Source organism: Streptomyces sp. NPDC028635, from assembly GCF_040637635.1.
GTDB lineage: Bacteria > Actinomycetota > Actinomycetes > Streptomycetales > Streptomycetaceae > Streptomyces.
Map to the genome: position 1 here is coordinate 56,622 of NZ_JBEZWX010000023.1, position 57,158 is coordinate 113,779.

Genomic DNA, 57,158 nt, shown 5'->3' on the forward strand with positions numbered 1-57,158 from the left:
GCCACCGAGTGCCCGACGGCGGTCAGGTGCGCGGCGGGCCGCAGGGTGGTCTCGGCGGCGATGCGCCGGGTGACCTCGACGGTCCGTTCGCGCGATGAGCCGCCGGCGCCGTAGGTGACGGACACGAAGGTGGGGGAGAGGGCTTCGACGCGGCGGATCGCCCGCCACAGGGCGCGCTCCCCGGCCGGCGTCTTCGGCGGGAAGAACTCGAACGAGAACGAGGGAACACCGTCCGCCAGCGCCTTCCGCAGCCCGCTCATGACAGCCTGGCCAGGCGCGGCTCCATCGCACGGGCGGCGTCGTGCCCGTATGTGCGCTCGACACGCTCGATCAGATCCACCGCGAGCAGCTTGTACTCCTGTGTGCCGACCGTCTCCAGGACGATCGCCGCCAGTGCGCAGCCGAGCTGCGCCGCCCGTTCCTCGGGCCAGTCCCAGCTCAGCCCGGCGAGGAAGCCGGAGCGGAACGCGTCCCCCACCCCGGTCGGGTCGGCGATCTTCGCGGTGGCGACGGCCGGCACGTCCAGTCGGGGCTGACCGCACCGCGCAAGGGAGACGCCCTCCGCTCCCCGGGTGGTGATCCAGGTACCGACACGGTGCAGGATGTCCCGCTCGCTCCAGCCGGTGCGCTCCCGCAGCATCGCGGACTCGTACGCGTTGGTGAACAGCAGGTGCGCGCGGTCCACGAGACGACGGGCCTGGGTGTCGCTCAGGCGGGCGAGCTGCTGCGAGGGGTCGGCGGCCAGGAGGATGCCGGCACGCCGGGCGGTCTCGGTGTGGCGCAGCATCGCCTCCGGCGCGTCGGCGCCGACGAGCACGAGATCGAAGCCGCCGCAGCGGGCCGCCTCCGCGGCGAGGTCGATCTTCGCGGCGTCGGCCATGGCACCGGCGTAGAACGTGGCGATCTGGTTCTGGGCCTCGTCCGTCGTGCACACGAACCGGGCGGTGTGCAGCGTCTCGCTGATCCTGACCGAGTCCGTGTCGACGCCGGCCGCGCGCAGCCACGCCCCGTACTCGGCGAAGTCGGATCCCGCGGCGGCGATCAGTCGCGGGGTCAGTCCGAGCCGTGCGAGTCCGAAGGCGATGTTGGCGGCGACACCGCCGCGCCGCACGTCGAGACGGTCGACGAGGAAGGAAAGGGACACCTGTTCCAGCCGGTCGGCGATCAGTTGGTCGGTGAACCGACCGGGGAAGGACATCAGATGGTCGGTGGCTATCGAGCCGGTCACGGCGATTCGCACGACGGTCTCTCTCCTTGAACCCGGGGTCGAGGGGTACGGCCCGGTGCCCGGCGGCCGGGTCGCGCGGGGCGCCGGGACCGGGCCCCGGCGGTGTGGTGCTGCCCCGGCACGCAAGCCTGCCGCGCGCCGCTGAAGCACCGGTCCAGCTCGCCCCGCCGGCCGCGAGGTGGACGTCCGGATACCGCCGGTCCGGCCGCCCGGGATGGTGCACAGTGCCTGTGTGGACAGACGACGGCTCGACGGCACGGATCCTGCGGCGGCGCCGGGCGGCTACACGCTGACCGGCACCGACGGGCGGCCCTACCGCAGCGACGTGGCCGGCCGGTACGGCGGCTACCGGCGCGGACGGATCTACGGACGGCTGGACTGCCCCTCCGCGCTGCGGCACATCGCCCGCGGGAACTACGTACCCCACCGGGTGTTCTTCGCGGACGAGGCGACCGCGCTCGCCGCGGGCTACCGGCCGTGCGCGGTCTGCCTTCCCGATCGCCACCGGGCGTGGCGTACGGGGGAGCCGTCATGAACGAGTCCTCTCCGCGGCTGCTTCCGGCCGACCTGTCCGACTACGCACCGTGGCCCGCGGCCCGGCCGCACACCGGCCGCGAACTCGCGCGCGTGCTCGCGCTGCTGGAAGGCGCCGGGCTGCGCGGCGGCAGCGTCGCCCTGGGCCATGGCCGGGACGCCGCGTCGAAGGACGCCGCCGAGGCGTTCGCCGACGCCTGGCAGAGCGCCGGCGGGCGGCTGGCCGCAGTGGTCGACTGGCCCGAGGACGCCGCGTCCTGGCTGCGCCAGGCTCACCGGCTGACCCGTCCGCAGCCGGACGCCTGGGTGGTGGCCGCGGCGCCGGTCGGCTGGGCCCAGATGAGCCGCCGGCTGCGGCACAGCACGGACTGGGACCCGCGCCGCACGTTCGGTTTCGCGTGCCTGGGCGACTCGCGTCTGGTCACCGCGGCGGGGCCGGGCGTCCTGGACGGGATGTGCGGCGCGACGGCGGACGGCAGGGTGTGGACGGTCCGCCGGGGCTGGGTCGTCGAGTCCGACGGCGCGTGACGGCTCGCCGCCGCGGGCCGCCTCGTGCTCTTCGTGTCCCGCGAACCGGGCCCGAACCGGGCCAGAACCGGGCCCGAGCCGGCTCGACGGCTCGCGCCCACGGCGCACCGCAGGTAGCGATGCGCCGTGGGCCGGATGGCCGGGGACGGCCGGCGGTCAGGGGAACTGGACCACCTTGGACGGGACGGTAGCGGTGCCGGAGGTGGGAGCGCCGGTGGCGTTGACGACGTGGGCGTACTGGCCCTTGCCGCCCAGCGAGATCACCAGCAGGTCGTGCAGCTTGATCCCTGGCCCGACGGGCACCTGGAAGCCGTGGGCCTGCACGATCGAGGGGTCGGCCGTGTAGTTGCAGTAGCTGCCGAGGCCCCAGGCCTCGTGGGTGGTGACGGTGTCGGCGACCTTGTACGCGGCGTAGCCGACGATGCCGTCGTGGGTGATGGCGGCGGCGTTGGGGGCGTCGTACGCCTTCTCGTTCTGGAAGAAGATCGTGCGGCCGCGCTCTCCGCTCCAGTAGACGTCGTACTTGTTGAAGTGCTCGACGAACAGGCCGGTGGCGAGTACGTCGTTGCCGTTCACGCGCAGGCCGTAGTCGGCGCGGTTGGTGTCCCAGCCGACGCCGCTGCCGTGGTCGGCGCGCCACAGCCAGGTGTGGTCGATGACGACGTTGTTGCTGTTGACCACCACCGAGTTGGTGGCGAGGCCGGGGCCGGCGCCGCCGATGCGGACGAACACGTCCTGCATCGTGGTGGGGTTGGCGGAGTGGTCGGCGGTGGAGCCGGGGGTGCCGATGCGCAGCAGCGTGTCGGAGTTGACGGGGCCCGCGTCGATGAGGAATCCGGCGAGCCTCACGCCGTCGACGTCGGCCACGTGCATCGCGTCGACGCCGTTGTCCGGGACGAGGGTGGCGAGGCCGAGACCGAGGACGACCGTGTTCGCGCGGGTGACGTCGATGGTCCGGTCGAGGTGGTAGACGCCGGGCGTGAACAGGAGGTTGAGGCCCTGGGCGAGCGCCTGGTTGATGGTGGCCGCGGTCGCGCCCGGTTTGACGACGTAGAACTGGTCGAGCGGCAGGGACGTGCCGGCGTTCGCCGGCCAGGAGACTCCGCGGGCGTTGGTGCGCTTGGCCGGGACGAACACCTTGTAGGTGGAGCCGTCCAGGTAGAGGAAGGGCTTCTCACGGGAGACGGGGGTGGTGTCCAGGGTGGTGTAGGGGCCGCTGTCGAAGTCGGTGGCCGGAGCGCCCTGGACGCCGGTGAAGGTCATGTTCCACACACCGTTGGTCCAGCCGCCGACCGAGCTGTCCCGGGTGTACCACTGCTGCTGGGAGTACGGGCCGACGGTGCCGTCGATCCTCGAGTCGGCGATATAGCCGCCGGACGCCCAGCCGTAGCCGTTCGGCGCGAGGTTGAGACCGCCCTTGACGTGGATACGGCGGAAGGGTGCGGCCTGCGCCACGGCCCAGCGGTCGGTGCCGTTGGACGGCGTGATGGCGAGGTTCTCCGCCGAGCGCCAGAAGTTCTGGGTGGCGTTGCCGTTGAACCAGCCCGCGTCGACGGTGACGTCACCGTTGATCTGGGTGTCGTCGGGGTTCAGGCCGAGGCCGGAGATGGAGGTGTAGAAGCCGATCTGGGCGTTGATGCCGTTGTAGGTGCCCGGCTTGAGCAGGAACTGGTAACGGCCGGTGCCGAACTGGTTCGACTCCTGCCGGGCGAAGACGTCGTCGAACTTCTGCTGGAGGTTCGGGGTGGAGGGGTCGACGACGATGACGTTCGGCCCGAGGTCGCCGCCGCCCTGGACGGGCGGGACCTGCGTGGTGCCGGTGTGCACGGCGACCTCCCACAGGGAGTATCCGTACCCGGTTCCGCGTGCGGTGCCGTAGATGCGCACGTACCGGCCGGAGCCGCTGACGTCGTAGGACGCCGTGCCGCCGCTCGCGCCGGTGACGCTCTTGAGGGTGCTCCAGCTCTGCCCGTCGGAGGAGGCCTGGATCTGGAAGTCCTTGCCGTAGGCGGCCTCCCAGTTCAGGTCCACCTTGCACAGGTCCTGCACCGAGCCGAGGTCGACCTGGATCCACTGCGGGTCGGCGGACTGGCTGGACCAGCGGGTGGAGGTGCTGCCGTCGAAGGCCGCCGAGGCGGGGGTGCCGGCGTTCTCCGTGGTGGAGGCCGAGGCGGGCCTGCCCTGTGCGGAGTCGGCCGTGCCGCAGGCGGACGGGGTGCCGCCGGCCGCCGAGCCGAACACCTGGAACTCCCAGAGGGAGTAGCCGTAGGGGGTGGCGCGGTGCACGCCGAGCATGCGCACATAGCGCCCCTGCCCGGACACGGCCAGGGTGTCGAGCCCTCCGTCTCCGCCGGTGACGGACTTCAGGTCGGTCCAGGTGCTGTGGTCGGCGGAGATCTGGACCTTGTAGTCCTTGCCGTAGGCCGCCTCCCAGTTCAGCACCACCTGGGAGACCGAGGCCGTGGCCCCGAGGTCGACTTCGAGCCACTGGTCGTCGGTGGCGGACGAGGACCAGCGGGTCCCCGTGTTCCCGTCGACCGCGTAGGCGGCGGGGGTGCCGTTGTTCTCCTGCGAGGAGGCGGTGACCGTCTTCCCTTGCGACAAGGGGGTGTCGGCCGCGGAGGCCGCGAAGGCCCCGGTGTGGGTGAGGGGCAGAGCGCTCAACGCGGCCGTGGTGGCGAGCGCGACGCCCAGGGATCTGAGTCTCATACGAGTCCCTGCGGGTGGGGGTGGACGAGTGCGGACACAAGGGTGGGACTTGACTGCACCGGCGCACGCGGGCATGGCAAACGGCTGTGCCGCGTGCTTAGTTCACGACTTGAGTTAACTAGTGATGTCGGCAGGGTGACAAGACCCCGGCAGGGAAAGCGTGCGGGATTCCGGGCGGTCCCGGAGCGCGGCGAGGGAGCGACGCCGGCCCACGACGCCCCCACGCATCGAGTACGGCTGCCCCGACGGCCCCGAGCCCGCAGCCGGCTTCGCCGAGCAGTGCGCGCCGCAGCGGACCTGCTCACCGCGCCGGTCCTCGACTGCTCCAGCCGCTCGACTGTGTCCTCGTTCCGGGCCGCACCGCCGACGGCGGGAGCGGGTAGCGATGAGGTGAGTACCCACGGTAAGCGTCAACGCATTCCGCATAATCACCCCGCTTTCGATGTTGGTTTCCGTCGAATTTTAGCCAAGTTTCTACGTGATTCGTTGTCCCAGGGTCTGCGTGTCCCGGGGTCTCGCCCCGGCGGTCCGGCCTCCCGCCCCTCGACGGCCCGCCGTGTGGCGGATCAACCCAGGTCAGAGTGGCGCGCTCGGATGTTCCGCCAAGGGGTGGCGACGGCGTTCACGGCCGCGACGGATACGGAGTCGTCAGGACAGTGCCCCGCGGGGTCCGATTGCTAAGGTCACGGCCTCCTGGAACCCCTTCCCCCCGTCCTGTCCCCAGCCCTGTCCGGCTCGTGGCGGGCTCCAGCGAGGTGCCGACGACATGTCCGAAGTCCCCTTCTCTCCCGCTGAGGCGCAAGCCGCCCGGCTCCGCATGGGTATGACTCCCGATCAGGTCGCCGAGGCGATGACACGGATCGGCGTACCGACCCTGCCGCGGACCGTCGTCGCCGCGGAGGAGGGTGTGCACCGGCCGGGTGAGTCCTACCTGTTCGCACTGGCATCGGTTCTGTGGTGCGCGGTGGCCGACCTGATGGGCGCGCAGCCGCGGACGCTGCGCGAGTTCCGCCTGGCCCGGCAGCTGAACGCCGACCAGGTGGCGGCCCGGATCGGCATGGACCCGGGGCAGTACGCCCGGGCCGAGTACGAGGAGTTCTGGACCGGGGACTCCGGCCAGACCAGGGAGCTGTCCGACGTCCTCGGCGTGCCGCTGCCGTACCTCATCGAGGTGATCGGCCAGGACACCGAGCTGGTGGAGCGGCTGCGGACGGCGGTCCTGGGCCGGTGGAAACCGCACGTCAGATCTCTGTCGCGGGCCACCGGAGCAGCCGAGCCGGTCGTGGCCGACGCCCTGCGCACGCTGTGCGAGGAGTACGCCGCCTTCGAGGAGCGGTACATGGGGCATCTCGTCGCTCGCAACGGCGATGCCCGGCTGAGGGAGACGGCACGGGAGCGGGCCGCCTGGCTGAGGGCCCTGCCCTCTCGATTCCGCGACCTGCTCGCCGCCGACGGCGCCGGGTTCCCGCGAGGCTGACGGCGACCCCATCGCCGTACGGCATGGACCCGCGGGGTGTCCATCGCTGTACGGCATGGACCCGTGGGGTGTGGAACGGACGGTGAGCCGCACCCCGCGGAGCCCTCAGCCGGACAGGGCGGCCTTCACCTCAGTGGCGTTCCCCCGCACGCCCGTTGTGCCACGGCGACGAGATCCCGGGCGCCGGACCGGCGTCTGCCTCCGGCGCCGCCAGCTCGTCCCAGCCGATCTTCGCCGGCGCATGGCGGTTGAACGCGTGGAAGAAGAGGTTGAGGAGGATGGCGGTGAGGCTGCCGAGGGTGATGCCGCTGTCGAGCACCGCCTGCAGCCCGCCCGGCAGCTTGTCGAAGACCGTCTCCAACGCGGTCGGCAGCAGGGCCGCCCCCAGGCTGACGGCGAGGATCAGCGCATTGCGCTCGTCCCGCAGGTCGACCTTGGCCAGGATCTGGATGCCCACGGTCGCCACCATGCCGAACATCGCGACCGCAGCGCCGCCCAGCACCGGTTGCGGCACGGAGGCGACGACGGCCGCCACCTTCGGCAGCAGACCCAGGACGATCATGATGACGCCGGCCGCGACCACCACGTACCTGCTGCGGACGCGGGTGATGCGCACCAGGCCGATGTTCTCGGCGAACGCCACGTAGGGGAAGGAGTTGAACACCCCGCCCAGCACCGTGGAGAGGCCGTCGGCGCGCAGCGCCCGGGCCACGGTCTCGCCGTCGACGCGCTTGCCCGTGACCTCACCGACGGCGTACACGTCGCCGGTCGTCTCGATCATGGTGATCAGCATGACGACGACCATCGCGAGGATCGGCAGCGGCTCGAACCTGGGAAGGCCGAAGTGGAACGGCGTGGTGAGCCCGAACCAGTCCGCCTGGGAGACGGCGTAGGCGTCGGCGTCGCCCCGCAGGTACGAGACGACGGTGCCGCCGACCAGGCCCAGCAGGACGGCGATGCTGCTGACGAAGGCCCCGCCGAACCGCGACACGACCAGGATGAACAGCAGGGTGCCGCCGCCGTACGCCAGGTTCACCGGGTCGCCGAACGCGGGGGAGTCCTTCAGGGCGGCGCCGCCCCCGATGTCCTGGAGGGCCACGGGAATCAGTGTGAAGCCGATGACGGTCAGGATCGTCCCGGTGACCACGGGCGGGAAGTACTTCACGAGCCTGCCGAAGAAGGGAGCCGCGAGGAACGTGGCGATTCCGGCCGTGATGACCGAGCCGTAGATCACCAGCAGGCCGGCTGTGCCGCCGCCGGCCCCCAGGCCGATGGCGATCATGGGGGAGACCGCCGTGAACGTGGCGCCCTGGACCAGGGGCAGGCGGGCGCCGATCCGCCAGAACCCGAGGGCCTGGATGATCGAGGCGATGCCGCAGGTGAACAGGTCCGCGTTGATCAGGTGGATGAGGTCCTCGTCGCTCAGCCCGAGGCTGCCGCCGAGGACGACGGGGACGATCACCGCGCCGGCGTAGAACGCGAGCACGTGCTGCAAGCCGTACAGGGAGAGCCGCGGGAGCGGGAGGATCTCGTCGACGGGGTGGGGGTGCCGCCGCCGGGCCGTGTCGGGAGCCGGGGTCGGATGTGCCATCTCTGCCTTGCCTTTGAGCGGTAGGTGAATGAGAGGGGAGGGGGCCGCTGCCGGCCGGCGCGTGCGTCCTCGGGTGGGAGGGCGGGGCGCAGCGGATGTCCTGGATGGCAGGAGTGGGGAACACGTCCGTCGCGGCGGAGGTCGATCCGCCGATGGGGTGGGGGACGGACAGAGGGACGGAAGGGCACACAGTAGGAGCCCCGTGCCGGGTTACCCGCACGTCGGGGCGATCCGTGATCATCTCTTCACTGCCCTGAGACCATCCGACCTCGGAATTGACGGTGCGTTTGCCTACGGAGGGGGGAATGGAGGGGCGAAGGGCGGCCCGGAGGCTTGGATCCGAAGGCTCCAGGCATGTCGGACGGATGCGTCACGGCGGGGCCACGCCTCAACGGGCGCGACCGGGCGCAGGGGTCGGCGCTTGGTTGCCCGTAGGGAACACGCGAAGCCACCCATGGCGCCGGCGAGTGCCATGGCTTCGGTAGCAAGGAAGTCATCGCGATTATGTAAAGGACGTGTGTGCGGTACAGGGGATTTTTGTAAAGTGCTCAACTGACCGGGCCGTCGCGTCCGGATGTTCCGTAGTGGGGGGTCACCACGTGAATCAGAACCAGCCCGGTCCGCCGTGGGCCGTTCGCCCGCCGGAGCCTGTCCGGATGCCTGACATCCGCCCGTTGCACAAGCGCAAGCGCGTGTGGGCCGGCGGATTCACACTGTTCGTCATCGGTGCCACGATCGCGAGCGCAGGGTCCAGCGAGGCAAGTTCCACTCCAGGCCCCCGAGTCACCGCGACCGTCACCGTGACCGCTGCTCAGACGGCCGCGCCGGCTCCCACGGTCACGGTCGCGGTCACCACAACGGCCACGCCGCATCCCACGGTGACCGTCACCAGGACGGTCACTCCCGCGTCGACGGCGACACACCAGTCGAGTTCCGGCTCCTCCGGTGGTGGGGGCGGCAGTTCGTCGGGCGGCTCCTCCGACTCCGGTGGCGGAACGTCCCACCCGGCCGGGGCCACCGCCCTGTGCAACGACGGCACGTACAGCTACGCGGCACATCACCAGGGCGCCTGCTCGCACCACGACGGTGTGGCCGTCTTCTTCAGATAGAAGCTGAGGCGCCTGCCCCGGCCGACCGGGCCCTGAGCGGCAATTCGGCCGCGCCGCCATGGCAGGCGGCCGCGGGGTGCCCTGGCCGGCCGTACCCGCATCACAGCGAGAATGCAGAGGAACCATGGCTTTCGGCTTCCGCCTGGGTGTGCCAGGAATGAGTGTGCGGGTCTCGACTCGGGGTGTGCGCGCATCCGTGGGACCCCGGGCCGCGCGTATCAGTGTCGGCAGCGGTGGCACGCGGATCTCGTCCGGGATGGGCCCGCTCTACGCCTCGAGCTCGCTGGGCGCAGGGCGCCGTACCGGCACGAGCCGCACGAACCGCCGGCGGACAGGCGCCCCTTCACCGGCGCAGCTGGACCGTGCCCGCCGCCAAGCCGAGCGCGCCCGGCAGGAGGCACAGCGTGACGCCGCGATCGCCCAACTGCGAGAGCTGCGGCGGCAGACGACAAGCGTGCACCTGCAGTCCTTCGCCCCGATCGCTCCGCCAGTGGTGCCGGGACCCCCGCAGTTGAGTCTGGCTTGGGCTCTGGCGGAGGCACAGGCCCATCATCTTGCCGGGCTGGGGATCTTCGCCCGCGCGGAGCGTGCTGCCGCCAAGCAGCGAGCAGAGGCGGACGCGCCGATGTATCTCGCCGCCGAGGAGGTCCGCCTGCACAGCGTCCACCAGCGGCTCGTCGCCGAGGCCGACCAGTGGTGGCGGTGCCTGCTCGGCAACGACGAGGAAACCGTGTGCGAGATGGTCAACTACGCCTTCTCCGACAACCCCGCCGCAGGCTGTGCCGTGGGAGTCGCCGACTCGGTCCTGTCGGTGGTGATGCGGCAGCAGGACATCGACACGCTGCCCGATCAGACGCCCGGCCTCACGCCCAGTGGCCGCCCCACCCTCAAGAAGCTCACCAAGAGGGACCGCACCCTGTGGTGGCTCACCGCGATGGGGTCGAACGTCGTCGCCACGCTCAAGGAGGCGTTCGCCGTGGCGCCCGGGATCACCGCCGTCGACCTTGCCGTCCTCACCCGCTTGCCCGACACCCAGCGGCTCGGCATCGTTCTGTACGGCCGCTGGACGCGCCAGGTCGTCGAAGGCGGGCCCTGGCGGGACGAGAACGACGCGCTGCGGTTCCTCGACATCGGCCAGGACGTCGCCTGCGCGGTCACCAGAACCGCTTCCGGCAACCTGTCCAGCACCATCAAGCCTCTGGACACCAGTCGGCTTCCCGGGCTTCAGAGTCTCCTCGACCATGCCCAGGACGACCGAGCCCTGGGTGACGCCACCCTGGCCCACCTGGACGGCGACCTCCGTGCCAATGTCCCCGACGCGCACTCCACTCACTCGACGGATCACTACCGCATCAGCCCGTTCGCCGAGTGGAAGAGCCAGTCCATCCTGCCGCCGCCGTCCATGGCTCCGGGCCGCACCGCCCCAATGACGGGCCTCGCACCCGCCCCGCCGAGCCACGCCCCTGCCACCGTGCTCGCACCGGGACAGAACGTCGTGCTCCCGGAGGAAGCCCGGCAGGGAATGCACATCGCCTTCGGCTTCGCGGGCGCCGACGCCGATCTCACGCTGTTCCTGACCGACGCGGGCGGCAGGGTCACGTGCGATGAGGACTTCGTCTTCTACAACCAGGACTCGGCTGCCGGGGGCGCCGCCCGCCTCCTGGGCAAGCAGGCCGAAGGCCCGTTCCTGGTGGAACGCGCGGACCTCCACCCCGCCGCGCTGCCGCAGCACATCCAGCGTGTCGCCATCGCCGTCACCATGGATGTCGCCGCCGGCCTTACCTGCGGCGCCCTCACTCACGTCGCCCTGCACGTGAACTGTGCCTCCGGAGCGGCCTGGACCTTTCAGCCCCCCACCGACCCCGGCATTCGCGCCATGGTCGTTGCCGAGCTGTACCGGCACACCCTCGGCGGACAACCGGTGTGGAAGTTGCGCGCGGTCGGCCAGGGCTGGGCGGACGGCCTGGCCGGACTGGCCCGCGCCCACGGTGTCGACATCGAGTAGCGCTACGCGGCAGTCCCGAACGGGAGGCACTGAGCGACACCATCCCGCTCTTTCCCTTGAGCGACCCATCGCTGACGTTTCGTCAATGACGTCGGCGTCTCGTCGGTATCAGTCCTGCGCATTCCGCGAAGAGCGTCCGGGTACGTGCATGGGCGGCAATGTCACGACCTGTCTGGTGCCGTTGAGGCCACGTGCGGAGCCGGCTCGCCAGCAGCGGAGCGATGTTCCTCACACTCTTCGAGTCCCGTGCGTGCCGGCGGTAGAGTGAAGACCGCCCTTGACCTGCACAAAGCGGGCAGGGAGCCGTCTTCCGGGAGTCCGACATGCTGCGCACCATGTTCAAGTCCAAGATCCACCGTGCCACCGTCACCCAGGCCGACCTGCACTACGTGGGATCCGTGACCATCGACGCCGATCTGCTCGACGCCGCCGATCTGCTGCCCGGTGAGCTGGTACACATCGTCGACATCACCAACGGCGCGCGGCTCGAGACGTACGTCATCGAGGGGGAGCGCGGGTCCGGGGTGATCGGGATCAACGGGGCCGCCGCCCACCTCGTGCACCCCGGCGATCTGGTGATCATCATCAGCTACGCTCAGGTCACCGACGCCGAGGCGCGGGCGCTGACGCCGCGGGTGGTGCACGTGGACCAGGGCAACCGGATCGTGGCCCTGGGTGCCGATCCGTCGGAGCCGGTGCCGGGCTCGGACCAGGAGCGCAGCCCGCAGGCCGTCACGGCCTGACGCCGACCCGGCACCCATGATCAGGAGCGTGGCCATGAGCGACATCGACATCCGCGACGACCGGGCCGCCGGCCGGCTGGAGGCCCTCGGCGGCGGCGAGGTCGTCGGGCACATTGAGTACTTCGTGCTCGAATCCCCGCGCACCGCCCTGGTCCCGGTCCACACGATCGTCGAGCCCGCGCACGAGGGGAAGGGCATCGCCTCCTCCCTCGCGCGCGAGCTGTACGCCATCGCCCATCGCGAGGGCGTTCCGGTCGCCCCCCTGTGCCCGTACGTCGTGAAGTGGGCCGCCAAGCATCCCGACGAGGCCCCGGCCGCCGACCCCGAGCTGCGCACCGCGGCGAAGGAGTGGCTGGCCGCCCATCCCGGGCGGTTCTAGAACGCCGGCTCTCGAAGGGGCTCCGGGGGTGCTGCCTGTCGGCGCGCCCTCGTGGTGACGCAGGTCACATCTGAAGCTGTCACATCGAGCTGGGCCGATCCGTCGTATGGGTGCAACCGACCACGACGCACAGGGAGCCCATGATGGACGCTCGGCTGAACCTCTTCGAGAACCCGGTGACGGGCAAGCTCATCCGGCACTTCAACTCCGCCGGAAAGGCGATCGCGGACTCCTCGCTGCCCGCCGCGACGCAGGAGTTGGTGAAGATCCGGGCCAGCCAGATCAACGGCTGCGGCTTCTGCACCGACATGCACACCAAGGACGCGGCGGCCGCCGGGGAGACCTCGGTCCGGCTCAACCTCGTCGCCGCCTGGCGGGAGGCGACGGTCTTCACCGAGGCCGAGCGGGCTGCCCTGGAACTGGCCGAGGAGGGCACACGGATCGCCGACGCGGCGGGCGGTGTCTCGGAGCAGGTGTGGGCGAACGCCGCCCAGCACTACGACGAGGAACAGCTCGGGGCGCTGGTCGGGCTCATCGCCCTCATCAACGCCTACAACCGCGCGAACGTCCTCGTCCGGCAGCCGGCGGGCGGTTACGAGCCGGGCATGTTCGGCTGACGGAGCGTCGGGTGGTGGGGCGGGGGCTCGGGTCACGGCCCCACCCCTGCGGGCAAGGGGCGTCCGGTCGGTGGGCGGCAAGGAGGTCGTCCGGCGGGGGCGCACGGCCGGCCTCGCCCCGCGCCGTGGGCCGCCGGCCCGCCCGCGCCCCCGGCCGGTCCCCGCGCCGGCGACCGGCGTTGGGCCATGCGGAGGGCCCGTCGCGGCTCCAGCGGGTGACTGGTCGCGCGGGCGCCGGGTACGCGGGGGAGTAGTCCAGGAGCCACCGTCGAGCGACTGGCCGGAGGACGCCATGACCGACCCGTACCACGACCCGGTGCACCCGGGCCCGACACCCGGCCCGCACCCCCAGCAGCCGTACCCGGAGCCGGTGTCGCCCCCGGACCCCTCACCGGCCCCGCCACCGCCGGGGCCGGGACCCGAGCCGACTCCGCAGCCGCCCGGGCCGGGCCCCGAACCGACTCCGCAGCCGCCGGGGCCAGGGCCGGACCCCACGCCGCAGCCGCCGGGGCCGCCGCCCGTCCCTCAGCCGCCGGGACCGGGTCCGCAGCCCACGCCGCCACCGCCCGGGCCCGGGCCGATCCCGCCTCCCGGGCCCGGCCCGAACCCGCAGCCCCCGGGCCCGACACCGCTCCCGGAGCCGGACCCGTCCCCGATCCCGCCGGGCCCCGAACCGGTCCCGAACCCGGAACCGGGCCCACCGCTGACCTAGGGCACGTCCAGGGTGGCTGCGGGGTGCAGGGCGGTCACCCTGCACCCCGCCGAGCCCGGCCCCGCGCCCGCCGAGCCGTCGGGGCCGCCGCCGCGCCCGTCGTGCCCGGCTCCGCGCCCGTTGTGCCCGGCCGCGCCGAGCCCCGCCGTTCTACGCCGTGACCTCCGACCGGTCCCCGCCCCACAGCGTGTGGAAGGAGCCCTCGCGGTCCACCCGCCGGTAGGTGTGCGCGCCGAAGAAGTCGCGCTGGCCTTGGGTGAGGGCGGCCGGGAGGCGTTCGGCGCGCAGGGCGTCGTAGTAGGCGAGGGCCGCGGCGAAGCCGGGCGTCGGCACGCCCTGGAGGGTCGCTGCGACCAGCACCTCGCGCCAGCTGTCCTGCGCCGCCGCGATCTCCCGGGCGAACGTCTCGTCGCTCAGCAGGCTCGGCAGGTCCGGCCGCGCGTCGTACGCGGCGCGGATGCGGTCGAGGAACGCGGCCCGGATGATGCAGCCGCCGCGCCAGATCGACGACACCGCACCGAGGTCGATGTCCCAGCCGTACTCCTCGCTGCCCGCGGCGATCTCGTGGAAGCCCTGCGTGTACGACACGATCTTCGAGGCGTACAGCGCCTGCTCCACCCGGTCCGCGAAGGTCGCCGCGTCCGCCTTGGACAGCGGAGCCGCCTTCGGTCCCGCCAGCTCGCGGGACGCGGCCCGCAGCGCCGCGTGGCCCGACAGCGACCGCGCGAAGACCGCCTCCGCGATGCCCGACACCGGCACGCCGAGGTCGAGGGCGATCTGGACCGTCCAGCGGCCGGTGCCCTTCTGCTCGGCCTGGTCCACCACCACGTCCACGAACGGCTTGCCCGTGGCCGCGTCGACGTGCGCCAGCACCTCCGCGGTGATCTCGATCAGATACGAGTCGAGCCGGCCGGTGTTCCAGGTGCGGAAGATCTCCGCGATCTCGGCCGGCGTGTACCCGGCGACCTCGCGCAGCAGCTGGTACGCCTCGCCGATCAGCTGCATGTCGGCGTACTCGATGCCGTTGTGCACCATCTTCACGAAGTGCCCGGCGCCGTCCGGACCGACGTGCGTCACGCACGGCGCCCCGTCCGCCGCCTTCGCGGAGATCTTCTCCAGCATCGGACCGAGGGAGTCGTACGACTCCGTCGAGCCGCCCGGCATGATGCTCGGGCCGTTGAGCGCGCCCTCCTCGCCGCCGGAAATGCCCGTCCCGACGAAGTGGATGCCCCGCTCGCGCAGCTCCCGCTCCCGGCGCCGGGTGTCCGCGAAGTGCGCGTTGCCACCGTCGATGATCATGTCGCCGGGCTCCAGCAGCGGGGCGAACTCCTGGATCACCGCGTCCGTCGGCTCACCGGCCTTCACCATGATCACCAGGCGGCGCGGCCGCTCCAGCGCGTCCACGAACTCCTTGGCGGTCTCGGTCGCGACGAAGTCGCCCTCGTGCCCGAAATCCTCCACCAGCGCGTGCGTGCGCGCCGCCGTCCGGTTGTGCAGCGCGACCGTGTAGCCGTTGCGCGCGAAATTACGGGCGAGGTTGCGGCCCATCACCGCGAGTCCGGTGACGCCGATCTGTGCTGAGGTGCTCATACCGCCTGCTCCCGAAGACCTAGAAGACGAAGACCTAGAAGACGAAGACCTAGAAGACATGGGGACTGGAAGACATATGGGGACTGGAAGACATGGGAAGGGTGGGGGGAAGATCGTGCCGTTCCTGCCCGCCAGTATCGCCTCTCGACCATGCTGACGTGCCGGTACGACGACCGCACATCAGGCGGCGCCGCACCCCCAGTACGCACCGAAGGCGCCCGGCGCCTCAGTCCTCGCCTCAACGGACGGCGATTCCCGGCCACTTGACACCGCCGGGAGGCCGAATCGCTGTCTTGTCACGGTCTGTTCCCGGCGCCTACTGTGCCGCTCCTGACGCTCACGCGTGTCGAGGGGGGCTCCCAGCATGGCCGTACGCGGCCGGCACCGCCGGTACCAGCCGAACAGGATCAACCGCGCCTCACTCACCGTCACGGCGGGCGGTGCGGGCATCGCCCTGCCGCTCATCGGTGCCGGTGCCGGTGCCGCGCACGCCGCCGACGCGAGCACCTGGAACAAGGTCGCCGCCTGCGAGTCCAGCGGTCACTGGAGCGTCAACACCGGCAACGGCTACTTCGGCGGCCTGCAGTTCACCCAGTCCACCTGGGCGGCGTACGGCGGCACCAAGTACGCCGCGCGCGCCGACCTCGCCACGCGGCACCAGCAGATCGCCGTCGCCGAGAAGGTGCTCGACGGGCAGGGCCCCGGCGCCTGGCCGGTGTGCTCGGTGCGCGCCGGGCTGACCAGGGGCGGCCCGGCAGCCGACGTACACCCCGACAGCGCCCGCACCGCCTCCCGGCCCGTGGAGCGGCCCGCCGGACGGTCCTCGGTGCGTGACGTCCAGCCGCAGACCACACCCCAGTCGCGGGCGGGCCGCACCGAGATGTACACCGTGCTCCACGGTGACACCCTCTCCGGCATCGCCGAGACACAGCACGTGCCCGGGGGCTGGCAGCGGCTCTACGAGGCGAACCGCACCACCATCGGCGCCGACCCCGACCTCATCCTGCCCGGCCAGCGGCTGCGGATGCACGGCGGCGGTGCCACGAAGGCCGCCCCGAAGAGCCACGGCCACGCGGGCAGTGCGGCGCCGGAGAAGAAGACGGCGAACAAGGGCAAGGAGCCGGCGAAGAAGACGGCGGAGAAGGCCAGGAAGGTCACGCCGGAGCCGGGCCGGAGGGCCGGCGGTCACGCCCTCGTCGCGCCCGTCGGCGGCGGCATCGGCACGCCGTACCACAGGGCGGGCTCCTCCTGGTCGAAGGGCTACCACACCGGCGTCGACTTCCCCGTGCCGACCGGCACGTCCGTGCGGGCCGTCGGTTCGGGCGAGGTCGTGGACGCGGGCTGGGGCGGGTCGTTCGGCTACCAGGTGGTGATCCGGCACGCCGATGGCCGCTACACGCAGTACGCGCACCTGTCGGCGATCTCCGTACGGGCGGGACAGTCCGTGGGTGGCGGTCAGCGCATCGGCCGTACCGGTTCCACCGGCAACAGCACGGGCCCGCACCTGCACTTCGAGGTCCGTACCGGACCCGGCTTCGGGACGGACGTGGACCCGCTGGCGTATCTGCGAGCCGGCGGCGTCAGGATCTGACCCGGGCGCGATGCCGGTCCGGTACCGGCACGGGTTCGCCCGGCAGGAGCACAGGGACACAGGGGCTGACGTACAGCGGGGCACAGACGTAGAGCACCTCGTCGGTCCCGCTCGCCCTCTCCCCGCCCCGGGGCGCCGCCGAACGCCCGCCGGAAGGCGCCGGGGCCACGGGAACGGGCCGTACCCCTACCTGAGCCGGCACGGCCGCCACGACCGGCACCTCGACGGGCGCCGGTCCGGCCGCCGGCACCGCGAGGGGCGCAGGCACCGGCACCGGCCCCTCCGGAGATGCCTCCGCTGAGACGGGGTCCGGCACCTCCAGCGATGCGTCCACCGAAACCGCGTCGGAGGGCGGCACCGGCGACTCCGGCGATGCCGGCGCCCCCGCCGTCGCCACCGATGCCCGCACCCCCGCCGTCTCCACCGACGCCCGTACCCCCGACGTCTCCGTCAGCCGTTCCGTCGTCAGCAGGATCAGCCCGCCCGCCGCGAGGACCCCGCACCCCAGCGCCAGCACCGTGCCGGTCGTACCGTGGCGGAAGGTTTCGCCGAACATCGTGATGCCCACCGCCGCCGCGACCACCGGGTTCACCACCGTCAGGGTGGCCAGCGGCGCCGTCAGACCGGCGCCGCGGTAGGAGGCCTGGGACAGCAGGATCCCGGCGCAGGCGAAGACCCCGATGACCGCCAGCGACGGCACGTCGGACGCCGCCGGGCCGCCGGTGAGGTCCACGGCGACGGTCTTGGTGAACACCGAGGACATGCCGAACGCCACGCCCGCGGCGGTCGCCAGCAGTACGCCGCGCACCGCCGGATGCCGGTGCGCGGCCCGGCCCGCCACCATCAGCGACGCGACCGCACCACCGGCGATCACCGCGCTGGCCACGCGCTGCGCCGTGTCCAGCGACTGCGCCGCCGCCATCCCGACCAGGGCCAGCAGGCCCGCCAGCCCCACCGTGGCCATGATCGCGCCCCGCCAGGCGGTCGCCCCGGCCCGGCGGCCGACGAACAGGGCCGCCATGGGCAGCGCCAGCACGATCGTGAGCGCGCCGAGCGGCTGCACCAGGCTGAGCGGCCCGCAGGCGAGCGCCACCACGTGCAGCAGACCGCCGAGGCCGTTCAGCGCCAGCGCACCCCACCAGGCGGGCCGGCGCAGCGGTGCGTAGCTCTCGTCGGCGCCGGTCGCGGCGACCCGCTCCTGCACGATCGCCCCGGCCGCGTAGGCGACGGCGGAGACGAGCGACAGCAGGACGGACAACGCGAGGGCGCTCATGAGCGTCTCCTTCGCGGGAGGCGGGGGTTTCGGGCCCGGCGCGACGAACGGTCGGCTTGCATGAGCAACACCATGCCGCTTCGCCCTCTTCCCGTCGTCGTCCCTGAGCACGCAATGCTTCCTACTGCCGATGGAGTACGACTCGTCTCCCGTCATCCCTCAGAGGGGTGACAGAGGTGACGACCCGGTGATCACGGCCTCGAACGCCCTTGGTACTACTGCTGCTCGTGGACCTCGACCCCGGCCTCGCCGCCCTCCGCCCGCTCGGCGGCTTCTTCCTCCTGCGCACGGCCGGCGCCGCGCACGGCGCGCTGCCCACCCTCGCGGACGCCTACGACGCCGGACGGGCAGGGGCCCACCCGGATCCGCTGGACGTCCGCGTGCGCAGGGTCGCCGGCGCCATCCGCGCGCCCGAAGCCAGGGTCGCGGCGTCCATCGCCCACCAGGGGCTGGCGGCCCGGCTGTGGTCCGTGGCCCTCGGCTGCGCCGTGCTGTACGGCACGCTGCCCGACCTTGACCCGGGGCTGCTGCGCTGGGATCCGCGGGGCAGCGCCCCCGACGACCTCTGGCTGACGGCACTGCGCCCCGACCCGCACGCCTCGACCGCACCGGGGGACCACACCCGTGCCGCCCCGCAGGATCTGGCCCGCGCCGTCCTGGACGGCCATCTGCACCCGCTCGCCGCGGCCCTGCGCGCCCGTCACCGCCTGGCCCCCGGTCTGCTGCGCGGCAACGCCGCCTCCGCGCTGGCCGGGGCCGGCCGCCACCTTCAGGGGTGGGCGCTCGCCCACGACCACCCCGACGCCGCGTCCCGCGCCCGCGCCCTGACCGCCGCCCTGCTCGCCCATCCGCACCTCGCCGGAGCCGGCACCCCGACCGGTCCCGCGACCGGCACCCCGACCGGCACCCCGGCCGGTCCCCAAGGGTTCCGCCGCCGCAGCTGCTGCCTGTACTACCGGGTGCCCGGCGGAGGCGTGTGCGGCGACTGTTGCTTCCCGAGGCCCCCGCGCTCTTCCCCACGCGCCCCGTCTGGGTGACCATGAAAGGAGACCGTTGGGCATCTACCGCCGAGCACAGGGGGTCGACGGGTGCGAGTGGGACTGCTGACCCGGGAGTACCCCCCGGACGTGTACGGCGGCGCGGGTGTCCACGTGGAGTTCCTGGCCCGCGAACTGGCCCCCCTGGTCGATCTCGACGTGCACTGCTGGGGCGAGGGCTCGAGCGCGGACAAGGCGGCCGGCGTCCAGCGACACCGCTCCTGGTCCCGCCTCGACGACGCCAACGACGCACTGCGCACCTTCTCCGTCGACCTGTCGATGGCCGCCGCCCTGCAGGGCCGCGACCTCGTCCACTCGCACACCTGGTACGCCAACCTCGGCGGCCACCTCGCGAAGCTGCTGTACGGCGTCCCGCACGTGGTGACCGCGCACTCGCTGGAACCGCTGCGCCCGTGGAAGGCCGAGCAGCTCGGCGGCGGCTACGCGCTCTCCGGCTGGGCCGAGCGCACCGCCGTCGAGGCCGCCGACGCGGTGATCGCCGTCTCCGGTGCCATGCGCGAGGACATCCTCGCCTGCTACCCGGCGCTCGATCCGGCCCGGGTGCACATCGTCCACAACGGCATCGACACCGCGCTGTACCGGCCCGACCCGGGTACCGACGCCCTGGTCAGGGCCGGTGTCGACCCGCGGCGCCCGTACGTCCTGTTCGTCGGCCGCATCACCCGGCAGAAGGGCGTCCCGCACCTGCTGCGGGCCGTGCGCGACATCGACCGGGGCGCGCAGGTCGTGCTGTGCGCGGGCGCGCCGGACACGCCGGAGATCGACCGGGAGTTCCGCACGCTGTACGAGGAGCTGAGCGCCGTACGCGACGGGGTGCACTGGATCCCCCGCATGCTGCCGCGCCCCGAGGTGATCCAGCTGCTCACCCACGCGGCGGCCTTCGTCTGCCCGTCGGTGTACGAGCCGCTCGGCATCGTGAACCTCGAGGCGATGGCGTGCGGCACGCCGGTGGTCGCCTCCCGGGTCGGCGGCATCCCCGAAGTCGTCGAAGACGGCGAGAGCGGGGTACTCGTCGACGTGGACGAACACTTCGAGTCGCGTCTCGCCCGCGCGCTGGACGGTGTCCTCGCGGATCCGGCGGCCGCCCGGCGGATGGGTGAGGCGGGGCGCGAGCGGGCGGTCACCCGGTTCGGCTGGGACGCGGTCGCCCGGCGCACGGTACGGCTCTACGAGGAGATTCTCGGCCGCGCCAAACAGGCGTAACGCGCCCTGACCAGGGGCAGGCATCGGTCAACCAGGTGAGGGGAGCGGCCATGCGTCGTGGTGGTCCTTCGGTGCTCGGCATCGTGCTCGCGGGCGGAGAGGGCAAGCGCCTGATGCCCCTGACCGCCGATCGCGCCAAACCGGCGGTCACCTTCGGCGGGACGTACCGCCTCGTCGACTTCGTGCTGTCCAACCTCGTCAACGGCGACATCCTGCGCATCTGCGTGCTGACCCAGTACAAGTCGCACTCGCTGGACCGGCACATCACCACGACCTGGCGGATGTCCAGCCTGCTCGGCAACTACGTCACACCGGTCCCCGCCCAGCAGCGCCTCGGCCCGCGCTGGTACCTGGGCAGCGCCGACGCGATCCTGCAGTCGCTGAACCTGATCCACGACGAGCAGCCGGAGTACGTCGCCGTGTTCGGCGCCGACCACGTCTACCGGATGGACCCGCGCCAGATGCTCGCCCAGCACATCGAGGGCGGCGCGGGCGTCACGGTGGCGGGGATCCGGGTGCCGCGCAGCGAGTCCTCGTCGTTCGGCGTGATCACACCCGGGTCGGACGGCCGGACGGTGCAACGCTTCCTGGAGAAGCCCGCCGACCCGCCGGGCCTGGCGGACGACCCGGCGTGCGTGTTCGCGTCGATGGGCAACTACATCTTCACCACCAAGGCGCTGATCGAGGCCCTGCACCGGGACGCCGAGGACGAACGCTCCGTGCACGACATGGGCGGTTCGATCCTGCCCCAGCTCACCGAGCGCGGTGAGGCGCAGCTGTACGACTTCAGCGCCAACCACGTTCCCGGCGAGACCAGCCGCGACCAGGGCTACTGGCGGGACGTGGGCACCCTGGACGCGTACTACGAGGCGCACATGGACCTCATCGCCGAGCGTCCCGCGTTCAACCTCTACAACCGCCACTGGCCCATCTACACCCACTCCACCGACCTGTCGCCGGCCCGCTTCAACGCCGGCGGCATAGCCGGCGAGTCGATCATCAGTGCGGGGTGCCTGATCCGCGGCCAGGTCACCCGGTCCGTGCTGTCCCCGGGGGTGGTGGTCGACCCGGGTGCCGTGGTGCAGGGGTCGGTGCTGCACGACAACGTGCACGTCGGCCGGGGCGCGATCGTGCGCGGCGCGATCCTCGACAAGAACGTGGAGGTCCCTCCGGGCGCCACCATCGGCGTCAACCCGAGCCGGGACGCGGAGCTGTACACCGTCTCCAAGAGCGGGGTGATCGCCCTCGGGAAGGGCCAGCGGGTGTCGTGACCTGCGGGGCGCTCGGCCGTCGGCCTCGTGCTCAGCCCTTGGCCTCCTGCATCGCTCGGAAGTTCTTCATGATGGCCTCGCTGGTGGGGGCCACCTCGCGGGTCGGGCTGAACTGCAGGGCCTCGGTGCCCGGCGCGGTGCGTACGGGGACGTGCCCGGGCGGTGCGTAGTACGCGTCGCCCTCCTCGTAGACCTCGTCGTGGTCCGCGTAGTGGAAGACCAGCTGCCCCTTGAACACATAGCCCCAGTGCGGGCACTGGCACCGGTCGTCGGGCAGTCCCCGCAGCAGCGGCGTGTGATCGACGTTCTCGCGGAAGGTGATGAAGTCGACCGTGTAGTCGTCCAACTCCTCGGACCGGTCGAGAACGATTCCGAAGTCGCCGCCCTGGGAGGCCGTCTCCCTGGATACCTTCGACATCTCCCTCGCCCCTTTCTGCGGAGGGTGCCGTCGCAGCGGACTCGCGCGGCACAGGGTGACGCCTCCATTCTTCGCCGCCGGTGACGAGCGGGCCACTCGCCCTCTGCGGCTCCGTCCGATGGTCCGCACGGCTGTCCGGCCCGGCCCCTTCCCGATGGTGAACGCGCCCCGCTCGGCGGCGAGTACGGCGCTGCCGAGCCACGCTGCGGTCGGCTGCGATCCGCCCGGCCCTGGGCCCGCGGCGATGCCCGTGACCGCGGGCCGACCCGGGCTGGGGCGATGTCGCCGACCGGCTTGATCGAGTGCAGCGGGTCCGCGGTGGCCAGATCGGCGGCGTCGGCGTCGTAGTGGTCGTACCAGGGCAGGGCCACGGACGAGGGCCGCGGTGCGGCGGGGAGCCGAACCGGCCACCGGTCCCGACCGCCGTCCCGGTCGGCCCCCGGTCGGCCCGCGGCCGTCCGGGTGGGGTGTGGGGCCGCGGATGCGCCTGCCGCGGCCAACCGACCTCAGTCGTCCCATGAGTCCCCTGCCTCGCTTGAGCGGCGGGACTTAATCTGCTGTTAACTGAGCGTAGCCTGATCGTACTTGACCGTAATCGGGTGCAGGGGTTTGACTGCTGGTTCATCCGTCCGTCGACGCGAGGCAAGCCCTTGACTTCTGATCTGCTCGCACCCCTCGACCTGGCGTTCTGGAACATCGAGTCCCCCGAGCATCCCATGCACCTGGGCGCCCTCGGCATCTTCTCCGCCCACTCGCCGACCGCGGGCGCGCACGCGGCCGACCTGCTCGCCGCGCGTGCGGCGGCCGTGCCCGGGCTGCGCATGCGGATCCGCGACGTGTGGCAACCGTTGCGGGCACGCTCACCGTTCTCCTTCGGCGGAGCCGTCCGCGAACCCGTGCCCGACTTCGACCCGCTCGACCACATCCGGCTGCACGCGCCCACCGCCGACTTCCACGCCGAGGCCGGCCGGCTCATGGAGCGCCCGCTGGAACGCGACCGGCCGCCGTGGGAGGCGCATGTGCTGCCCGGCGCCGACGGGGTGTCGTTCGCGGTGCTGTTCAAGTTCCACCACGCCCTGGCCGACGGACTGCGGGCGCTCGGGCTGGCCGCCGCCATCCTCGACCCGATCGAGATGCCCGAGGCCCGGCCCCGCCCCGCGGAGCCGCCGCGCGCACTGCTGCCCGACGTGCGCCGGCTGCCCTCGCTGGTGCGCGGCGCGGTGTCCGGTGCGCTGTCCGACGTCGGCCGCGCCCTCGACATCGGTGCCTCGGTGGCCGCGTCCACGCTCGCCGTGCGCAGCACGCCGGCGCTGACCGCCGAGCCGTCGGGCACCCGCCGCACGGCCGGCGTGATCATCGACCTGGACGACGTGCACCGCGTCCGCAAGACCGTCGGCGGCACCGTCAACGACGTGCTGATCGCGGTCGTCGCCGGGGCGCTGCGCACCTGGCTCGACGAGCGCGGCGACGGCAGCGAGGGTGTCGCGCCCCGCGCCCTGATCCCGGTGTCCAAACGCCGCCCGCGCACCGCCCACCCGCAGGGCAACCGGCTCTCCGGGTATCTGATACGGCTCCCGGTCGGCGAGAGCGACCCGCTGGGCCGGCTCGCCGCGGTCCGCGTCGCCATGGACCGCAACAAGGACGCCGGCCCGGGCCGGGGCGCCGGCGCGGTCGCGCTGCTCGCCGACCACGTCCCGGCGCTCGGTCACCGCATCGGCGGGCCGCTGGTCTCGCAGGCCGCCCGGCTGTGGTTCGACATCCTGGTCACCAGCGTGCCGCTGCCCAGCCTCGGTCTGAAGCTCGGCGGGAACCCGCTCACCGCGGTCCACCCGCTCGCGCCGCTGGCCCGGGGCCAGTCCCTGGCGGTCGCGGTCTCGACGTACCAGGGCCGCGTCCACTACGGCCTCGTCGCGGACGCCGCGGCCGTACCGGATCTCGACCGGTTCGCGGCGGCCCTGTCCCGGGAGGTGGAGACACTGCTCACAGCGTGCGCCGACTGAGCCCGAACGGTTTGGTCCCCGGGTACGGCGCTCCGTTAGAATTCCGCGTTCGAAAGCGGGCGCGGTCGGAGCGCCGCGGGACCAGACCAGGGATCGGCAGCGCGATGACGGTGACAGAGGACGGCTCGGCGACCACGGACGAGGTCGTGTACGGGCCCGGCATCGACCCCGAGCGCCTGGCCGTGTGCCTGAGCGTGCTGGAGGAGCTCGACCGGATCGACGTCGACCACCCCGACGCGATCGCCGTGCGCCGGGCGACCTCGCACATCTACCGCACGGTCAAGCAGCGCCGCCGCCAGGAGCGCCGCGCCGCCAAGACCGCTCACGACCGCGCGGTCACCGAGGCCACCGCGACCGGCTCCGCCGAGCGCATCGACGACGAGACCGAGGGCATCCTGCCGTCCTCCAAGGTCGAGCCCGGCCGGATCGCGGGGATACTCCAGCGCCCCCGCTCCTGCTACACCTGCAAGAAGCGCTACGTCGAGGTCGACTACTTCTACCACCAGCTCTGCCAGGAGTGCGCCGCCCTCAACCGCGCCAAGCGCGACGTCCGCGCCGACCTCGCCGGCAAGCGGGCCCTGCTCACCGGCGGCCGCGCCAAGATCGGCATGTACATCGCGCTGCGGCTGCTGCGCGACGGCGCCCACACCACGATCACCACGCGTTTCCCCAAGGACGCCATCCGCCGCTTCAAGGCGATGGAGGACTCGGCGGACTGGCTGCACCGCCTCGAGGTCGTCGGCATCGACCTGCGCGACCCGGCGCAGGCCGTGGCCCTGGCCGAGCAGGTCACCGAGAACGGCCCGCTCGACATCCTCATCAACAACGCGACGCAGACCGTACGCCGCCTGCCCTCCGCGTACGCGGCGCTCGTCGAGGGCGAGAGCGCCCCGCTGCCCGCCGGAGAGCTCCCCGCCCACCACGTGATCGGCGCCTTCAACTCCGGCGCGGTCGACGGCATCGCGGCGCTGCCCGTCGGCACCAGCGGCCTGGACGCGCAGAAGGTCGCCGACCTCGCGCTCGTCGCGGGCAACGCCAGCGTCGCCCGCCACCTGGACGGCACCGCCATCGACGCCGGCGGTCTCGTCCCGGACGTCGTCGACACCAACACCTGGGTGCAGACCATCGACCAGATCTCCCCGGTGGAGCTGCTCGAGACCCAGCTGTGCAACTACACCTCCCCGTTCATCCTGATCAGCGCGCTGCGCCCGGCGATGGCGGACGCGGCGAAGAAGGCGGCCAGCGGCCGGGCGTACGTCGTCAACGTCTCCGCGATGGAGGGCGTCTTCAACCGCGGCTACAAGGGCGCCGGGCACCCGAACACCAACGCCGCGAAGGCCGCCATGAACATGGTCACGCGGACCAGTGCCCAGGAGATGTTCGACTCCGACGGCATCCTCATGACCTCCGTCGACACCGGCTGGATCACCGACGAGCGCCCGCACTACGACAAGCTGCGCCTGGCCGAGGCCGGTTTCCACGCGCCCCTCGACCTGGTCGACGGCGCGGCCCGGGTGTACGACCCGATCGTGCGCGGCGAGGCGGGCGAGGACCTGTACGGCGTCTTCCTGAAGGACTACGCGCCGGGCAAGTGGTGACGGCGCGTCCCGGCCGAGGGTTCTCGCCGGGTGCCGGTCGCCGTGCCCGCCGTTCAGTCGACGGCGCCGCTGCGGGCGTGGTGTCCGGCGAGCAGTTCCAGCACCGTGCGCCAGTCCTCCAGGACCCCGCCGTCGAGGGCGTCGGTGCGCGCCTCCTCGTCGGCCTGACGCAGGGCGAGCAGTGCGTCGTCCGCGGCGGCCCTCTCGCACGGGGCCGCGCGCACCAGTTCGTGGACGCGTTCGCCGAGCAGTGAGCGCACGGCCCCGGCCGCACGTTCGGCGCCGCCGGTGGCGTCCCCGGGGCGCAGCAAGCGTCCCACGGCCAGCACCAGTCCGGCGACCTGGAGCTCCTTGTCGGCGGGCCGGCGCCGGCGCAGCAGCGCCGCGGTGCGCAGGGCGCGGTCGTGCAGATCGGCCGCGGCGGCGGCGCGCGCCGGCAGGTCCCGCACGCCCCGGCAGGCGTACAGCAGATCCATCAGCTCCTCGACGCTGCGCAGTTCCATGCCTCTGTCCTCCCGCGAGACAGCCGGTGCCGGCACACCAGCAGAGCACCGCCGGCTTATCGATCGGCCAACGGCACTTGAACTGCGGGCCGAAGTCGAAGACCCGCGCGGGAACATAGGCCGATCGAGTGACAGACAAAAGGCATCAAACCGGTCAAAAGGGTTCAATTCCCTAGTGGGGACATGTGCGTGACTTGCCATGGTTACCCCAAATTTTCAGCCCCATCGAGCGGGGCCCCGCTCATTTGGTTAATCTGTAGCGGACGGACAGCAGAACGGGGTCCCACCCACACCCATCGTCCGTCATGGGGCACGCCGGTCCACCTCGGCCTGGTCCACTGTGAGTTGTCGACGCCACCGCGTCCGAACGCCTTGAGACAGACCCGAGCGGGCGTCGAAGGACAGGCCGGAGTATGGCCCGTACGCCCCCCCCGGGTGACCGACACATAAGGAGTGCGCGGTGACACCAGAGAAGACGAATCGCGAGCAGCGCCCCAAGGAACGCACGGAGCGCGCCGGCCGCCGGCCCGGAGAGATCGGCAGCCTCGACGTGTGGGCCCGGTCCGCCCCCATCCGCCTCGCCGGATACGAGGACGACCTCGCCGAGCCGCACATCCTGCCCAGCGTGGACTGACCCGTTCCGGGGCAGGACCATCGCGATCGCCGACCGCATGGGCGTGCCACACTCACGCCCATGCTGATCAGAGAAGCCGCGGCCGAGGACTGGCCGCAGATCTGGCCGTTCTGGCACCGCATCGTCGCCGCCGCCGAGACCTACGCCTGGGACCCGGACACCACCGAGGAAGCGGCCCGCGCCCTGTGGATGAGCCCGGCCAAACGCGTCTACGTCGCCGAGGACGAGACCGGTGCCGTCGTCGGCTCCGCCTATCTGACGCCCAACTACGGCGGCCCGGCCGCGCGCATCGCCAACGCCGGCTTCATGGTCGACCCCGGCCGGGGTGGCCGCGGCATCGGCCGCGCCCTCGCCGGGCACATCCTGGCCGAGGCCAGGGCTCACGGCTACCGGGGCATGGTCTTCAACGCCGTCGTCGAGACGAACCCGGCCGTCGGGCTGTGGCAGTCCCTCGGGTTCACGATCCTGGGCACCGTCCCGGAGGCGTTCGAACACCCCCGGCACGGGCTGGTGGGACTGCACATCATGTACAAGGCGCTGTAGCCGGCCCGGTCCGTCGGCGCCCGCCGTGCCCTCAGCGGGCCCCGGCCGACTCCCCGCGCCAGTCGCCGTCCCGGTGGGCCCAGCGCACCGCGGGCGTCACCGCGAGCCCGGCCAGCGCGAACAGGACGCCCAACACCGCCCAGCCCAGCGCCCCGTGGGCGATCGCGGTGACCGTCACCAACGCCGGGCCCGCCATCATGCCCGCCGACATGCCCGCACCGAAGACGCCCTGGTAGACGCCGTGCGCGCGGGCGTCGGCGAGTTCGTAGCCGAGGGTCCAGCCGCCGGCCGCCGACAGCACCTCGGCGAAGACCTGCACCACCGAGCCGGCGATCAGCGCGCACACCGCCCACAGGGGCGAGAGTCCCGCGGACAGGGCGTAGACCGCGCAGGCCACGGCCAGCAGCAGGCCCGACCAGGCCATCGCCCGCACCGCGGCCGGCACCCGCGCCGTGCGCCGGGCCACCCGCACCTGGAGCAGCGCCACCAGCACACAGTTGACGATCATCAGCAGTGCCGCGGTCCAGCGCGGCGCGCCGGTCCGCTCCACGATCCACAGCGGCAGCCCCACCTCGGACAGCGAGTACTGCACGACGAGGACCGCGTTCAGCACCGTCACCGCCAGGAACGGCAGGTCGCGCACCGCCCGCCACGGGCCGGCCGCCTGCGCACCGGCCTCCGGTTCCCGGCGCCCGGCGACGTGCGCGGCCAGCGGCAGCCGCGGCACCAGCAGGGCGGGCCCGGCGAACGACAACGCGTTCAGCACGATCACGGTCAGGTACGCGGCCCGCGAGTCCAGTTGCAGCGCGACGGCGCCGAGCGCGCCGCCCGCCCCCATGCCGACGTTCGTCACCATCCGCAGATACGCCCGGGCCTCCACCCGGGTCGCCGCCGGCAGCACGTCAGCGTACAGCGCGCCCTGCACCCCACGGCTCGCCATCTGCAACCCCGTCGCCACGACCACCGCGACGAGGAAGCCGGCATAGGAGTGCACCAGCGTGTACGCGGCCGTCGCCAGCCCCGTACCGCCCCACAGCAGCGCCCCGACCCGCCGGGATCCCCACCGGTCCGCCGCCCGCCCGGCCGGCACCCCGGCCGCCACACCGACCAGTCCGGCGACCGTCATGCCGACGCCGACCGCGGTGGCCTCCAGGCCGACGATGCGGGTGAAGTACAGGACGCCGAGGGGGAAGTACAGGCCGTTGCCCAGGGAGTTGACGGCCGTCAGCACGGTGGCCAGGCGGAGCGCCGGATCGGCCGGCAGCAGTCCGCCGGCCCGGGTGGCGCGGCCGGTCTGCGGTACGGGTCGTGTCGTGGTCATGCACATCAGGCAACCCGGTCGCCGGTTCCCCGGACATTGATTTAGCGTGGCGCTCAATGATCGAGTTCCGTTTCGGCATCGGCGACCTCGCCACGACGTCCTTCGCGTACTCCCCGCTGCAGGAGGCGGTGTTCTCGCTGCGCTGCCTGCACGACCCGGCGCGCTATCCGCACCACCGGCCGTGGCTGCGCCGGATCCGGCCGCGCCTGGCCGCCCTCGACCACGAGATGCTGACCGCCCTGTCCGCGCCCTGGCTGTGGGTGCCGGACTTCCTCACCCCGCGGCCCTCCCGCGCCCGCCCTTCCGTCACCGACGAACTCGCCCTGCTCCGCCGCACACCCCCGGACGTCGTCGCCGCCGACTTCCGCGCCACCTACCGCACCGCCGACGCGCTGCCCGAGGTCGTGGCGCGCGGCCTGACGGACCCGCGGGCCCTGCTGGAACGGGTCGTCGACGCCCTTGAGGGCTATTGGCACACATGCCTCGCCGACGCCTGGTGGCCGCGGGCCCAGGCCGTCCTCGAGGCGGATCTCGCCCACCGGGGCAGGGTGCTCGCCGAACAGGGGCCGGGCGCGATGCTGTCCGGGCTGGACGACCGGCTCAGCTGGGACGACGGCCGACTGCGGCTGTCCACCCGGCACTTCATGATCCCGGCGCCGTGGACCGACGTCGTCGGCATCGCCGGGCGCGGGATGGTGCTGCTGCCCACGCTGTTCGCCCGGGGCGCCCAGCCCACGATCGATCCGTCCCGGCCGCCGGTCCTGGCCTATCCGGCCCGAGGCCGCGCCACCCTCTCCGAGCAGCCCCCACCGGTCACCGACGACGCGCTCGGCCGCCTCCTCGGCCGCCCCCGCGCCCGCCTGCTGCTCCTGCTCGCCGAACCCGCCTCCACCACGGAACTGGCCCACCGCCTCGGCGTCACCCCGGGCGCGATCAGCCAGCACCTCACGGTCCTCTACGACGCGGGCCTGCTCACCCGCACCCGCGCCGGCCGCAGGGTCCACTACGCCCGCACCCCGCTCGGGGACGACCTGTGCCGCTAGGCCGGCAGACAGGCTCCCTAAGCCCCGGCCCCCTTCAGCGGCGCCGTCCGCCGCCACGGCAGCAGACCCTCCAACTGTGCTGCCAGCTCCAGGAGTTCGGGCTCCGAACCGGGCCGCCCCACCAGCTGCACGGCGGTCGGGGCGCCCGAAGGCAGGGTGCCGAGCGGGACCGTCGCGGCCGGCCAGCCGGTGAGATTCCACGGTGGGGTGAACGGCGAACAGGCGGTGTCGGCGGCGATGTTGCGCAGCCAGCCCCGCTCGTGCCAGGGCGCCGCCTCGGGGGAGCGGCGCGCCAGCGCGGGCGTGAGCAGCACGTCGTACCGCGCGAAGAACGGCTCCAGCCGCTCGGCCAGCTGCTCCCGGCTCCGCCCGGTGCGGGCGGTGTTCAGGAAGCGGCGGCCGACGGCCGCGTGGACGCGGGTACGGCGGGTCAGCAGCCGCCGGTCCAGGGCGGCCGCGTCGACGGCGGTGCCCGCCGTCCAGTGCGTCAGCGCCGTCACCCCGAGCGAGAGGGGATACGGCGGCTCGGCGCGCCGTACCGTGTGCCCGGCGCGCGCCAGCAGCCCGGCCGCCGCACGCGCCGCCGCCCTGTACGGCGAGGTCACCGCGACCCCGGCGAGCGGGCTGCGCAGGGAGACGGCGATGCGGCGGGCGCCGGGCGCGGCAGGGCGTAGAGCGCCGGAGCCGGACAGGACGGACAGGGCCAGGCGGACGTCCTCGACCGTCGTGGCCAGCGGGCCGTTCTCCGCCATGCCGAACCAGTCGCCCTCGCCGATGCCGGCCGGGACCACGCCGCGCCCCGGCTTGATCGTGACCAGGCCGCAGGTGGCGGCCGGGATGCGCAGCGAGCCCATGCCGTCGTTGCCGAGCGCCAGCGGCACGAACCCGGCGGCGACCGCGGCCGCGCTGCCGCCCGAGGAGCCGCCCGCCGAGCGGGAGGTGTCCCACGGGTTGCGGGAGGCGCCGTGCACCCCTTCCGTCGTACCGAAGACGCACAGCTCGGGCACGTTCGTCAGCCCCACCACGACGGCGCCCGCCGCGCGGAGGCGGGCCACCGTGACATGGTCGGCCTCCGCCGGGGTGTCCGGGGTCGCGGCCGAACCCACGCGCATCGACTCGCCGCGCACGGCGAGGTTGTCCTTCACCGCCAACGGCACCCCGGCGAGGGGGAGTTCCGCGAGGTCGCCCCGGGCGCCGACGGCCTCGGCCTCGGCGAGCGCCGCCTCGGCACGCACCGTACGGAAGGCGCCGATCGTCCCGTCCAGCCGGTCGATCCGGGCGAGATGTTCGGCCACCACCTCGCGCGGCGTGGCCCGCTTGTCACGGACGGCGGCGGCGATCTCTGCGGCGGACAGACCGGCCCAGCTGGTCACGGGCAGCTCCTCGACATCGGGCGGCGGCGATTACCGGCGAGTAGTGGGTGCGCAGCACACACTGTGCCCTGCCGGGCGCCACACGTCGAGGGGCCGCACGCGCTCAACCGGGTGCCGGGACTCCGCTTCGCGCGGACCGATCCGGCCGGGTCGGGGCGCGCAGTCGTCCGGCAGCAGGTCCGCGATCCGCTGCCGCTCCGCCTCGCCGGGTGCGTCCTCGCGGGCCGGCCGCAGCAGCCCCAGGTGCGCCTCCGCCTCTTCCCGCAGGGCCGGCAGATGCTCGGCGGCGTCGATCCGCACACCGACGGGAGCCCGCGCCTCGCGCAGGACGGCCCGAAGGATCTGCCGTGCCGTACCGCGCGCCTCCCGCCGGCGCGCCGGCCGCGCCGATGCCCCGACCCGCCGCCGTGCGTCGGCCCGCTCGTCCTCCGGCACCCGCCGGTAGGCGGCCACGGCCTCGGCCCCGAGGTCCAGTTCCTCCCAGGCGGCGGCCACGGCCGCGTGGGCCGCGGGGTCCGTGGTGTGCGGACCCGAGAGGTCCCGGAGGAGACGGCGCCCCTGCTCGCAGACGATCTGACGGAGGTTCATCGGAGCGGTCACGTCCGCCGGGCCGCCCCCGTGCTGTCCCGTTCGATCAACCGCGGTACCGGCACCCGCACGGTCCGCGCCGGGCCTCCGTCCAGCAGTGCGAGCAGTTCGCGGGCCGCCGTGCGGCCGAACTCCACGCTGTCCCGGGACAGCGCCGACAGCCACGGCTTGACCAGCCGGCACAGCGCCGAGTCCTCCCAGGACACCACCGACACGTCCCCGGGCACCGCGCGGCCCAGGCCCGTCGCGGCCGCGATCCCGGCGACGGCCATCACGTCGTTGTCGTAGATCAGGGCGGTCGGCGCGGGGGAGCGCTCCAGCACCCGGCGGGTCACCGCGGCGCCCTCCGCGTCGGAGTAGTCCGTGGTCACCGACTCCACGCCGGTCAGGCCCCGCCGCCGCGCCTCGGCGCGCAGCGTGCGCACCCGGCGCTCGGTGTGCGCGAGCCCCGGCAGCCCGGCGATGTGCACGATCCGCCGGTGGCCCAGCGCGTACAGGCGGTCCACCACCGACGCCATCGCCCCGGCGTCGTCCGCCCACACCGAGGACAGCCCCGGGTGCCGGTCGTCCGGCGCGCCGCCGATCACCACGGCGGGCAGCCCCAGTTCGTCCAGCAGGCCGGGCCGCGGATCGTCGCTGCGCGGGTCGACGACCAGCACGCCGTCCACCCGGTGTTCGGCCCACCAGCGGCGGTAGACCGCGCACTCCTCGCCGACGTCCTGGGCCACCTGGAACAGCAGCCCCAGATGGCGTTCGGCCAGCACCTCCTGGATGCCGGAGACCAGCTGGAGGAAGAAGGAGTCCACGCCGAGGGTGTCGGCGGAGCGGGCCAGCACGAAGCCGACTGTCGCCGCGCCCTCGCCGGACAGCGCGCGGGCCGCCGTGCTGGGCCGCCAGCCCAGCTGTTCGGCGACCCGGCGCACCCGGTCCCGGGTGACCTCCGAGACGCCGGGGCGGCCGTTGAGCGCGAAGGAGACCGCGCTCTCGGAGACACCGGCGCGCCGCGCGATGTCCTTCATCGTCGGCCGGCGCGCCGGCACCCGCTTGCCCGACAACCCCTGCCCCCTTCGGAAACAGCCGATGCACTAATGCGCTTGAGTGCGAACAGGCTAAAGCGCATTAGCGATCGGCCGCAAGAGATCGTTGTCAAACCCGCTGACCTGCCCGAACGAGCAACTAAAGACATTAGTTGGGGTGAATCCATTGACGTCGTCGGGAATCGGCGGGCAAGGTCTGCCCCGGCGCCATCGGCCGGCCGTCCACCCCACCGCACACCGTTCTCGACAAGGAGCACACCGTCGTGCGCATCTCCCGCAGAACCTTCGCCGCCGCCGCTGCCGCCGTCGTCCTGTTGCCGCTGAGCGCCTGTGGCGGCGGCGGTGACGACGGCGGCTCGGACGACGCCTCGGGCAAGGTCCAGGGCGACATCACGTTCCAGACCTGGAACCTGAAGGCCAACTTCAAGGACTACTTCGAGGGCGTCGTCGCCGAGTTCGAGAAGAAGTACCCGGGCACGCACGTCAAGTGGATCGACCAGCCCGCCGAGGGCTACGCCGACAAGATCAGCGCCGACGCGGGCGGAGGCACCCTGCCCGACGTCGTCAACGTCTCCCCGGATCTGGTCGCGCCGCTCGCCAAGGCCGGCCTCGCGCTCGACCTGGACAAGGCGGCCGGGCAGTACAAGAAGGAGTACCTGGACGGCGCGTGGGCGAGCCACCAGGTCCCGGGCCTCGGCGGAACGTACGCCTTCCCGTGGTACCTGAACACCGGGCCCCTGTTCTACAACAAGTCCCTGTTCACCAAGGCCGGACTCGACCCGAACAAGCCGCCGAAGACCTACGCCGAACTCTTCGCGGACGCGCTCCAGATGGCCGACCGGACCGACGGCAGGGTCGCCACCCTCGCCAACGTCCCCACGATCGAGGACTTCGGCCGTTACGGCGTCGAACTGATGAACAAGGAAGGCACCGCCTTCACCTTCAACGACGCCAAGGGCGTCGAACTCCTCACCAAGTACAAGGAGTTGTACGACGCGAAGGCGCTCGACCCGCAGGCGCTGACCGCCACCCCGGAGTCGTCCGGGAAGAAGTTCCTCACCGGGGCCGTCGCCATGAACCCGGGCAGCGCCCTCGACCTCGACAACTTCAAGAAGAACGCGCCGAACCTGTACCGGAACATCGGCATCACCGACCAGATCACCAGCACCGGGCACGCCAACATGTACGTGATGGGCGTGATGGTCAACGCGCAGACCAGGAAGAAGCCCGCCGCGATCGCCTTCGCGCACTTCGTCACCGACGCCGCGCACCAGATGTCCTTCGCCAAGAAGGTCGCCATCTTCCCCTCCACCGCCGGCTCGCTCGACGACCCGTACTTCACCCGGCAGGACGGCACCGACGTCACCCGGGTGCGCATCGCCGCCGCCCAGTCGCTGAAGAGCGCCGTCAACTACACGCCGGTGCTGTTCAGCGACCAGATGAAGACCGCGCTGCGCAACGAGGTCGCCAAGGCGCTCCAGGGCAAGCAGAGCCCCCAGGACGCGCTGGACAACGCTGTCAAGCAGTGCGACACACTGCTGAAGCAGCAGGGCTGACGCACCGTGGCCGGCTCCACCGTCTCCCGGGTGCGGCGCCAACTGCCGTCCAGTCCCTGGCTGTTCGCCGCTCCCGGCTTGCTGATCATCGGCGCGTTCATCCTGTGGCCGTTCCTCTCCACGGTGATCAACGCCTTCACCGACCGCCGCACGCTGGTCCCCGGGCAGTTCGTCGGGCTCGCCAACTTCCGTGAGCTGCTGCACGACGACATGTTCTGGACCGGCCTGCGCAACAGCGCCCTCTACGTCGTCGGCGTGGTCCCCGCCCTGGTCGTGCTGCCGCTGCTGCTGGCCCTGCTGGTGCAGAAGAACATCCCCGGCATCGCCTTCTTCCGGTCCGCCTTCTACACCCCGGTCGTCGCCTCGATCGTCGTCGTCGGCCTGATCTGGGTGTGGCTGCTCGACGAGCGCGGACTGGTCAACTCCCTGCTGGAGACGGTCGGCGTCGGCCGGATCGGCTTCCTCAGCGACCAGTGGCTGCTGTTGCTGAGCGCCATGGCCGTCACCGTGTGGAAGGGCCTCGGCTACTACATGATCATCTATCTCGCGGCGCTCGCGAACGTGCCGCGCGAGCTCCACGAGGCCGCCGCCGTGGACGGGGCGGGCGCCGTTCGCCGCTTCCTCACGGTCACGGTGCCCGCCGTGCGCTCCACGATGGTGCTGGTCGGCGCGCTGTCCTCGGTCGCCGCGTTCAAGGTGTTCTCCGAGGTGTACCTGATGGCCGGCCCCAGCGGCGGCCCGGCCGGCGAGGACACCACCCTCGTCATGCTGGTCCAGCGCACCGGCACCGGCCTGACCGGCCGCGTCGGCTACGCCTCCGCGATCTCCCTGGTCGTCTTCGTCGTCACCGTCGCCCTGATGCTGCTCGTGCTGCGCGCCGACCGGAAGGAGGACCGGTGAGCGTCCTCGACACGGCGCGTCCCGCGCCGCCCACCGAGGCGGCCCACGAGCCCCGCCTCACCGACCAACACGGCCGCCGCATCCGGATCTGGGAGCTGGCCTGGCGCTACGTCCTGCTGCTCGCCGTGCTGGCGCTGACCGTCGGCCCGTTCCTGTGGCAGCTGTCGACCTCCCTCAAGGGACCGACCGAGGACATCTTCAGCTCCCCGCCCCGCTTCCTGCCCGAGCACCCCACCCTGCACAACTACGAGCGCGTCGCGGACACCATCCCCGTCTGGGACTACGCCCTGAACTCGCTGAAGGTCGCCGCCGCCAACGTCGTCACCAACTGCGTCGGCTCCGCCCTCGCCGGCTACGCGCTCGCCCGGCTGCGCTACCGGGGCCGACGCGCCGCCACCCTCGCCTTCATCCTGGCCATGCTGGTGCCGGTCGAGGGCATCGTCATCGCCCAGTTCACCACGATGCGCGAACTCGGCCTGAACAACACCCTCGTCGGCGTCGTCCTGCCCGGCTCGATCGGTGCGATGAACGTGCTGCTGATGCGCAACGCCTTCCTCAACCTGCCGTACGAGATCGAGGAGGCCGCGTTCGTCGACGGCGCGAACGTCTGGCAGCGCTTCACCCGCATCGCGCTGCCCGCGGTCAAGGGCACCCTCGCCGTCGTCGCGATCTTCGCCTTCATGGGCGCCTGGGACGACTTCCTGTGGCCGCTGATCGTGCTCAGCGACCCGTCCCGGTTCACCCTCACCATCGGCCTGAACTACCTGCACGGCACGTTCGCGAACGACGAGCGTCTCGTCGCCGCCGGCACCGTCATCGCCGTCGCCCCGCTCATCGTCCTCTTCGCCTGCCTCCAGCGGTACTTCTTCCGCGGGGTCGGCGAGGGCGCGGTGAAGGGCTGAACCCCTCTCGAAGCCCGCCGTCCAGGAACCCCTCCCAAGGACCTCGCACATGCCCGCTGCCCCGCGCTTCGGCGTCAACTACACCCCCAGCGAAGGGTGGTTCCACCACTGGCTCGACTACGACCCGGGCGCCGTCCGCGCCGACCTCGACTCCATCGCCGCCCTCGGCGTCGACCACGTCCGCGTCTTCCCGCTGTGGCCCTACTTCCAGCCCGACCGCGCCCTGATCCGCCCCCGCGCGATCGAGCACCTCCTCGACCTGGTCGACGCGGCCGCCGAACGCGGCCTCGACGTCAACGTGGACGGTCTCCAGGGCCACTTGAGCAGCTTCGACTTCCTGCCCGCCTGGACCCGCACCTGGCACCGGCGTAACCTCTTCACCGACCCCGAGGTCCTCGACGGCCAGGCCGCCTATCTGCACGCCCTGTCCGCCGCGCTCGCCGACCGCCCCGCCTTCCTCGGCATGACGCTGGGCAACGAGGTCAACCAGTTCTCCGCCGGCCCCCACCCCGACCCCGACCGGGCCACCGCCGACCAGATCGACGCCTGGCTGGAACGCATGCTCGCCGCCTGCGAGAAGGGCGCCCCCGGGCGGCTGCACCTGCACGCCGAGTACGACGCCACCTGGTACCAGGACGACCAGCCCTTCACCCCCGCCCAGGCCGCCCGGCACGGCGCCGTCACCGCCGTCCACTCCTGGGTCTTCAACGGCACCGCCCAGCGCCACGGCCGCACCGGCGTCCCCACCGAACACCACGCCGCCTATCTGATCGAGCTGAGCAAGGCGTGGGCCGACGACCCGGCACGGCCGGTGTGGCTCCAGGAGGTCGGCGCCCCCGCCCCCCTGATCCCGCCCGAGCACGCCGCCGCCTTCACCGAGGCCACCATCGCCGCCGCCCTGGACTGCCCCGGCCTGTGGGGCGTCACCTGGTGGTGCTCCCACGACGTCTCCCGCTCCCTCGCCGACTTCCCCGACCTCGAGTACGGCCTCGGCCTGCTCACCAACGACCGCCGGCCCAAGGACACCGCACGCGTCCTCGCCCGGGCCGCCCGCACCCCCAGGGACACGCCCGCACCACGCACCACGGCCCTCCTCGTCCCCGCCGACCCCGCACAGCGCTCCCGCTGCGCCCCCGGCGGAGCCGTCTTCGACGCCTTCTTCGGGCTCGTCGCCGACGGCGTCCGCCCCACCACCGTCCTTGACACCCGCGCCCAGGACACCGCCCATCTGGCCGCGCGGGGCATCACCGAGGTCGTCGCTCCCGAACAGGTACTCCCCACCCCACCAGGAGGCACCCGCTCGTGACCCCCACCAGACGCACCGTCCTGCTCGCCGCCGGGACCGCCGGCGCCGCCGCGCTCCTGCCCCCGCTGTCCGCCCGTGCCACCCCCGGGGCGACGGCGTCGCTCCAGCCGTACGCCTCCTACTGGTACCCGGACTCCCTGCCCGCCGGCAGCCCCGGTCCCGGCACCACCTGGCGCAGCCTGAAGACCTGGCGCCCGGCCACCGACCCCGACCTCGCCTTCAACGCGGCCTCCGTCCCGCTCGCGCCCCGCTTCACCCCGGCACCGGCCAACACCACCGCCCGCTCCGGGCAGGCCCGCGTCCAGGCGCTGGTCTCCTTCGGGCCGACGGCGGGCAACCCCTCCCAGGGCTCGGCGAGCGCCGACTACTACGCCCTCACCCACTGGGCGTACATCGACGAGCTGGTCTTCTGGGGCGGCTCCGCGGGAGAGGGCCTGATCCTCGCGCCCAACGCGCCGATCGTGGACGCCGCCCACCGCCACGGCGTGCCCGTCCTCGGCAACGTCTTCCTGCCGCCCGCCGCCTACGGCGGACAGCTGCGCTGGACCCGCGACCTGGTGCAGAAGGACGCCGCCGGCCACTACCCGCTCGCCGAACGACTCGTCGCGGTCGCCACCGCGTACGGCTTCGACGGGTGGTTCCTCAACGCCGAGACGGGCGGCGGCGACAGCGCGCTGGGGGCGGACATGCTCGGCTTCGTGCGCGAGCTGAAGACGCTGAGCGCGGCCCGCGGACAGCGGGTCACCTGGTACGACGCGATGACCGTGGACGGCGGAGTCGACTGGCAGAACGCCCTCACCAGCCGCAACCAGCCCTTCTTCCGGGCCGCCGACGACATGTTCGTCAACTTCGGCTGGAGCACGGCCGGCCTCGCCTCCTCCGGGGCCGCTGCCGAGCGGCTCGGCCGCAGCCGCTACGACCTGCTGGCGGGTGTCGACGTGGAGGCGAACGGCTGGAACACGCCCGTGAACTGGGACGCCGTCGTGCCCAGCGGATCTCAGCACGTCACCTCCATCGGCTTCTACCGGCCGGAGTGGACCCGCAACCACCTCCCCGGCGACCGGCGCGGCCCCGGCGACTTCCACGCGGCCGACGACCGCTTCTGGACCGGGCGGGCACTGGACCCGACGCGGCCCGATCCGGCCGACCCCTGGCGGGCGCCCGCCGTGTCCGTGGCCGACCGCTCGACGGTGACGTCCCTGCCGTTCGCCAGCGTCTTCAACACCGGGCACGGCCTGCGCTGGTACGAGGACGGGGCGGTCGTCTCCGACACCCCCTGGAACCATCTCGGGCTCCAGGACCGGCTGCCGTCGCGGCGCTGGGCCGTGCACACGGCGGGGCGGCGGCCCGCCGTCTCCTTCGACTTCGCGGACGCCTGGCGGGGCGGGAGCAGTGTCCTCGTCGACACCGAGGGCGGTGAAGGGGACGAGGCGGTGGTGATCGAGCTGTACGCGACACGGCTGCCGCTCGCCGCGAACCCGGTCGTCGAGCTGACCCATCGGGTCGACGCCGGAGCTGTGCACGTGGAACTGGGCGCGGCCACCGCCGAGCCGGGCACGCCGGGCACGCCACCGCCGTACGTCTATCTGCCGGTGAACGCCGTCGACGGCGCGCCCCGCGGCGGGCTCGTCAACGGCTGGCGGACCGTGACCGTGCCGCTCACGGGGCTGACCGGCACCACCCTGCGCGGTTTCGGGATCCGGCTCACCCCCGCCGGCGGCGGACCCGTCCGCTGGCGGCTCGGGCGGCTCGCCGTCCGCACCCACCGCACCACGCCGGCCGCACCCACCGGCTTCCGTGTCACCGCGGCCGCCGGCGGCGACGTGCGCCTGGCGTGGAACCGGCCGGGCGGCGACGTACGCCAGTACACCCTGCACCGCGTCCTGCCCGACGGCGGCCGCCGCTTCCTCGGCGCCACCGGACAGTGCGCCTTCCACACCGCCGGCCTGCGGCCCGAGCAGGGCGAGCGGGCCGCACGGTTCGAAGTGCGCGCGGTGGGGGAGCTGTACACCTCGTCGGCCCCCGCGACGTTGACCCACCCCTGGTAACCACCCGCGGACGATTACGGAGCACCCGCATGCATGACGACCGCAACCTGGTCGAAGCCCGCCTCAAGCGCGTCCTCGACGAGCGCATCCGCCCCGCCGTCCACCCCGAGTCCGTGCCGCTGGACGTGGCGGTGTGGCACGCGCCGGGCGAGCCGGTACCGGTCGCGGAGGGCCTGGCCGCGACACCCGAGCCGATCGCGGTCGGCGCCCGCTGGGGTGCTCCGTGGGGCACCAGCTGGTTCCGGGTCACCGGCACCGTCCCCCAGGCGTGGGCCGGAAGGACCGTGGAGGCCCTGCTCGACCTCGGCTTCGACGAGAACATGCCCGGCTTCCAGTGCGAGGGCCTGGTCTACCGGCCCGACGGCACCCCGGTGAAGGGCCTCAACCCGCGCAATCAGTGGGTGCGGATCGGGGCGCCCGTCGAGGGCGGCGAGGAGGTGCGGCTGCACGTCGAGGCCGCCTCCAACCCCGTCATCCTCGACTACCACCCCTTCGTGCCCACCCGGCTCGGTGACAAGGAGACCGCCGGCAGCGAGCCGCAGTACACGCTGACCCGGATGGACCTCGCCGTCTTCGACGAGGAGGTGTGGCAGCTGGCGCTCGATCTGGAAGTGCTCGGCGAGCTGATGGCCGAGCTGCCGGTGGACGCGCAGCGCCGCTGGGACCTGCTGCGCGCCGTGGAGCGGGCGCTGGACGCCGTCGACCTGCAGGACGTGAACGGCACCGCGGCCCGCGCCCGCGCCGAGCTGACGGACGTCCTCGCCGCCCCGGCCGTCCCCTCCGCGCACCGGATCAGCGCGGTCGGGCACGCGCACATCGACTCGGCGTGGCTGTGGCCGCTGCGCGAGACCGTCCGCAAGGTCGCCCGCACCACCGCCAACATGACCGCCCTCATCGAGGACGAGCCGGAGTTCGTCTTCGCCATGTCGCAGGCCCAGCAGTGGGCGTGGGTGAAGGAGCACCGGCCCGAGGTGTGGGCGCGGGTGAAGAAGGCCGTGGCGGAGGGGCGGTTCGTGCCGGCCGGCGGCATGTGGGTGGAGTCGGACACCAACATGCCCGGTTCGGAGGCCATGGCCCGGCAGTTCGTGCACGGCAAGCGGTTCTTCCTCGACGAGTTCGGTGTCGAGAACGACGAGGCGTGGCTGCCGGACACCTTCGGATTCGCGGCCGGACTGCCGCAGATCATCAAAGCGGCCGGCTCCAAGTACCTGCTGACGCAGAAGATCTCCTGGTCGCAGACGAACAGGTTCCCCCACCACACCTTTCGCTGGGAGGGCATCGACGGCACCCGGATCTTCACCCACTTCCCGCCCGTCGACACCTACAACTGCTCCATGAAGGGCAGCGAACTCGCCCACGCGGAACGCAACTTCAAGGACAAGGGGGTCGCCCGGCACTCCCTCGCCCCGACCGGCTGGGGCGACGGGGGCGGCGGCACCACCCGGGAGATGGTCGCCAAGGCGGCCCGGCTGAAAAACCTCGAGGGCTCGCCCACGGTGGTGTGGGAGCCGCCGCACGCCTTCTTCGCCAAGGCCGAGGCCGAGTACCCCGAGCCCCCGGTCTGGGTCGGCGAGCTGTATCTGGAACTGCACCGCGCGACCCTGACCAGCCAGGCCCAGACCAAGCAGGGCAACCGGCGCAGCGAGCACCTGCTGCGCGAGGCCGAGCTGTGGGCGGCGACGGCGGCGGTACGCACCGGGTTCCCCTATCCGTACGAGGAGCTGGACCGCATCTGGAAGACGGTCCTGCTGCACCAGTTCCACGACATCCTGCCCGGCTCGTCGATCGCCTGGGTGCACCGCGAGGCCCGCGCCACGTACGCACGCGTCGCCGCCGAACTGACGGGCATCATCGAGTCGGCCCAGCGATCCCTGGCCGGCGAGGGGCAGGTGCCGCTGGTCTTCAACGCGGCCCCGCACACCCGCTCGGGCGTCCCGGCCGGCGGCGCCGGGACCCCGGCGGCCGAGGGCCGGGCGACCCGGGAGGACCGCGCCGGCGGCGGGCACGTGCTGAGCAACGGCCATCTGCGGGTGGAGATCGACGCACGCGGCCTGGTCGTCTCCGTGTACGACGTCGACGCCGACCGCGAGGCTCTCGCGCCGGGCCGGGCGGCGGGCCTCCTCCAGTTGCACCCGGACTTCCCGAACATGTGGGACGCCTGGGACGTCGACAGGTTCTACCGCAACACGGTCACCGACCTGACCGACGCCGAGACGGTCGAGGCGGGTGAGGACGGGCAGTCCGTGCGGGTGACCCGTTCCTTCGGCTCCTCGAAGGTCACCCAGGTGCTGTCCCTGGCGCCGGGCGAGCGGCGGCTGCTGATCGACACGGAGGTCGACTGGCACGAGACGGAGAAGTTCCTGAAGCTGGCCTTCCCGCTCGACGTGCATGCCGAGCGGTACGCCTCGGAGACGCAGTTCGGGCACTTCCACCGTCCGACGCACACCAACACCTCCTGGGAGGCGGCCAAGTTCGAGGCGTGCAACCACCGCTTCCTCCACCTGGAGGAGCCCGGCTGGGGCGCCGCGATCGTCAACGACTCCACCTACGGCCACGACGTCACCCGCACGGTCCGCGCCGACGGCGGTACGACCACGACGGTGCGCGTCTCGCTGCTGCGCGCCCCGCGCTTCCCCGACCCCGAGACCGACCAGGGCGTGCACCGCTTCCGGCACGCGCTGGTGCCCGGCGCCGGGATCGGCGACGCGGTGCGCGAGGGCTGGCGGATCAATCTGCCCGAGCGGCGGCTGACGGGCGCGGGCGAGGTCGCCCCGCTGGTGACCGCCGACCGGGACGCGGTCGTGATCACGGCGGTGAAGCTCGCCGACGACGGCAGCGGCGATGTGGTCGTCCGCTTCCACGAGGCCCACGGCGGCCGCACCCGCGCCACCCTGACCGCCGGTTTCCCCCTCGGCGGGGTCACGGTCACCGACCTGCTGGAGCGCCCGCTGACGGACGTCCCGGCACCGGCCGTCGACGGCGACCGCATCGCCGTACGCCTGCGGCCGTTCGAACTGGTGACGTTGCGGCTGCGCAGGGGGTGAGCGGGGGCGGGGCGCCTGCCGGGGCATGCACGGGGCGGGACGCCTGTCAGGTGGTGCGCCCCGCCCCGGGGGCGAGGCATGCCCTGTCCCCGGGGCGGGCGTCCGTGCGGGCGTCCCCGGTCAGTGCTTGTCCTTCTTGCGGGCCTTGTGGTGGGCCTGCTTGCCCTTCTTCGCCGTGTCGCCGTGGCCGGAACGCGGCGGTGAGGCCGCGCTGCCGTGTCCGGCCCTGCCACCGCTGCCGTGCTCCCGGGACGGACCGGCCGTGACCGGTTCCCGGTCCGGGCCGGCCGGGGCGGGACGGGAACTCACCTCCAGGGCGGCGTCGCGCAGCCGCGGGGTTCCGTCGCCGGTGGGGGAGGCCGGAGCGGCCGGGGCCGCCCCGGGCCGTGCGGGGGAGGTGTGCGGCGCCTTCGGGGACGGGCTGCTGACGGCCCGTGTCGCCGCCTCCCCGCCGCTCCCGTGCGACGTGCCGTCGGCGACGGCGAGGGTGGCGGCCATGGCGGTGGCGAGGGCGACGGCTCCGCCGGCTGCCAGGAGGCGTCCGCGCGTGCCCTTCGGCGCGCCCGCGCCCGCGGCCGCGGCCGGTGACGGGCCGGGGCGGGTGGGCTCGGGGTCCCGGAGCGGTGCTCCGCCGGCCACCGCCACCACGCTCGTCACGGCGGCGGTGCGAGACAGGTCGGCGTGAGCGTCGGCGGCGGCCGGCGTGGACAGCGTCCGGGCGCACTCGTGCGCCGACGGGCGGTCGCCCGGGTCCAGGGCCGTCATCTCCCGCAGCAGTCCGGCGAGTTCCTCCGGGACGGACTCGGGCAGCACGGGAGCGCGGTGCAGTCGCGCGATCGCCGCCTCCAGCGGTGCGCCGTCGTACTCCAGCCTGGTCGTGAGGCATTCGAGCAGCACCAGTCCGAGGGCGTAGACGTCGGCGGCCGGGCCGACGGTCTGGCCGAGGACCTGCTCGGGGGCCAGATAGGCGGCGGTGCCGATGAGCGAGCCGGGGGCGGTGCGGGTGGTGGCGTCGAGCAGCCGGGAGATGCCGAAGTCGGTCAGATGGGGCCGGCCGGACGCGTCCAGGATGATGTTGGAGGGCTTGACGTCACGGTGCACGATCCCCGCCTCGTGCGCGTGGGCCAGGGCCCGGGCGAGGCCGGATCCCAGGGCGGCCGTCGCGTCCGGGGGCAGCGGGCCCGCGGCGATGCGCCGCTTCAGGGTCGGGCCGTCGATCAGCTCCATGACCAGGTAGGGCCTGCCCTCGTGCCGGCCGGCGTCGTAGACCGTGACCAGGCCGGGATGCTGCAAGCGGGCCAGGATCACGGCCTCGTTGTGGAAGCGTTCCTCCAGGTCGGCGTCGGCGCCCGTGCGGAAGACCTTCACCGCCACCGGACGTTCGAGACGCAGGTCCCGGGCGAGGTGGACGTCGGCCGCGCCGCCGGAGCCGATGAGCCTGTCCAGGCGGTACCGTCCGGCGAGGATGTCCGCGAAGCACCGGGACGGTGCCGGAGCCGGCTGGCGGAGCCGCATCTGTGTTCTCCCACTGCGTCAAGGGGCGCTGCGCGCCGGGCGCTCGGTTACCGGGGGGGTGCCCGACACGCGTACCCAGGCCGGCGCGCCCTATCCTCCCCCAGCCGGCAGCCGCCCTGACACCGGCTCAGGCAGGTCGGCGGGCTCGCCCACGAACGAGGTGTGCCCGGAGCGGTTCAGCTCCGCCGGCTCAGCCCGGCCATCCGGGTCGGCGGCAGGTACTCGCGCACGTACGTCCGGTCCCAGCAGGCGCCCGTCTCGCGCAGCTCCCGCCAGGTGGTGTACCGGTAACGGAAGAGGCGCGCGCGGACGAAGCGCGGGGGAGTGTCCGGTGGGAAGGGGGAACGGCGCAGCAGGCGCAGGGTGTCGCGGTCGTTCTCCAGCAGCCGCTCCACCAGCCCCTCGAACCAGGCTCCCGCGTAGGCCGGGGACAGCGCGGCGAACCACATCAGCCAGTCGAGACGCAGGTGGTACGGCGCGAACGGACGCGGCCAGTGCCGGGGATCCCCGGGCTTGCCCCTGAACTCGTACTCCCGCCAGTCGGAGTCCTCGCGCGGCACGTCGTCGAGGGTGCCCTCGACCACCACCTCGTAGCGGATCCGGCTGACGCTGCCGAACGCGCCGTAGGTGTTGACCAGGTGCAACGGGTCGAAGGAGCGGTTCATCACCTGGCGGCGCGAGATCATGTTGAGCACCGGGTGATAGCTGAGGAACAGCAGCAGCGCCGCCACCGCCAGCACCACCACCTCGTACCACAGCGGGGCGCCGGAAGGTGCGGACGCCGGGGCGCCGCCGTCCGGGAACCGGAGCGCCGGCAGGGCCAGCACGATCGTGATCCAGTTCAGCCAGGCGAAGTTGCCCGACAGCACCAGCCACAGCTGGGTGAGGATCATCAGCGAGGCGGCCGCCGTCGCGACGGGCTGCGGGGTGAACAGAAGGAACGGCACGATCAGCTGGGTGACGTGGTTGGCGGCCACCTCCACCCGGTGCAGGGGTTTGGGCAGGTGATGGAAGAACCAGCTCAGCGGGCCGGGCATCGGCTGGGTCTCGTGGTGGTGGTACAGGCAGGTCAGCTTCCGCCAGCACTCGTCCCCGCGCATCTTGATCAGGCCCGCGCCGAACTCCACCCGGAACAGGATCCAGCGCAGCAGGAACAGCACCACGACCGGCGGCGCCACCTCCCCGTTGCCGAGGAACGCGGCGAGGAACCCGGTCTCCAGCAGCAGCGACTCCCAGCCGAACGCGTACCAGGTCTGGCCGACGTTCACGATCGACAGGTACAGCACCCACGGCACCAGCCACAGCGCGATCGCCGCCCCCAGTGGCAGATACCCGTCCACCCCCGCCAGCAGCGCGGCCGACACCGCGCAGCCCGCCCACGCGCACGCGGCGAAGAAGCGGTCCGAGTAGCGCAGCTGGAACAGGCTCGGCGCCCGCCGGAACGGCACCCGGGCCACGAACCGCGGGATCGGCAGCATGCCGCGCTCACCCAGCAGGGCACGGAACTGCAGGGCCGCCGTGAGGAACGCGACGAGGTACACACCGGCCAGGGCCCGCTGGAGGACCAGCCGGCTCAGCCAGTAGTCGGATGCGGTGAACCAGTCCACGCTTCGGTGCTCCTCCCGTGCCATTCTCCCGCCGCCCGATCGTCACGCTCCGTGTGCCACGGCTCCGGCCGGGTAACCCGTACGAGGGCGAGCCGCCCGCCGTCGCCTGCCGCCTCCCGGTCGAAGAATCGGGCAAATCCTGGCAAGGTGGGCGCATGGTTGATCGGGGAGCGAGCGCCCTGTCCCTCCCGGACGACTGGCCCGCGCACCCGGATCCGATCCTGGCGCTCAACCGCATGGGCAGCTTCGACTGGGACCTGGACACGGGTCTGATGAGCATGGACGCCCAGGCGCACGAGGCGTTCGACGTGTCCCCGGACGAGTACGACGGCCGGCCCGAGACCCTCGCCGTCCGGGTGCCGCCCGGCGAGGCCCGCCGCCTGGACGCCCTGGTCGCCCAGGCCATCAAGGACGGCAGCGAGAACTACGGCGCCTACTTCCGCATCCGCTGCCGCGACGGCGAACTGCGCTGGACCCACACCCAGGGCTACATCCGCCGCGACGACAGCGGCCGTCCGCGCCGTATCGTCGGCATCGTCCGCGACGCCACCAGCGAACTCGACGAGTTCGCCGCCCACCGCCAGCAGGCCTTTCTCGACGAGGCCCGCCGTGAGCAGACCAACGTCGTCCAGCTCACCACCGCCGCCCTCGCCCACGCGCGCACCGTCCAGGACGTCATCGACGTCCTCAAGGACACCCACGGACTGGTCCACCTCGGCGCCGCCAGCCTCGTCATGGGCCTGGTCGAGGCCGGCCGTATCCGGCTGATCGCCGAGGGCCCCGCCGGCAGTTTCGTCCCCGGCACCCAGGTCACCCGCATCGACGAGCCGTACCCGATGAGCGAGGTCGTGCGCACCCTCAGCCCGCGGTTCATCGAGTCGCCCGCCGAGTTCGCCGCCGACTACCCGATCCTGTGGCCGCACCTCACCGACCTCCACATCACCTCGGCCGCCTATCTGCCGCTCATCGTCCAGGCCAGCCCGATCGGCGCCATGGGCCTGCTCTACAACGACCGGCGCGGCTTCACCCCCGAGGAACGCAACATCCTCGTCGCGCTCGGCAGCAGCATCGCGCAGAGCCTGCAGCGCGCCATGTTCTACGAGGAGGAGAAGGACATCGCGCAGGGCCTGCAGCAGGCCATGCTGCCCCGCACCATCCCCAGCTTGCCCGGCGCCGACGTCGCCGTCCGCTACCGCGCCGGCAGCGCCGGAGGCGTACTCGGCCGGGACATCGGCGGCGACTGGTACGACCTGATCCCGCTGCCCGGAGGCCGCGTCGGCGCCGTCATCGGCGACGTCCAGGGCCACGACACGCACGCCGCCGCCGTCATGGGCCAGCTGCGGATCGTGCTGCGCGCCTACGCCGCCGAGGGCCACACCCCGGCCACGGTGATGGCCCGCGCCTCCGTCTTCCTGCACGAACTCGACACCGACCGCTTCGCCACCTGCCTGTACGCCGAGGCCGACCTGTCCACCGGTGTCGTCCAGGTGGTGCGCGCCGGCCACATCGACCTGCTGGTGCGCGCCGCCGACGGCAGCTGCCGCCGGGTCGCCGTGGCCGGCGGGCTGCCGCTCGGGCTGTCCGCGGAGTTCGGCAGCCTGGAGTACCCGGTCGCCACCGTCGAACTCGACCCCGGCGACACCCTGCTGCTCACCACCGACGGCCTGGTCGAACAGCCCGGCGCCGACCTCGACGACGGCATGCTGGCGCTCGCCGCGTTCGTCGCCGCGGGCCCCGACGACGTCCGCGCGCTCGCCGACCGGCTGATCGAGGTCGCCGAGGAACGTGGCGGCGACGACGACGTCGCCCTCCTGCTGCTGCGCCGCCGCCCGCTGGACACCCCGCGCTCCGGCGGCCGCCTCCAGCAGCACGTCGCCCCCGGCGACGCCGAGGCGCTCACCCAGGCCCGGCACATGATCCGTGCGGCCGTGCGCGCCTGGGGCGCCCGCGAGCGGGCCGACGAGATCGAACTCGTCGCCGACGAGCTGATCACCAACGCCCTCATGCACACCGAGGGAGCCGCCATCGTCACCCTGCGGGTGCTCAACGGCGCCGACCGCAGGCTGCGCGTCGACGTCGAGGACTCCTCCAGCGCCCTGCCGCGCCGCCGCGAGGCCGGCGTGCAGGGCGTCTCCGGGCGCGGTCTGCTCCTGGTCGACCTGCTGACCGACGTGTGGGGCGTGGAGGCGCGCGGCGGCGGCAAATGCGTGTGGTGCGAGTTCGTGGTGGCCCCGCGGCCCTGACCGTCGCCGGGATCGACGGGTGCACCGTCGCCGCCACCGCGCCGGGCGCGGTGCGGTCACGCCCCCTGCCGGTCGCCGACCCGCCCGGGCCGCCCGGCGCCGTCGCCCCGCGCCCTGCGGTGACCGGCCCCGTGGGCGCGGCCGCCCCCCGCACCGCGACGGCCGCTCGCGCGCCCGGCGGCACCACCACCGGGCGGCCGCCCGACCTGAGCGGCCGGGACGCCGGTGGCACTCTTGACGTATGCCGGAACTGCCCGAGGTGGAAGCGCTCAAGGACTTCCTGTCCGAGCACCTGGTCGGCCACGAGATCGTCCGCGTGCTGCCCGTCGCGATCAGCGTCCTGAAGACCTACGACCCGCCCCTGAGCGCCCTCGAAGGGCGCGAGGTCACCGCCGTGCGGCGCCACGGCAAGTTCCTCGACCTCGCCACCGACGACGGCCCGCACCTGGTCACCCATCTGGCCCGCGCGGGCTGGCTGCACTGGAAGGACCGCCTGCCCGACGGCCCGCCCCGCCCCGGCAAGGGCCCCCTGGCGCTGCGGGTCGCGCTGGAGACCGGCGCCGGCTTCGACCTCACCGAGGCCGGCACGCAAAAGCGCCTCGCGGTGTACGTCGTCGGCGACCCGCACCAGGTCGAGGGCGTCGCACGCCTCGGCCCCGACCCGCTCGCCGACGACTTCGACGAGGCACGGTTCGCCGCCCTCCTCGCCGGGGAGCGCCGTCAGCTGAAGGGCGCGCTGCGCGACCAGAGCCTGATCGCCGGGGTCGGCAACGCCTACAGCGACGAGATCCTGCACGCGGCGAAGATGTCCCCGTTCAAGCTGGCCGCCTCCCTGACGCCCGAGCAGACCACCCGCCTGTACCAGGCCCTGCGGGAGACGCTCACCGAGGCCGTCGAGCGTTCCCGGGGCGTGGCCGCGGGCCGGCTGAAGGCGGAGAAGAAGAGCGGCCTGCGCGTCCACGGCCGCACCGGCGAGCCGTGCCCGGTGTGCGGCGACACCATCCGCGAGGTCTCCTTCAGCGACTCCGCCCTGCAGTACTGCCCGACCTGCCAGACCGGCGGAAAGCCGCTCGCCGACCGCCGGCTGTCCCGGCTGCTGAAGTGAGCACGGCGGTCCTGTGATGAACTTCCGGGTGACCCAGCCGCCCGAGAGGACCCACCCCTGAACACCATGCTCGCCGAGTCGCTGTCCGCCGTCCTGCTCGCCCTCGTCCTCGCCTGCGCGGTCGTCCGCCCCTGGGGATGGCCGGAGGCCGTCGTCGCCGTACCGGCCGCCGCGATCGTCGTCGGCACCGGTGCCATCTCCCTCGACCACGCCCGTGAGGAGGCGGCCCGCCTCGGCCCGGTCATCGGGTTCCTCGCCGCCGTCCTCGTCCTGGCCAAGCTCTGCGACGACGAGGGGCTCTTCCAGGCGTGCGGGGCGTGGATGGCGCGAGCGGCGGTGGGCAGCCCGACGCGACTGCTGCTCTACGTCTTCGTCACCGCGTCGGCGATCACGGCCGTCCTCAGCCTGGACGCCACGGTGGTGCTGCTGACGCCGGTGGTGTTCGCGACCGCCGCCCGGCTGGGTGCGCGACCCAAGCCGCACGTCTACGCCTGCACCCATCTGTCGAACACCGCCTCGCTGCTGCTGCCGGTGTCCAACCTGACCAACCTGCTGGCCTTCTCGGTCAGCGGGCTGAGCTTCGCGCGGTTCGCGGGGCTGATGGCGCTGCCCTGGCTCGTCGCGATCGCCGTCGAGTTCGCCGTGTTCCGGCGCTTCTTCGCCACCGACCTCGGCGCCGGGGCCGAGACGCCCGACGCCGGTGAGCCGCCCGAGGTGCCGGTGTTCGCGCTGGTGACGGTCGCGGGCACGCTCGCCGGTTTCCTGCTCGCCTCGGCGGTCGGCCTGGACCCCGCCTGGGCGGCGTTCGCGGGAGCGCTGGTGCTGGCGGTGCGCGCCCTGGCCCGGCGGCGGACCCGCCCGCGGGAGATCGTCCGGGCCGCCTCCGTGCCCTTCCTCGCGTTCGTCCTGTGCCTGGGGATCGTGGTCCGGGCGGTCGTCGACAACGGTCTCGCGGACGCGCTCGGCCACCTGGTGCCGGGCGGCTCCGGGCTGGCCGCGCTGCTGGGGACGGCCGCGCTCGCGGCGGTCCTGGCCAATCTGATCAACAACCTCCCGGCGGTGCTCGTGCTGCTGCCGCTGGCCGCGCCGTCCGGCGCCGGCGCGATCCTCGCGGTGCTGCTCGGCGTCAACCTCGGCCCGAACCTGACCTACGCCGGCTCGCTGGCCACCCTGCTGTGGCGGCGGATCGTGCACCAGCACGACCACGAGGTCGAGCTGAAGGAGTTCACCACGCTCGGTCTGTTCGCCGTGCCCCTGTCCCTCGGCGCGGCCGTGGTGGCACTGTGGGGTTCCCTGCACATGATCGGAACCTGATCGGAGGCCGACCGCATGGCCGTCGTCGTCTGGGTCGCCGAGGGCACCTGGCGTGCGTGCGTGGACGCGGCGCGCACGTACGCCGCGGATGCCGCCGAGATCGTCCTGCTGCACATCATCGGCCACGACGTGCCCGACGCCGCGCACGGCGCGTTCGCCGGGCTGCTGGGCCGGGCCGACCCGGGGCACGACCCCGGGACCCGGCTGGAGCGGCTGGCCGCGGAATCGGGGGAGCGCCTGCTGTCCGCCGCCGCGGACCGGTTGGGCCGGCCCTGCACCCGGACGGAACGCACCGGCCGGCCCGAGCACGAGGTGGTCGCCGCGGCCCGCGACGCCGACCTGCTGATCCTGGGCCGCGACGGCGACCGCAGCCGCCCGGGCCCGAAGACGCTGTCACCGCCGACCCGCTTCGTCGTGGACCACGCGCCGTGTCCGGTGCTGCTGGTGTGGCCGCGGGGGATCAGCGGGGGCGCAGGGTGATGAGCGAGTGACCGTCCAGGGTGCGGACCTCGTAGCGGGCGATCTGGTCGGGGTGGAAGGCCGCGCTGCCCTCCATGGTGGCCGTGCGGCCGTCGGCGCCGGGGGCGCTCCAGGTGCTGACCGTCTGCTCCGAGCCGTCCCGGCCGATCACGACCAGGCGGCAGGAGCGGGTGCCGGCCGCGTCCTTGACCTTCAGCTGCACCTGGCTGCCCCAGTCCGCGTCGTGCGTGGTGACCTGCGCCCACACCCCGGAGCGCGGGTCGGTCGCGGCGAGCGGCGCCGGCGTGCCGCCGCCACTCGTCAGGGCGGCCACCGCCGATCCGGTGAGCGCGAGGACGACCGCTGAGGCGACGGCGTACAGCAGGCGCCGCCGTGCGGTGCGCCGACGGCGGCCGACCTCGGCGAGCAGCCGGTCCAGCAGCCGCGGGCCGGGTGTCGGCGCGGGGTGGACGAAGCGCGGGGTGGCCCGCCGGTACAGCAGCAACTGCCGCGTCACCGGCCCGAATTCGGTCACCTGCGCCGAGCAGCCGGCGCACTCCATGAGGTGGTCCTCGAAGCGGAAGGCCTCCGCCTCGTCCAGCACGCCGAGCGCGTAAGCGGCGACGTCGCGATGCCGTTCCAGGGACCTCATGCGAATCCTCGTGCCGTTGGGTGCGGGTGGGGTCACTCCTTGCACCCATCGGTACGGACCACGCCACCGATTGACTCAAGCCAGGCACGGAAATAGCCATGGGGGATTCGGAGCGGGCCGGTCCCCGGATTGGTCCACGGGGACAGAAATTTCCGGCGCGCTCACGGGGGCCTCCGGCCGCAACCACAGCCGACCCCGCCCGGGCTCAGGAGGCCCGCAAGTGGGGCCGCCCGGCCGCGGTGGCGGGCGGGCATGGCTTCCTCGCGGTCGCGGCGTCGGGACGGGTGGCAGGGACCGGCCGCGCACTGTCGGCGCCGCCGACCGGTCCCGTCGGGGGCGCGTGCCCTCGGCCGCCCCCGGGGCGTGCTCGGTCACGCGTGTGACCGGCCGGCGCCCGGCGCGGGCGGCGGCCGGTCAGAAGAGGTGGATCGCCAGGTGGCCCAGGGGAAGACCGAGCTGCCAGGCCGGGGTCCAGACCTTCGGGCCGTCGTCCTCGCCGAGGGCGCCCGGACCGCCGGGCACCGCGTTCAGGTCGGGCGCGAGGAGCTCCGTCTCCTCCAGCCAGCGCCACGCCGCCCGGGCCAGCTCGACGTCCGGCCCGGCGGAGCCCTCCGCCGCGAGGGCCGCCATCCGCTCGCGCACCCAGTCCTGCCACGGCTGGTCGTACGCCGTCAGCGACAGCCAGGTCTCCAGCTGGGTCACCACCCGGATGCCGGACAGCTCGCCCTCGGTGTCGGACAGGAAGATGGTCAGGGCCAGCGCGTCGCGCCCGGCGCGGAACTCGAACGACGTCGGCGGCATCAGATCGCCGGTGCGCAGCAGCTCGTCCGCGATGTACTCGGCGTACAACCAGGCCATGGGGACGACGAGTTCCCCGCCGTCGGCACCCTCCGTGCCCTGGTGACCTCTGTGCAGCATCCCTTCCTGCCTTCCTCCGGTGTCGCGCGTCGCCCGGTGCGGGCCCTCGTCCGGAACACGGATGAAGACAGCCGATTACTCAACCATGGTCGGCAGCAGGCGTTTTGCCGATCCTTGACCTCGCGGTCGGTTTCACCGCAGGTCCGCCGCGTATCCCGGCAGCTCCCGACGCAGGGCGCGCAGCGCGTAGAACGCACGCGACTTCACGGTACCGGGCGGAATGCCCAGTTCCGTCGCTGCTTCCGCCACACTGGCCCCCCGGAGGTACACGAGCACCAAAACGTCACGGTGGTGCGGAGTGAGTGTCTTCACAGCCTCCCGCAGGTCGAGCGTCGCGGCGGCCCGCTCCGCGTGATCCGCGCACAGCGGCGCGTGCCCCTGCGCCAGCACCTCGTCGCACACCTCCGCCGGCCGCGCCTGCCGGGCCCGGCGCGCGTCGATGGCCAGCCGCCGTGCCACGGTCATCAGCCAGGGCCGTACCGAGTCGAAGGAGTCGGCGTGCAGCGCCTCGGGATGCTGCCAGGCCCGCAGCAGGGTCTCCTGCACGAGGTCCTCCGCCCGCTGCCGGTCGCCGTCGCACAGCCGCAGCAGCAGCGCGAACAGCGGCCGGCCGTGCTCGCGCTGCAAGGCGGCGAGTTCGTGCTCGGCGGTCGTCGTCCGGGTGGTGAGGGTGTTTCCGGCCGTCATGGCCGTATGCCACCGCAGGGCGCCGGTGGCGGACAGGGGGCGTACCCGCCTGTGCGGCGGGCGGTCGATCGCGTCGCCGAACGGTGCGACGAACGGTCGGTCCCTCCCGTCGGCGGACACCGGACGGGTCAAAGGGGCGCCCGAACCGTTTGCGGCGCCCGTCCCCCTCATACCTATTCGTAGGGAAATGTGACCAGGCTGGGGTGACTGATGATCGTACGCGCACACACACGCAGACGACTGCTGGCACTGGCCCTGACGGCGGTACTCGCCGCCGGGGCCGCCTGTCAGGCCGATCGCCGCGCGCAGGCCGGGCGCCCGGCCCCGCCGGCAGGCCCGCGCGGCTTCACCCTGGTCGCCTCCGGGGACGTCCTGCCGCACACCTCGGTCATCGAACGGGCGCGCTTCGACTCCGGCGGCACCGGCTACGACTTCCGGCCCATGCTCGCCGGTGCCAGGCCCCTCGTCGCGCCGGCCGCCCTGGCGCTGTGCCACATGGAGACTCCCTACGGGGCGAACGGCGACTACACCGGCCGTCCCGTCTTCAAGTCGCCGCCCGAGATCGCCGACGCCCTCGCCGCCACCGGATACGACAGCTGCTCCACCGCCTCCGACCACACCCTCGACGACGGCGCGGCCGGAGTCCGGCGCACCCTCGAGGCCCTCGACGGGACCGGCGTCAAGCACGCGGGCTCGGCGCGCACCGTGGCGGAGGCGAACTCCGTGACGCTCCTGCGCGCCGGCCCGGCGAAGGTCGCGCACCTCGCCTACACCTACGGCACCGGGGGCTTCGCCATGCCGCCCGGGCAGCCGTGGGCCGTCAACCTCATCGACGAGGGCAAGATCGTCGCGGACGCCCGGGCCGCCCGCAAGGCCGGCGCCGACGTGGTCGTGGTCTCCCTGCACTGGGGCACGCCCTGGCAGGACGCGCCCGACAGCCGCCAGCTGGACCTGGCCCGCCGGCTGACCGCCTCCCGCGACGGCGGCCGCCCCGACATCGACCTGATCCTCGGCACCCACGCCCATGTCCCGCAGGCCTACGAGAAGGTCAACGGCACCTGGGTCGTCTACGGCATGGGAGACGAGGTCGCCGGCGAGATGTACGACGACAACGGCGTCGAGGACCAGCGCGGCAACCAGTCCACCCTCGGCCGCTTCACCTTCGTACCGCCGAAGCGCCCGGGCGGCCGCTGGGAGGTGGCGAGGGCCGAGTTCGTGCCGCTGCTGTTCGACGTGGACGCGGGCCGGGTGGTGGACCTCAATCGCGCCCTCGCCGACGGCGCCGAACTGCGCGCGGTGCGCGACCGCATCCGTCAGGTGGTGCTCAGCCGAGGCGCGGCGAAGGACGGGCTGGTGATGGGGCAGTAGGCGCGGCGCTCCTCGGCGCTGGACCCTCGGGCCGCCCGCGGGCATCGACGCGGGCGGCCGCCTGCGCACAGCCGGCCCGCTGTGGTCACGACACACGACAGGCGGTGCCGCCACGGTCGGCGGCACCGCCTTCTGCCCGGACACGGAGCGGCCCGGGTCCTGCCTCCCACCGCTCAGTGGTCTCCCGTACTCCCCGGAGCCTCCTGGCGCGCCAGCGCCGAGCGCTTGTAGGAGTACCCGAAGTAGACGCCGCAGCCGATCAGGAACCAGATGGCGAACCGCAGCCAGGTCTCCCACATCAGGAACGTGATCAGCCAGATCGAGAAGACGACCCCCGCGATCGGGATGACCGGCATCCACGGCGTACGGAAGCTGCGCGGCAGCTCCGGGTGCCGGTAGCGCAGCACGATCACCGCCACGCACACCACCACGAACGCCAGCAGGATGCCGATGTTGGTCAGTTCGGCCGCCGAGCCGATCGGAACGAACCCGGCGATGGCGGCCGACGCGACCCCGACGATCCATGTCACCCGGGTCGGCACATGGCGGGTCGGGTGCGTCTTCGCGAACCACTCCGGCAGCAGACCGTCACGGGACATCGACCACCAGACCCGGGTCACCCCCAGCATGAACGTGAACATCACCGTGAGGATGCCGATGATCGCGCCCACCGCGATCACATCCGCGAGCCGGTCCAGGCCCACCGACTTGAACGCGGTCGAGAAGCCGCTCTTGGGGTCGATGTCCTTGTAGTTCTGCATGCCCGTCAGCACCAGGCAGGCCGCCACGTACAGCACCATCGAGATCACCAGCGAGTAGATGATCGCCTTCGGCATGTGCCGCTGGGCGTCCCGGGACTCCTCGGCCGCCGTCGACATCGCGTCGTAGCCGAACACCGCGAAGAACACCGTCGCCGCGCCCGTGAAGGCGCCGCTGACACCGAACGGGAAGAACGGGTGGTAGTTCGACGAGTCGATGTGGAACACACCGACGCCGATCACTAGCAGCACCACCAGCACCTTCAGGACCACCACGAAGGTCTCGAACCTGGCCGCGCTGCGGATGCCCAGGTTCAGCAGCCAGGCGATCAGCAGGCACAGCACGGCCGCGAACAGATCGACCTTGTGACCGGAGCCGGTGCCCGGCGCGCCCAGCATCCAGTGCGGCAGCTTCGCGCCCATCTCCTCCACGAGGAAGCTGAAGTACCCCGAGATGCCGATCGCCACCACCGCCACGATCGCCGTGTACTCCAGCAGCAGGTCCCAGCCGATGAACCAGCCCGCGAACTCCCCGAGCACCGCGTAGCCGTACGTGTACGCCGACCCCGCCTTCGGGATCAGCCCGGCGAACTCGGCGTACGACAGCGCCGCGCAGGCGCTCGCCACACCGGCGATCAGGAACGACACAAGCACCGCCGGGCCCGCCGTGCCGTTGGCCACCGTGCCGGCCAGCGTGAAGATGCCGGCGCCGATGATGCCGCCCACACCGATCGCGGTCAGCTGCCCGAGGCCCAGCGACCGCTCCAGCCGCGCGCCCTCCCCGACTTCCGTCTCCTCGATGTGCTCGATCGGTTTGCGACGGAGAATGCCCTCGCCCATCCTGAGCCCGGCCACGCGCCTCACCTCTTCGCGATCGGCAAACGGCTGACGGCGGATCATGATGGCCCAGCCCACCCGTCCTGGGAAGACGCCACGCACGAGGAGGGACCACCCCGGCCGGGGTGGGGGTCATCCGATCGGATGACATGGGCGTCGCCCGATACGTGCGCCGGGACGAGCCGGGACGCCGACCGCGACGGGCCCGCTCCGGGCGGAGGCTGGAGGCACAGCGCACGAAGCGCTGAGCGGGACCCGGCAGCACACCGCGGTCCGCGCTGACGCGACACGACAGGGAGTCGTCCGGCATGCAGCACAAGGCCAAGAAGTTCTCCAACCGCGCCAAGGCCGTCACCTCGGCCGCCCTCCTCGCCGCCGTCGGCGCCGGTGTGGCCGGCGCGGTCACCGCCTCCGCCGACACCCCGGCCGCAGCGCCCGCCGCCGCCCCGGCCGCCCTCAAGGCCAGGACCACCACGACCACCACCCACCTCACGATCGACGCCGCCACCGCCGCCGCCCGGGCCGCACTGGACGCCGCCGAGCAGGACGGTCAGCGCGTCACCGTCGCCGTCGTCGACCGCAACGGCAACACGGTCGTCACCCTGCGCGGCGACGGCGCCGGCCCGCAGTCCTACGACTCGGCCGTCAAGAAGGCGTTCACCGCCGTCTCCTGGAACGCGCCCACCTCACAGCTCGCCCAGCGCCTGGAGAAGACCCCCAACCTGAAGGACATCCCCGGCACGCTGTTCCTGGCGGGCGGCGCCCCGGTCGCGTACAACAGCGCGCCGATCGCGGGCATCGGCGTCGCGGGCGCCCCGTCCGGCGACCTGGACGAGAAGTTCGCGCAGGCCGGCGTCGACACGATCAGCAACGGCCGCTGACCGGCAGGACAATGCTCGTGAGCGCCACCGCGACCCGGCGCGGCGCCCGCGGACCGGCGGCGCACGGCCTTCCCCGGGCGGTGCGCCGCCGGCGCACCCGCCTGAGCGCCGTCCTGACGCCCGTCGCCGCCCTGTGGAGGAGTTTCGTCATGGCCCCCGAGGAAGCGTCCGCCGCCGGCCTCGCCCTGCTCGCGGCCGCCGAACGCGGCGACGCCGACGCCGTCCGGGCCGCCCTGGCCCGCGGCGCACACCTGGAGACCCGCGACGAGGCCGGCCGCACCCCGCTGTTGCGCGCCGCGCTCGCCGACCGCGTCGAGGCGGCCCGCGTCCTGGTCGCCGCCGGCGCCGACGTCGACGCACAGGACGACCGGCACGACAGCCC

At 73.0% G+C, this 57,158-nt stretch carries 49 protein-coding genes (2 of these 49 cut by a window edge); 30 read left to right on the forward strand and 19 right to left on the reverse strand.

The window, feature by feature from the left end; all coding sequences use genetic code 11:
• Both metF and AB0E88_RS23425 read right to left on the reverse strand, forming a co-directional pair.
• Window positions 1-260: the beginning of a methylenetetrahydrofolate reductase [NAD(P)H] gene (metF, locus tag AB0E88_RS23420; RefSeq protein WP_361633499.1), read on the reverse strand. The gene continues 631 nt to the left of window position 1, outside the view; 260 of the gene's 891 nt are visible here — the first part of the coding sequence; it begins with the start codon at window positions 258-260; its stop codon lies beyond the left edge, outside the window.
• On the reverse strand, window positions 257-1,240 hold the full coding sequence (locus AB0E88_RS23425; protein ID WP_361633502.1) for a carbohydrate kinase family protein: 984 nt from the start codon (window positions 1,238-1,240) through the stop codon (window positions 257-259). Before AB0E88_RS23425 ends, metF begins: the two co-directional genes overlap by 4 nt.
• 220 nt (window positions 1,241-1,460) lie before the next feature.
• On the opposite strand from AB0E88_RS23425, the gene AB0E88_RS23430 reads away from it, so the two are divergent.
• Both AB0E88_RS23430 and AB0E88_RS23435 read left to right on the forward strand, forming a co-directional pair.
• Entirely contained in the window at window positions 1,461-1,763 is a 303-nt protein-coding gene (locus AB0E88_RS23430) for an Ada metal-binding domain-containing protein (RefSeq protein ID WP_361633505.1), read from the forward strand.
• Entirely contained in the window at window positions 1,760-2,290 is a 531-nt protein-coding gene (locus tag AB0E88_RS23435) for a hypothetical protein (RefSeq protein ID WP_361633508.1), read from the forward strand. The genes AB0E88_RS23430 and AB0E88_RS23435 overlap by 4 nt, the downstream gene beginning before the upstream one ends.
• 156 nt (window positions 2,291-2,446) lie before the next feature.
• Here AB0E88_RS23435 and AB0E88_RS23440 read toward each other — a convergent pair whose 3' ends face one another.
• A complete protein-coding gene (locus AB0E88_RS23440) occupies window positions 2,447-4,999 on the reverse strand; it encodes a discoidin domain-containing protein (protein ID WP_361633511.1) in 2,553 nt (850 codons plus the stop codon).
• Between the two features lie 766 nt (window positions 5,000-5,765).
• Here AB0E88_RS23440 and AB0E88_RS23445 point away from each other — a divergent pair.
• On the forward strand, window positions 5,766-6,476 hold the full coding sequence (locus tag AB0E88_RS23445; protein ID WP_361633514.1) for a helix-turn-helix transcriptional regulator: 711 nt from the start codon (window positions 5,766-5,768) through the stop codon (window positions 6,474-6,476).
• 130 nt (window positions 6,477-6,606) lie between these two features.
• On the opposite strand, the gene AB0E88_RS23450 is transcribed toward AB0E88_RS23445, so the two are convergent.
• Complete coding sequence (locus tag AB0E88_RS23450; protein WP_361633517.1) at window positions 6,607-8,067, reverse strand: nucleobase:cation symporter-2 family protein; 1,461 nt, start codon at window positions 8,065-8,067, stop codon at window positions 6,607-6,609.
• An 811-nt stretch (window positions 8,068-8,878) separates the two neighbouring features.
• Entirely contained in the window at window positions 8,879-9,106 is a 228-nt protein-coding gene (locus tag AB0E88_RS23455) for a hypothetical protein (RefSeq protein WP_361633650.1), read from the reverse strand.
• Here AB0E88_RS23455 and AB0E88_RS23460 point away from each other — a divergent pair.
• The 5 genes from AB0E88_RS23460 (at window position 9,090) to AB0E88_RS23480 (ending at window position 12,920) form a co-directional block, all read left to right on the forward strand.
• Window positions 9,090-9,176: a DUF3761 domain-containing protein gene (locus tag AB0E88_RS23460; protein ID WP_361633639.1), complete on the forward strand. Its 87-nt coding sequence runs from the start codon at window positions 9,090-9,092 to the stop codon at window positions 9,174-9,176. The two genes, AB0E88_RS23455 and AB0E88_RS23460, sit on opposite strands and share 17 nt — an antisense overlap.
• Before the next feature lie 511 nt (window positions 9,177-9,687).
• Window positions 9,688-11,181 (forward strand): TerD family protein, encoded by a 1,494-nt coding sequence (locus tag AB0E88_RS23465; protein ID WP_361633519.1) that lies wholly within the window; start codon window positions 9,688-9,690, stop codon window positions 11,179-11,181.
• Window positions 11,182-11,504: 323 nt separating this feature from the next.
• Window positions 11,505-11,924 carry an aspartate 1-decarboxylase gene (gene panD, locus AB0E88_RS23470; RefSeq protein ID WP_361633522.1) on the forward strand — a complete coding sequence of 140 codons (420 nt, stop codon included), beginning with the start codon at window positions 11,505-11,507 and terminating at the stop codon, window positions 11,922-11,924.
• Window positions 11,925-11,958: 34 nt separating this feature from the next.
• A complete protein-coding gene (locus AB0E88_RS23475) occupies window positions 11,959-12,303 on the forward strand; it encodes a GNAT family N-acetyltransferase (protein ID WP_361633525.1) in 345 nt (114 codons plus the stop codon).
• Window positions 12,304-12,446: 143 nt separating this feature from the next.
• Window positions 12,447-12,920 (forward strand): carboxymuconolactone decarboxylase family protein, encoded by a 474-nt coding sequence (locus AB0E88_RS23480; protein ID WP_361633642.1) that lies wholly within the window; start codon window positions 12,447-12,449, stop codon window positions 12,918-12,920.
• Between the two features lie 862 nt (window positions 12,921-13,782).
• Here the strand turns inward: AB0E88_RS23480 and gndA are convergent.
• Window positions 13,783-15,222, reverse strand: a complete 1,440-nt coding sequence (gndA, locus tag AB0E88_RS23485; RefSeq protein ID WP_361633528.1) for an NADP-dependent phosphogluconate dehydrogenase — start codon at window positions 15,220-15,222, stop codon at window positions 13,783-13,785.
• Window positions 15,223-15,586: 364 nt separating this feature from the next.
• On the opposite strand from gndA, the gene AB0E88_RS23490 reads away from it, so the two are divergent.
• A complete protein-coding gene (locus AB0E88_RS23490; RefSeq protein ID WP_361633531.1) occupies window positions 15,587-16,813 on the forward strand; it encodes a transglycosylase family protein in 1,227 nt (408 codons plus the stop codon).
• Here AB0E88_RS23490 and AB0E88_RS23495 read toward each other — a convergent pair.
• On the reverse strand, window positions 16,803-18,086 hold the full coding sequence (locus tag AB0E88_RS23495; RefSeq protein ID WP_361633533.1) for a DMT family transporter: 1,284 nt from the start codon (window positions 18,084-18,086) through the stop codon (window positions 16,803-16,805). The two genes, AB0E88_RS23490 and AB0E88_RS23495, sit on opposite strands and share 11 nt — an antisense overlap.
• A 227-nt stretch (window positions 18,087-18,313) precedes the next feature.
• Between AB0E88_RS23495 and AB0E88_RS23500 the strand changes: the two genes are divergently transcribed.
• Genes AB0E88_RS23500 through glgC form a run of 3 tightly spaced genes read left to right on the forward strand, consistent with a single transcriptional unit; the run spans window position 18,314 to window position 21,618 of the window.
• Window positions 18,314-19,123: a (2Fe-2S)-binding protein gene (locus AB0E88_RS23500; RefSeq protein WP_361633535.1), complete on the forward strand. Its 810-nt coding sequence runs from the start codon at window positions 18,314-18,316 to the stop codon at window positions 19,121-19,123.
• Between the two features lie 51 nt (window positions 19,124-19,174).
• Window positions 19,175-20,347, forward strand: a complete 1,173-nt coding sequence (gene glgA, locus AB0E88_RS23505; protein ID WP_361633537.1) for a glycogen synthase — start codon at window positions 19,175-19,177, stop codon at window positions 20,345-20,347.
• 50 nt (window positions 20,348-20,397) lie between these two features.
• Window positions 20,398-21,618: a glucose-1-phosphate adenylyltransferase gene (gene glgC / locus AB0E88_RS23510; protein WP_361633540.1), complete on the forward strand. Its 1,221-nt coding sequence runs from the start codon at window positions 20,398-20,400 to the stop codon at window positions 21,616-21,618.
• A 31-nt stretch (window positions 21,619-21,649) separates the two neighbouring features.
• Here glgC and AB0E88_RS23515 read toward each other — a convergent pair whose 3' ends face one another.
• Window positions 21,650-22,036, reverse strand: coding sequence for a hypothetical protein (locus AB0E88_RS23515; protein WP_361633543.1), 387 nt, complete (start codon window positions 22,034-22,036; stop codon window positions 21,650-21,652).
• Window positions 22,037-22,686: 650 nt separating this feature from the next.
• Between AB0E88_RS23515 and AB0E88_RS23520 the strand changes: the two genes are divergently transcribed.
• Together AB0E88_RS23520 and AB0E88_RS23525 are read left to right on the forward strand one after the other, a co-directional pair.
• Window positions 22,687-24,036, forward strand: a complete 1,350-nt coding sequence (locus AB0E88_RS23520) for a wax ester/triacylglycerol synthase family O-acyltransferase (protein ID WP_361633546.1) — start codon at window positions 22,687-22,689, stop codon at window positions 24,034-24,036.
• Window positions 24,037-24,140: 104 nt separating this feature from the next.
• Window positions 24,141-25,634: an SDR family NAD(P)-dependent oxidoreductase gene (locus tag AB0E88_RS23525; protein WP_361633549.1), complete on the forward strand. Its 1,494-nt coding sequence runs from the start codon at window positions 24,141-24,143 to the stop codon at window positions 25,632-25,634.
• A 53-nt stretch (window positions 25,635-25,687) separates the two neighbouring features.
• Here AB0E88_RS23525 and AB0E88_RS23530 read toward each other — a convergent pair whose 3' ends face one another.
• A complete protein-coding gene (locus tag AB0E88_RS23530) occupies window positions 25,688-26,137 on the reverse strand; it encodes a hypothetical protein (protein ID WP_361633552.1) in 450 nt (149 codons plus the stop codon).
• A 460-nt stretch (window positions 26,138-26,597) separates the two neighbouring features.
• On the opposite strand from AB0E88_RS23530, the gene AB0E88_RS23535 reads away from it, so the two are divergent.
• Together AB0E88_RS23535 and AB0E88_RS23540 are read left to right on the forward strand one after the other, a co-directional pair.
• On the forward strand, window positions 26,598-26,771 hold the full coding sequence (locus AB0E88_RS23535; RefSeq protein WP_107082809.1) for a hypothetical protein: 174 nt from the start codon (window positions 26,598-26,600) through the stop codon (window positions 26,769-26,771).
• A gap of 60 nt (window positions 26,772-26,831) precedes the next feature.
• On the forward strand, window positions 26,832-27,314 hold the full coding sequence (locus AB0E88_RS23540) for a GNAT family N-acetyltransferase (protein WP_361633555.1): 483 nt from the start codon (window positions 26,832-26,834) through the stop codon (window positions 27,312-27,314).
• 31 nt (window positions 27,315-27,345) lie between these two features.
• On the opposite strand, the gene AB0E88_RS23545 is transcribed toward AB0E88_RS23540, so the two are convergent.
• Complete coding sequence (locus AB0E88_RS23545; protein ID WP_361633558.1) at window positions 27,346-28,635, reverse strand: MFS transporter; 1,290 nt, start codon at window positions 28,633-28,635, stop codon at window positions 27,346-27,348.
• 56 nt (window positions 28,636-28,691) lie between these two features.
• Between AB0E88_RS23545 and AB0E88_RS23550 the strand changes: the two genes are divergently transcribed.
• Window positions 28,692-29,678 (forward strand): helix-turn-helix domain-containing protein, encoded by a 987-nt coding sequence (locus AB0E88_RS23550; RefSeq protein WP_361633561.1) that lies wholly within the window; start codon window positions 28,692-28,694, stop codon window positions 29,676-29,678.
• 17 nt (window positions 29,679-29,695) lie between these two features.
• On the opposite strand, the gene AB0E88_RS23555 is transcribed toward AB0E88_RS23550, so the two are convergent.
• From AB0E88_RS23555 to AB0E88_RS23565, 3 genes are read right to left on the reverse strand one after another with little or no spacing between them, the layout of a single operon-like run.
• Window positions 29,696-31,051, reverse strand: coding sequence for an amidase family protein (locus AB0E88_RS23555; RefSeq protein ID WP_361633564.1), 1,356 nt, complete (start codon window positions 31,049-31,051; stop codon window positions 29,696-29,698).
• Window positions 31,052-31,081: 30 nt separating this feature from the next.
• Entirely contained in the window at window positions 31,082-31,639 is a 558-nt protein-coding gene (locus AB0E88_RS23560) for a hypothetical protein (RefSeq protein ID WP_361633565.1), read from the reverse strand.
• 8 nt (window positions 31,640-31,647) lie between these two features.
• Window positions 31,648-32,658, reverse strand: coding sequence for a LacI family DNA-binding transcriptional regulator (locus tag AB0E88_RS23565; RefSeq protein ID WP_361633644.1), 1,011 nt, complete (start codon window positions 32,656-32,658; stop codon window positions 31,648-31,650).
• A 281-nt stretch (window positions 32,659-32,939) separates the two neighbouring features.
• On the opposite strand from AB0E88_RS23565, the gene AB0E88_RS23570 reads away from it, so the two are divergent.
• Genes AB0E88_RS23570 through AB0E88_RS23595 form a run of 6 tightly spaced genes read left to right on the forward strand, consistent with a single transcriptional unit; the run spans window position 32,940 to window position 42,432 of the window.
• Window positions 32,940-34,232: a sugar ABC transporter substrate-binding protein gene (locus AB0E88_RS23570; protein WP_361633568.1), complete on the forward strand. Its 1,293-nt coding sequence runs from the start codon at window positions 32,940-32,942 to the stop codon at window positions 34,230-34,232.
• Between the two features lie 6 nt (window positions 34,233-34,238).
• Entirely contained in the window at window positions 34,239-35,132 is an 894-nt protein-coding gene (locus AB0E88_RS23575; protein ID WP_361633571.1) for a sugar ABC transporter permease, read from the forward strand.
• Window positions 35,129-36,034, forward strand: a complete 906-nt coding sequence (locus AB0E88_RS23580; protein ID WP_361633574.1) for a carbohydrate ABC transporter permease — start codon at window positions 35,129-35,131, stop codon at window positions 36,032-36,034. The genes AB0E88_RS23575 and AB0E88_RS23580 overlap by 4 nt, the downstream gene beginning before the upstream one ends.
• A 49-nt stretch (window positions 36,035-36,083) precedes the next feature.
• Window positions 36,084-37,340, forward strand: a complete 1,257-nt coding sequence (locus tag AB0E88_RS23585; protein WP_361633577.1) for a glycosyl hydrolase — start codon at window positions 36,084-36,086, stop codon at window positions 37,338-37,340.
• Entirely contained in the window at window positions 37,337-39,388 is a 2,052-nt protein-coding gene (locus AB0E88_RS23590) for an endo-beta-N-acetylglucosaminidase (protein WP_361633580.1), read from the forward strand. Before AB0E88_RS23585 ends, AB0E88_RS23590 begins: the two co-directional genes overlap by 4 nt.
• 29 nt (window positions 39,389-39,417) lie before the next feature.
• Entirely contained in the window at window positions 39,418-42,432 is a 3,015-nt protein-coding gene (locus tag AB0E88_RS23595) for a glycoside hydrolase family 38 C-terminal domain-containing protein (protein WP_361633583.1), read from the forward strand.
• A gap of 120 nt (window positions 42,433-42,552) precedes the next feature.
• Here AB0E88_RS23595 and AB0E88_RS23600 read toward each other — a convergent pair whose 3' ends face one another.
• Together AB0E88_RS23600 and AB0E88_RS23605 are read right to left on the reverse strand one after the other, a co-directional pair.
• Complete coding sequence (locus AB0E88_RS23600) at window positions 42,553-43,947, reverse strand: serine/threonine-protein kinase (protein ID WP_361633586.1); 1,395 nt, start codon at window positions 43,945-43,947, stop codon at window positions 42,553-42,555.
• A 176-nt stretch (window positions 43,948-44,123) separates the two neighbouring features.
• Window positions 44,124-45,554: a lipase maturation factor family protein gene (locus AB0E88_RS23605; protein WP_361633589.1), complete on the reverse strand. Its 1,431-nt coding sequence runs from the start codon at window positions 45,552-45,554 to the stop codon at window positions 44,124-44,126.
• Window positions 45,555-45,709: 155 nt separating this feature from the next.
• Here AB0E88_RS23605 and AB0E88_RS23610 point away from each other — a divergent pair, with 155 nt between their 5' ends.
• The 4 genes from AB0E88_RS23610 (at window position 45,710) to AB0E88_RS23625 (ending at window position 50,696) form a co-directional block, all read left to right on the forward strand.
• Window positions 45,710-47,797, forward strand: coding sequence for a SpoIIE family protein phosphatase (locus AB0E88_RS23610; protein ID WP_361633592.1), 2,088 nt, complete (start codon window positions 45,710-45,712; stop codon window positions 47,795-47,797).
• A 241-nt stretch (window positions 47,798-48,038) separates the two neighbouring features.
• Window positions 48,039-48,902: a DNA-formamidopyrimidine glycosylase family protein gene (locus AB0E88_RS23615; protein WP_361633595.1), complete on the forward strand. Its 864-nt coding sequence runs from the start codon at window positions 48,039-48,041 to the stop codon at window positions 48,900-48,902.
• A gap of 66 nt (window positions 48,903-48,968) precedes the next feature.
• Window positions 48,969-50,216 (forward strand): SLC13 family permease, encoded by a 1,248-nt coding sequence (locus AB0E88_RS23620; protein ID WP_361633598.1) that lies wholly within the window; start codon window positions 48,969-48,971, stop codon window positions 50,214-50,216.
• 15 nt (window positions 50,217-50,231) lie between these two features.
• Window positions 50,232-50,696, forward strand: coding sequence for a universal stress protein (locus tag AB0E88_RS23625; protein WP_361633601.1), 465 nt, complete (start codon window positions 50,232-50,234; stop codon window positions 50,694-50,696).
• On the opposite strand, the gene AB0E88_RS23630 is transcribed toward AB0E88_RS23625, so the two are convergent.
• The 3 genes from AB0E88_RS23630 to AB0E88_RS23640 all read right to left on the reverse strand — a co-directional run bounded on the left by AB0E88_RS23630 (window position 50,677) and on the right by AB0E88_RS23640 (window position 52,932).
• Window positions 50,677-51,327: a zf-HC2 domain-containing protein gene (locus AB0E88_RS23630; RefSeq protein WP_361633604.1), complete on the reverse strand. Its 651-nt coding sequence runs from the start codon at window positions 51,325-51,327 to the stop codon at window positions 50,677-50,679. The two genes, AB0E88_RS23625 and AB0E88_RS23630, sit on opposite strands and share 20 nt — an antisense overlap.
• Before the next feature lie 414 nt (window positions 51,328-51,741).
• Window positions 51,742-52,245 (reverse strand): hypothetical protein, encoded by a 504-nt coding sequence (locus AB0E88_RS23635; RefSeq protein WP_361633607.1) that lies wholly within the window; start codon window positions 52,243-52,245, stop codon window positions 51,742-51,744.
• Between the two features lie 132 nt (window positions 52,246-52,377).
• Window positions 52,378-52,932: a sigma-70 family RNA polymerase sigma factor gene (locus AB0E88_RS23640; protein WP_361633610.1), complete on the reverse strand. Its 555-nt coding sequence runs from the start codon at window positions 52,930-52,932 to the stop codon at window positions 52,378-52,380.
• A gap of 210 nt (window positions 52,933-53,142) precedes the next feature.
• On the opposite strand from AB0E88_RS23640, the gene AB0E88_RS23645 reads away from it, so the two are divergent.
• Window positions 53,143-54,300, forward strand: coding sequence for a CapA family protein (locus AB0E88_RS23645; protein ID WP_361633613.1), 1,158 nt, complete (start codon window positions 53,143-53,145; stop codon window positions 54,298-54,300).
• A 173-nt stretch (window positions 54,301-54,473) separates the two neighbouring features.
• Here the strand turns inward: AB0E88_RS23645 and AB0E88_RS23650 are convergent, their stop codons facing one another.
• On the reverse strand, window positions 54,474-55,913 hold the full coding sequence (locus tag AB0E88_RS23650; protein WP_361633616.1) for an amino acid permease: 1,440 nt from the start codon (window positions 55,911-55,913) through the stop codon (window positions 54,474-54,476).
• A 290-nt stretch (window positions 55,914-56,203) separates the two neighbouring features.
• Here AB0E88_RS23650 and AB0E88_RS23655 point away from each other — a divergent pair, with 290 nt between their 5' ends.
• The gene (locus AB0E88_RS23655; RefSeq protein WP_361633619.1) at window positions 56,204-56,776 is read left to right on the forward strand and encodes a heme-binding protein; all 573 of its coding nucleotides are present in this window, start codon (window positions 56,204-56,206) and stop codon (window positions 56,774-56,776) included.
• Window positions 56,777-56,925: 149 nt separating this feature from the next.
• Window positions 56,926-57,158 carry the 5' portion of an ankyrin repeat domain-containing protein gene (locus AB0E88_RS23660; RefSeq protein ID WP_361633647.1) on the forward strand. Its footprint extends 391 nt past the window's final position, so only the first 233 of its 624 coding nucleotides appear in the window; it begins with the start codon at window positions 56,926-56,928; the stop codon falls past the right edge of the window.

Bases quoted from the DNA above. Each gene is read 5' to 3' on its own strand.
- AB0E88_RS23435 (WP_361633508.1), top strand. From the start codon at position 1,760: ATGAACGAGTCCTCTCCGCGGCTGCTTCCGGCCGACCTGTCCGACTAC.
- AB0E88_RS23440 (WP_361633511.1), bottom strand. From the start codon at position 4,999: ATGAGACTCAGATCCCTGGGCGTCGCGCTCGCCACCACGGCCGCGTTG.
- AB0E88_RS23445 (WP_361633514.1), top strand. From the start codon at position 5,766: ATGTCCGAAGTCCCCTTCTCTCCCGCTGAGGCGCAAGCCGCCCGGCTC.
- AB0E88_RS23450 (WP_361633517.1), bottom strand. From the start codon at position 8,067: ATGGCACATCCGACCCCGGCTCCCGACACGGCCCGGCGGCGGCACCCC.
- panD (WP_361633522.1), top strand. From the start codon at position 11,505: ATGCTGCGCACCATGTTCAAGTCCAAGATCCACCGTGCCACCGTCACC.
- AB0E88_RS23475 (WP_361633525.1), top strand. From the start codon at position 11,959: ATGAGCGACATCGACATCCGCGACGACCGGGCCGCCGGCCGGCTGGAG.
- AB0E88_RS23480 (WP_361633642.1), top strand. From the start codon at position 12,447: ATGGACGCTCGGCTGAACCTCTTCGAGAACCCGGTGACGGGCAAGCTC.
- gndA (WP_361633528.1), bottom strand. From the start codon at position 15,222: ATGAGCACCTCAGCACAGATCGGCGTCACCGGACTCGCGGTGATGGGC.
- AB0E88_RS23490 (WP_361633531.1), top strand. From the start codon at position 15,587: ATGGCCGTACGCGGCCGGCACCGCCGGTACCAGCCGAACAGGATCAAC.
- AB0E88_RS23495 (WP_361633533.1), bottom strand. From the start codon at position 18,086: ATGAGCGCCCTCGCGTTGTCCGTCCTGCTGTCGCTCGTCTCCGCCGTC.
- glgC (WP_361633540.1), top strand. From the start codon at position 20,398: ATGCGTCGTGGTGGTCCTTCGGTGCTCGGCATCGTGCTCGCGGGCGGA.
- AB0E88_RS23515 (WP_361633543.1), bottom strand. From the start codon at position 22,036: ATGTCGAAGGTATCCAGGGAGACGGCCTCCCAGGGCGGCGACTTCGGA.
- AB0E88_RS23525 (WP_361633549.1), top strand. From the start codon at position 24,141: ATGACGGTGACAGAGGACGGCTCGGCGACCACGGACGAGGTCGTGTAC.
- AB0E88_RS23530 (WP_361633552.1), bottom strand. From the start codon at position 26,137: ATGGAACTGCGCAGCGTCGAGGAGCTGATGGATCTGCTGTACGCCTGC.
- AB0E88_RS23540 (WP_361633555.1), top strand. From the start codon at position 26,832: ATGCTGATCAGAGAAGCCGCGGCCGAGGACTGGCCGCAGATCTGGCCG.
- AB0E88_RS23545 (WP_361633558.1), bottom strand. From the start codon at position 28,635: ATGACCACGACACGACCCGTACCGCAGACCGGCCGCGCCACCCGGGCC.
- AB0E88_RS23550 (WP_361633561.1), top strand. From the start codon at position 28,692: ATGATCGAGTTCCGTTTCGGCATCGGCGACCTCGCCACGACGTCCTTC.
- AB0E88_RS23560 (WP_361633565.1), bottom strand. From the start codon at position 31,639: ATGAACCTCCGTCAGATCGTCTGCGAGCAGGGGCGCCGTCTCCTCCGG.
- AB0E88_RS23565 (WP_361633644.1), bottom strand. From the start codon at position 32,658: ATGAAGGACATCGCGCGGCGCGCCGGTGTCTCCGAGAGCGCGGTCTCC.
- AB0E88_RS23585 (WP_361633577.1), top strand. From the start codon at position 36,084: ATGCCCGCTGCCCCGCGCTTCGGCGTCAACTACACCCCCAGCGAAGGG.
- AB0E88_RS23595 (WP_361633583.1), top strand. From the start codon at position 39,418: ATGCATGACGACCGCAACCTGGTCGAAGCCCGCCTCAAGCGCGTCCTC.
- AB0E88_RS23600 (WP_361633586.1), bottom strand. From the start codon at position 43,947: ATGCGGCTCCGCCAGCCGGCTCCGGCACCGTCCCGGTGCTTCGCGGAC.
- AB0E88_RS23610 (WP_361633592.1), top strand. From the start codon at position 45,710: ATGGTTGATCGGGGAGCGAGCGCCCTGTCCCTCCCGGACGACTGGCCC.
- AB0E88_RS23615 (WP_361633595.1), top strand. From the start codon at position 48,039: ATGCCGGAACTGCCCGAGGTGGAAGCGCTCAAGGACTTCCTGTCCGAG.
- AB0E88_RS23620 (WP_361633598.1), top strand. From the start codon at position 48,969: ATGCTCGCCGAGTCGCTGTCCGCCGTCCTGCTCGCCCTCGTCCTCGCC.
- AB0E88_RS23625 (WP_361633601.1), top strand. From the start codon at position 50,232: ATGGCCGTCGTCGTCTGGGTCGCCGAGGGCACCTGGCGTGCGTGCGTG.
- AB0E88_RS23630 (WP_361633604.1), bottom strand. From the start codon at position 51,327: ATGAGGTCCCTGGAACGGCATCGCGACGTCGCCGCTTACGCGCTCGGC.
- AB0E88_RS23635 (WP_361633607.1), bottom strand. From the start codon at position 52,245: ATGCTGCACAGAGGTCACCAGGGCACGGAGGGTGCCGACGGCGGGGAA.
- AB0E88_RS23640 (WP_361633610.1), bottom strand. From the start codon at position 52,932: ATGACGGCCGGAAACACCCTCACCACCCGGACGACGACCGCCGAGCAC.
- AB0E88_RS23645 (WP_361633613.1), top strand. From the start codon at position 53,143: ATGATCGTACGCGCACACACACGCAGACGACTGCTGGCACTGGCCCTG.
- AB0E88_RS23655 (WP_361633619.1), top strand. From the start codon at position 56,204: ATGCAGCACAAGGCCAAGAAGTTCTCCAACCGCGCCAAGGCCGTCACC.